54 protein-coding genes and 3 pseudogenes are annotated in these 55,226 nt (G+C 71.5%); 28 read left to right on the top strand and 29 right to left on the bottom strand.

What is annotated here, in order from left to right; translation table 11 throughout:
• Window positions 1–365 precede the first annotated feature (365 nt).
• The 5 genes from AC067N_RS03065 to AC067N_RS03085 all read right to left on the bottom strand — a co-directional run bounded on the left by AC067N_RS03065 (window position 366) and on the right by AC067N_RS03085 (window position 5,529).
• Window positions 366–1,121, bottom strand: coding sequence for an SDR family oxidoreductase (locus tag AC067N_RS03065; protein WP_478677110.1), 756 nt, complete (start codon window positions 1,119–1,121; stop codon window positions 366–368).
• A gap of 4 nt (window positions 1,122–1,125) precedes the next feature.
• A complete protein-coding gene (locus AC067N_RS03070) occupies window positions 1,126–2,922 on the bottom strand; it encodes a glycoside hydrolase family 15 protein (RefSeq protein WP_478677111.1) in 1,797 nt (598 codons plus the stop codon).
• A 125-nt stretch (window positions 2,923–3,047) separates the two neighbouring features.
• Window positions 3,048–3,341 carry a hypothetical protein gene (locus AC067N_RS03075; RefSeq protein WP_468096368.1) on the bottom strand — a complete coding sequence of 98 codons (294 nt, stop codon included), beginning with the start codon at window positions 3,339–3,341 and terminating at the stop codon, window positions 3,048–3,050.
• Complete coding sequence (locus AC067N_RS03080; RefSeq protein WP_478677112.1) at window positions 3,338–3,991, bottom strand: sigma-70 family RNA polymerase sigma factor; 654 nt, start codon at window positions 3,989–3,991, stop codon at window positions 3,338–3,340. Before AC067N_RS03080 ends, AC067N_RS03075 begins: the two co-directional genes overlap by 4 nt.
• Window positions 3,988–5,529, bottom strand: a complete 1,542-nt coding sequence (locus tag AC067N_RS03085) for a sodium:solute symporter family protein (protein WP_478677113.1) — start codon at window positions 5,527–5,529, stop codon at window positions 3,988–3,990. Before AC067N_RS03085 ends, AC067N_RS03080 begins: the two co-directional genes overlap by 4 nt.
• A 222-nt stretch (window positions 5,530–5,751) precedes the next feature.
• Between AC067N_RS03085 and AC067N_RS03090 the strand changes: the two genes are divergently transcribed.
• The 4 genes from AC067N_RS03090 (at window position 5,752) to AC067N_RS03105 (ending at window position 9,550) form a co-directional block, all read left to right on the top strand.
• Window positions 5,752–6,000 carry a DUF3311 domain-containing protein gene (locus AC067N_RS03090; RefSeq protein ID WP_478677114.1) on the top strand — a complete coding sequence of 83 codons (249 nt, stop codon included), beginning with the start codon at window positions 5,752–5,754 and terminating at the stop codon, window positions 5,998–6,000.
• 89 nt (window positions 6,001–6,089) lie between these two features.
• The gene (locus tag AC067N_RS03095; RefSeq protein WP_478677115.1) at window positions 6,090–8,243 is read left to right on the top strand and encodes a carbon starvation CstA family protein; all 2,154 of its coding nucleotides are present in this window, start codon (window positions 6,090–6,092) and stop codon (window positions 8,241–8,243) included.
• Window positions 8,240–8,437 (top strand): YbdD/YjiX family protein, encoded by a 198-nt coding sequence (locus AC067N_RS03100; protein ID WP_478677116.1) that lies wholly within the window; start codon window positions 8,240–8,242, stop codon window positions 8,435–8,437. The genes AC067N_RS03095 and AC067N_RS03100 overlap by 4 nt, the downstream gene beginning before the upstream one ends.
• A 168-nt stretch (window positions 8,438–8,605) precedes the next feature.
• Window positions 8,606–9,550: a hypothetical protein gene (locus AC067N_RS03105; RefSeq protein ID WP_478677117.1), complete on the top strand. Its 945-nt coding sequence runs from the start codon at window positions 8,606–8,608 to the stop codon at window positions 9,548–9,550.
• A 28-nt stretch (window positions 9,551–9,578) separates the two neighbouring features.
• Here the strand turns inward: AC067N_RS03105 and AC067N_RS03110 are convergent, their stop codons facing one another.
• From AC067N_RS03110 to AC067N_RS03120, 3 genes are all read right to left on the bottom strand, one after another.
• Window positions 9,579–10,385, bottom strand: a complete 807-nt coding sequence (locus AC067N_RS03110; protein ID WP_478677118.1) for an SURF1 family cytochrome oxidase biogenesis protein — start codon at window positions 10,383–10,385, stop codon at window positions 9,579–9,581.
• Between the two features lie 106 nt (window positions 10,386–10,491).
• The gene (locus AC067N_RS03115; RefSeq protein ID WP_478677119.1) at window positions 10,492–10,725 is read right to left on the bottom strand and encodes a hypothetical protein; all 234 of its coding nucleotides are present in this window, start codon (window positions 10,723–10,725) and stop codon (window positions 10,492–10,494) included.
• An 81-nt stretch (window positions 10,726–10,806) separates the two neighbouring features.
• Complete coding sequence (locus AC067N_RS03120) at window positions 10,807–11,784, bottom strand: DEDDh family exonuclease (protein WP_478677120.1); 978 nt, start codon at window positions 11,782–11,784, stop codon at window positions 10,807–10,809.
• Between the two features lie 247 nt (window positions 11,785–12,031).
• Between AC067N_RS03120 and AC067N_RS03125 the strand changes: the two genes are divergently transcribed.
• Both AC067N_RS03125 and AC067N_RS03130 read left to right on the top strand, forming a co-directional pair.
• Window positions 12,032–12,913: a sterol desaturase family protein gene (locus tag AC067N_RS03125; protein ID WP_478677121.1), complete on the top strand. Its 882-nt coding sequence runs from the start codon at window positions 12,032–12,034 to the stop codon at window positions 12,911–12,913.
• Window positions 12,910–13,641 (top strand): lysoplasmalogenase, encoded by a 732-nt coding sequence (locus AC067N_RS03130; protein WP_478677122.1) that lies wholly within the window; start codon window positions 12,910–12,912, stop codon window positions 13,639–13,641. Before AC067N_RS03125 ends, AC067N_RS03130 begins: the two co-directional genes overlap by 4 nt.
• A 23-nt stretch (window positions 13,642–13,664) precedes the next feature.
• On the opposite strand, the gene AC067N_RS03135 is transcribed toward AC067N_RS03130, so the two are convergent.
• From AC067N_RS03135 to AC067N_RS03150, 4 genes are all read right to left on the bottom strand, one after another.
• Window positions 13,665–14,669, bottom strand: a complete 1,005-nt coding sequence (locus AC067N_RS03135; RefSeq protein ID WP_478677123.1) for a CopD family protein — start codon at window positions 14,667–14,669, stop codon at window positions 13,665–13,667.
• 248 nt (window positions 14,670–14,917) lie between these two features.
• Complete coding sequence (locus tag AC067N_RS03140) at window positions 14,918–16,384, bottom strand: CoA transferase (protein ID WP_478677189.1); 1,467 nt, start codon at window positions 16,382–16,384, stop codon at window positions 14,918–14,920.
• A 137-nt stretch (window positions 16,385–16,521) separates the two neighbouring features.
• Complete coding sequence (locus tag AC067N_RS03145) at window positions 16,522–18,039, bottom strand: S8 family peptidase (RefSeq protein ID WP_478677124.1); 1,518 nt, start codon at window positions 18,037–18,039, stop codon at window positions 16,522–16,524.
• An 86-nt stretch (window positions 18,040–18,125) separates the two neighbouring features.
• A complete protein-coding gene (locus AC067N_RS03150; RefSeq protein WP_478677125.1) occupies window positions 18,126–19,655 on the bottom strand; it encodes a S8 family serine peptidase in 1,530 nt (509 codons plus the stop codon).
• A 387-nt stretch (window positions 19,656–20,042) separates the two neighbouring features.
• Here AC067N_RS03150 and AC067N_RS03155 point away from each other — a divergent pair, with 387 nt between their 5' ends.
• The 3 genes from AC067N_RS03155 (at window position 20,043) to moaA (ending at window position 23,246) form a co-directional block, all read left to right on the top strand.
• Window positions 20,043–20,399 carry a DUF485 domain-containing protein gene (locus AC067N_RS03155; protein ID WP_478677126.1) on the top strand — a complete coding sequence of 119 codons (357 nt, stop codon included), beginning with the start codon at window positions 20,043–20,045 and terminating at the stop codon, window positions 20,397–20,399.
• Entirely contained in the window at window positions 20,396–22,021 is a 1,626-nt protein-coding gene (locus tag AC067N_RS03160; RefSeq protein ID WP_478677127.1) for a solute symporter family protein, read from the top strand. Before AC067N_RS03155 ends, AC067N_RS03160 begins: the two co-directional genes overlap by 4 nt.
• Window positions 22,022–22,256: 235 nt before the next feature.
• Window positions 22,257–23,246 (top strand): GTP 3',8-cyclase MoaA, encoded by a 990-nt coding sequence (gene moaA / locus AC067N_RS03165; RefSeq protein WP_478677190.1) that lies wholly within the window; start codon window positions 22,257–22,259, stop codon window positions 23,244–23,246.
• A gap of 22 nt (window positions 23,247–23,268) precedes the next feature.
• Here the strand turns inward: moaA and AC067N_RS03170 are convergent, their stop codons facing one another.
• Together AC067N_RS03170 and AC067N_RS03175 are read right to left on the bottom strand one after the other, a co-directional pair.
• On the bottom strand, window positions 23,269–23,508 hold the full coding sequence (locus tag AC067N_RS03170) for a hypothetical protein (RefSeq protein WP_478677128.1): 240 nt from the start codon (window positions 23,506–23,508) through the stop codon (window positions 23,269–23,271).
• A gap of 372 nt (window positions 23,509–23,880) precedes the next feature.
• Entirely contained in the window at window positions 23,881–24,267 is a 387-nt protein-coding gene (locus AC067N_RS03175) for a DUF3099 domain-containing protein (RefSeq protein WP_478677129.1), read from the bottom strand.
• 247 nt (window positions 24,268–24,514) lie between these two features.
• Between AC067N_RS03175 and AC067N_RS03180 the strand changes: the two genes are divergently transcribed.
• Window positions 24,515–24,793: a GlsB/YeaQ/YmgE family stress response membrane protein gene (locus AC067N_RS03180; protein WP_478677130.1), complete on the top strand. Its 279-nt coding sequence runs from the start codon at window positions 24,515–24,517 to the stop codon at window positions 24,791–24,793.
• A gap of 55 nt (window positions 24,794–24,848) precedes the next feature.
• Here the strand turns inward: AC067N_RS03180 and tyrS are convergent, their stop codons facing one another.
• The 4 genes and pseudogenes from tyrS to AC067N_RS03200 all read right to left on the bottom strand — a co-directional run.
• Window positions 24,849–26,117 (bottom strand): tyrosine--tRNA ligase, encoded by a 1,269-nt coding sequence (tyrS, locus tag AC067N_RS03185; RefSeq protein ID WP_478677131.1) that lies wholly within the window; start codon window positions 26,115–26,117, stop codon window positions 24,849–24,851.
• Window positions 26,118–26,193: 76 nt separating this feature from the next.
• Window positions 26,194–27,597, bottom strand: a complete 1,404-nt coding sequence (locus tag AC067N_RS03190; RefSeq protein ID WP_478677132.1) for a metallopeptidase TldD-related protein — start codon at window positions 27,595–27,597, stop codon at window positions 26,194–26,196.
• Window positions 27,594–29,117, bottom strand: a complete 1,524-nt coding sequence (locus AC067N_RS03195; RefSeq protein ID WP_478677133.1) for a TldD/PmbA family protein — start codon at window positions 29,115–29,117, stop codon at window positions 27,594–27,596. The genes AC067N_RS03190 and AC067N_RS03195 overlap by 4 nt, the downstream gene beginning before the upstream one ends.
• A gap of 207 nt (window positions 29,118–29,324) precedes the next feature.
• A pseudogene (locus tag AC067N_RS03200) lies at window positions 29,325–29,618 on the bottom strand (transcriptional regulator); the annotation flags it as partial.
• 171 nt (window positions 29,619–29,789) lie between these two features.
• Between AC067N_RS03200 and fabG the strand changes: the two are divergent.
• The 3 genes from fabG (at window position 29,790) to AC067N_RS03215 (ending at window position 31,824) form a co-directional block, all read left to right on the top strand.
• Window positions 29,790–30,509 (top strand): 3-oxoacyl-[acyl-carrier-protein] reductase, encoded by a 720-nt coding sequence (gene fabG / locus AC067N_RS03205; RefSeq protein ID WP_478677134.1) that lies wholly within the window; start codon window positions 29,790–29,792, stop codon window positions 30,507–30,509.
• 5 nt (window positions 30,510–30,514) lie between these two features.
• Window positions 30,515–31,282 carry an enoyl-ACP reductase FabI gene (fabI, locus tag AC067N_RS03210; protein ID WP_478677135.1) on the top strand — a complete coding sequence of 256 codons (768 nt, stop codon included), beginning with the start codon at window positions 30,515–30,517 and terminating at the stop codon, window positions 31,280–31,282.
• Between the two features lie 158 nt (window positions 31,283–31,440).
• Window positions 31,441–31,824 (top strand): hypothetical protein, encoded by a 384-nt coding sequence (locus AC067N_RS03215; RefSeq protein ID WP_478677136.1) that lies wholly within the window; start codon window positions 31,441–31,443, stop codon window positions 31,822–31,824.
• Here the strand turns inward: AC067N_RS03215 and AC067N_RS03220 are convergent.
• Window positions 31,799–31,958: pseudogene (locus AC067N_RS03220) on the bottom strand (GntR family transcriptional regulator); the annotation flags it as partial. The gene AC067N_RS03215 and the pseudogene AC067N_RS03220 sit on opposite strands and share 26 nt — an antisense overlap.
• A 53-nt stretch (window positions 31,959–32,011) precedes the next feature.
• Here AC067N_RS03220 and AC067N_RS03225 point away from each other — a divergent pair.
• The 3 genes from AC067N_RS03225 to AC067N_RS03235 all read left to right on the top strand — a co-directional run bounded on the left by AC067N_RS03225 (window position 32,012) and on the right by AC067N_RS03235 (window position 33,216).
• Entirely contained in the window at window positions 32,012–32,128 is a 117-nt protein-coding gene (locus AC067N_RS03225) for an SGM_5486 family transporter-associated protein (RefSeq protein WP_099968646.1), read from the top strand.
• A 247-nt stretch (window positions 32,129–32,375) separates the two neighbouring features.
• A complete protein-coding gene (locus AC067N_RS03230; protein ID WP_478677137.1) occupies window positions 32,376–32,600 on the top strand; it encodes a hypothetical protein in 225 nt (74 codons plus the stop codon).
• 97 nt (window positions 32,601–32,697) lie between these two features.
• Entirely contained in the window at window positions 32,698–33,216 is a 519-nt protein-coding gene (locus AC067N_RS03235) for a SixA phosphatase family protein (protein WP_478677138.1), read from the top strand.
• An 84-nt stretch (window positions 33,217–33,300) separates the two neighbouring features.
• Here the strand turns inward: AC067N_RS03235 and serB are convergent, their stop codons facing one another.
• On the bottom strand, window positions 33,301–34,512 hold the full coding sequence (serB, locus tag AC067N_RS03240; RefSeq protein ID WP_478677139.1) for a phosphoserine phosphatase SerB: 1,212 nt from the start codon (window positions 34,510–34,512) through the stop codon (window positions 33,301–33,303).
• Window positions 34,513–34,683: 171 nt separating this feature from the next.
• Window positions 34,684–36,591 (bottom strand): streptophobe family protein, encoded by a 1,908-nt coding sequence (locus AC067N_RS03245; RefSeq protein ID WP_478677140.1) that lies wholly within the window; start codon window positions 36,589–36,591, stop codon window positions 34,684–34,686.
• Window positions 36,592–36,832: 241 nt separating this feature from the next.
• Between AC067N_RS03245 and AC067N_RS03250 the strand changes: the two genes are divergently transcribed.
• On the top strand, window positions 36,833–39,367 hold the full coding sequence (locus AC067N_RS03250; protein WP_478677141.1) for an ABC transporter ATP-binding protein/permease: 2,535 nt from the start codon (window positions 36,833–36,835) through the stop codon (window positions 39,365–39,367).
• A gap of 85 nt (window positions 39,368–39,452) precedes the next feature.
• Here AC067N_RS03250 and AC067N_RS03255 read toward each other — a convergent pair whose 3' ends face one another.
• From AC067N_RS03255 to AC067N_RS03270, 4 genes are all read right to left on the bottom strand, one after another.
• Window positions 39,453–40,121 (bottom strand): transglycosylase SLT domain-containing protein, encoded by a 669-nt coding sequence (locus AC067N_RS03255; protein ID WP_478677142.1) that lies wholly within the window; start codon window positions 40,119–40,121, stop codon window positions 39,453–39,455.
• A gap of 299 nt (window positions 40,122–40,420) precedes the next feature.
• Window positions 40,421–41,506, bottom strand: coding sequence for an S-adenosylmethionine:tRNA ribosyltransferase-isomerase (locus AC067N_RS03260; RefSeq protein ID WP_478677143.1), 1,086 nt, complete (start codon window positions 41,504–41,506; stop codon window positions 40,421–40,423).
• Window positions 41,503–42,198, bottom strand: a complete 696-nt coding sequence (locus AC067N_RS03265; RefSeq protein ID WP_478677144.1) for an SDR family NAD(P)-dependent oxidoreductase — start codon at window positions 42,196–42,198, stop codon at window positions 41,503–41,505. The genes AC067N_RS03260 and AC067N_RS03265 overlap by 4 nt, the downstream gene beginning before the upstream one ends.
• A 490-nt stretch (window positions 42,199–42,688) precedes the next feature.
• Entirely contained in the window at window positions 42,689–43,288 is a 600-nt protein-coding gene (locus AC067N_RS03270) for a TetR/AcrR family transcriptional regulator (protein WP_478677145.1), read from the bottom strand.
• Window positions 43,289–43,497: 209 nt separating this feature from the next.
• On the opposite strand from AC067N_RS03270, the gene AC067N_RS03275 reads away from it, so the two are divergent.
• The 4 genes from AC067N_RS03275 (at window position 43,498) to chpE (ending at window position 47,291) form a co-directional block, all read left to right on the top strand.
• The gene (locus tag AC067N_RS03275) at window positions 43,498–44,943 is read left to right on the top strand and encodes an FAD-dependent monooxygenase (RefSeq protein WP_478677146.1); all 1,446 of its coding nucleotides are present in this window, start codon (window positions 43,498–43,500) and stop codon (window positions 44,941–44,943) included.
• Window positions 44,944–45,101: 158 nt separating this feature from the next.
• Window positions 45,102–46,247, top strand: coding sequence for a GAF domain-containing sensor histidine kinase (locus tag AC067N_RS03280; protein ID WP_478677147.1), 1,146 nt, complete (start codon window positions 45,102–45,104; stop codon window positions 46,245–46,247).
• The gene (locus tag AC067N_RS03285) at window positions 46,240–46,881 is read left to right on the top strand and encodes a response regulator (protein WP_478677148.1); all 642 of its coding nucleotides are present in this window, start codon (window positions 46,240–46,242) and stop codon (window positions 46,879–46,881) included. The genes AC067N_RS03280 and AC067N_RS03285 overlap by 8 nt, the downstream gene beginning before the upstream one ends.
• Before the next feature lie 161 nt (window positions 46,882–47,042).
• Window positions 47,043–47,291: a chaplin ChpE gene (gene chpE / locus AC067N_RS03290; protein WP_478677149.1), complete on the top strand. Its 249-nt coding sequence runs from the start codon at window positions 47,043–47,045 to the stop codon at window positions 47,289–47,291.
• A 78-nt stretch (window positions 47,292–47,369) separates the two neighbouring features.
• Here the strand turns inward: chpE and AC067N_RS03295 are convergent, their stop codons facing one another.
• Entirely contained in the window at window positions 47,370–48,152 is a 783-nt protein-coding gene (locus AC067N_RS03295) for a hypothetical protein (RefSeq protein WP_478677150.1), read from the bottom strand.
• Between the two features lie 150 nt (window positions 48,153–48,302).
• Here AC067N_RS03295 and AC067N_RS03300 point away from each other — a divergent pair, with 150 nt between their 5' ends.
• The 3 genes from AC067N_RS03300 (at window position 48,303) to AC067N_RS03310 (ending at window position 50,778) form a co-directional block, all read left to right on the top strand.
• Window positions 48,303–49,094 carry an ABC transporter ATP-binding protein gene (locus tag AC067N_RS03300; RefSeq protein ID WP_478677151.1) on the top strand — a complete coding sequence of 264 codons (792 nt, stop codon included), beginning with the start codon at window positions 48,303–48,305 and terminating at the stop codon, window positions 49,092–49,094.
• Window positions 49,095–49,240: 146 nt separating this feature from the next.
• Complete coding sequence (locus AC067N_RS03305) at window positions 49,241–49,672, top strand: NfeD family protein (protein WP_478677152.1); 432 nt, start codon at window positions 49,241–49,243, stop codon at window positions 49,670–49,672.
• 158 nt (window positions 49,673–49,830) lie between these two features.
• Complete coding sequence (locus tag AC067N_RS03310) at window positions 49,831–50,778, top strand: SPFH domain-containing protein (RefSeq protein ID WP_468096436.1); 948 nt, start codon at window positions 49,831–49,833, stop codon at window positions 50,776–50,778.
• Window positions 50,779–50,850: 72 nt separating this feature from the next.
• On the opposite strand, the gene AC067N_RS03315 is transcribed toward AC067N_RS03310, so the two are convergent.
• The 3 genes from AC067N_RS03315 to AC067N_RS03325 all read right to left on the bottom strand — a co-directional run bounded on the left by AC067N_RS03315 (window position 50,851) and on the right by AC067N_RS03325 (window position 52,873).
• Window positions 50,851–51,357, bottom strand: coding sequence for an HNH endonuclease (locus tag AC067N_RS03315; protein ID WP_466806798.1), 507 nt, complete (start codon window positions 51,355–51,357; stop codon window positions 50,851–50,853).
• 153 nt (window positions 51,358–51,510) lie between these two features.
• Window positions 51,511–52,050: a YbhB/YbcL family Raf kinase inhibitor-like protein gene (locus AC067N_RS03320; protein ID WP_478677153.1), complete on the bottom strand. Its 540-nt coding sequence runs from the start codon at window positions 52,048–52,050 to the stop codon at window positions 51,511–51,513.
• 40 nt (window positions 52,051–52,090) lie between these two features.
• Window positions 52,091–52,873 (bottom strand): sporulation protein, encoded by a 783-nt coding sequence (locus AC067N_RS03325; RefSeq protein WP_478677154.1) that lies wholly within the window; start codon window positions 52,871–52,873, stop codon window positions 52,091–52,093.
• Window positions 52,874–53,082: 209 nt separating this feature from the next.
• Here AC067N_RS03325 and AC067N_RS03330 point away from each other — a divergent pair.
• The 4 genes and pseudogenes from AC067N_RS03330 to AC067N_RS03345 form a co-directional block, all read left to right on the top strand.
• A pseudogene (locus tag AC067N_RS03330) lies at window positions 53,083–53,184 on the top strand (DNA-3-methyladenine glycosylase); the annotation flags it as partial.
• 29 nt (window positions 53,185–53,213) lie between these two features.
• On the top strand, window positions 53,214–53,825 hold the full coding sequence (locus AC067N_RS03335; RefSeq protein ID WP_478677155.1) for a DNA-3-methyladenine glycosylase: 612 nt from the start codon (window positions 53,214–53,216) through the stop codon (window positions 53,823–53,825).
• Window positions 53,826–53,894: 69 nt separating this feature from the next.
• The gene (locus AC067N_RS03340) at window positions 53,895–54,383 is read left to right on the top strand and encodes a hypothetical protein (protein WP_478677156.1); all 489 of its coding nucleotides are present in this window, start codon (window positions 53,895–53,897) and stop codon (window positions 54,381–54,383) included.
• A gap of 88 nt (window positions 54,384–54,471) precedes the next feature.
• Window positions 54,472–54,801, top strand: coding sequence for a hypothetical protein (locus AC067N_RS03345; protein WP_478677191.1), 330 nt, complete (start codon window positions 54,472–54,474; stop codon window positions 54,799–54,801).
• Window positions 54,802–55,226 lie beyond the last annotated feature (425 nt).

The following is a 55,226-nucleotide window of genomic DNA, read 5'->3' on the forward strand; positions in this document are numbered from 1 at the left end:
GCCAGCCCTGCCGTGGCCGACAGCCGCTCCTCGCTCATGCCGGCCGCCGTCCGGTCGGCGCCCATGCCGTGCGTGCTTCGCGCCGGGCGTTGTGGTCGGTACGCGCGCTTCGCTCCCGCCTGTGCGGGCCGCGTCGTGGCGGCATCCCCGCAGTGCGCACGGCGGGCCGACTGCCGTGGCCCACACCCGCGCCCCGCCCTCAACCCGCGCGGACCGCCGTGGTCGGCGCCCATGCCGTGCGTGCTTCGCGCCGGGCGTTGTGGTCGGCATCCGCGTCGTGCGTGCTCCCAGCCAAGCCGGCCGGGCGGAGCCGATACGTGTGACTGCGCCCGGCCTCGCCCGGTGAGCGCTCGACGGGGCGAGGCTCAGAAGCCGTGCCGCATCCCGCCGTCGACCGGCAGCATGAGGCCCGTCAGATAGGACGCGGCCGGGGACAGCAGGAACGCCGCCGTCCGCCCGAACTCCTCCGGCCTCCCGTACCGCCGCAGCGGGATACGCGACTCGTGCGCGGCGCGCGTGGCCTCGGGATCGGCCGACAGCCCGTCCAGTTCGCGTACCCGGTCGGTGTCGATACGGGCCGGCAGCAGCCCCACGACCCGGATCCCGCGCGGCCCCAGCTCGTCGGAGAGCGACTTGGCGAATCCGGCCAGACCCGGCCGCAGACCGTTGGAGATCGTCAGACCGGGGATCGGCTCGTGCACCGACCCGGACAGCACGAACCCGATGACACCCCCCTCGCCGAGCTCCGCCGCGGCGGCCCGCGCCAGCCGGACCGCGCCCAGGAACACCGACTCGAACGCGGCGCTCCACTGCTCGTCCGTGTTGTCCGCGACGAACCCGGGAGCGGGCCCGCCCACGCTGACGAGGATGCCGTCGAACCTCCCGAAGTGCTCGCGGGCGGCGGCGATGAGACGGCCGGCGGTCTCCGGGTCGGCGTTGTCGGCGGCCACCCCCACCGCGTTCGGCCCGAGCGCGGCGGCCGCCTCGGCCGCGCTCTTCTCCTCGCGTCCGGTGACGACCACCTTCGCGCCGTCGGCGACGAGTTCCCGCGCCGCCGCGTTGCCCAGCCCGCGGGTCGCCCCGGTGACGATGTAGACACGGTCCTTCAGCCCAAGATCCATGGCCCTATCCTGCCTCGTCGCCGTCGAACAGGGCGAGGGCGGTGCCCACCAGGCCGACGTGGCTGAACGCCTGCGGGAAGTTCCCGAGCTGCCGGCCCGCGACGGGGTCGTACTCCTCGGCGAGCAGCCCCACGTCGTTGGTGAGCCCCAGCAGCCGCTCGAACAGCTCGCGGGCCTCCTTCGTACGGCCGGTCAGATGCAGGGCGTCGGCGAGCCAGAACGAACACACGAGGAACGTGCCCTCGCTGCCCGGCAGTCCGTCGACGGATGCCGTCGAGGAGAGATGGTCGGCGCTGTAGCGGCGCACGAACCCGTCGTGGCTCAGCTCCTCGCGGATCGCGTCGACCGTGCCGACGACCCGGGGGTCGTCCGGCGGCAGGAAGCCCATCCGGGGGATGAGCAGGAGCGAGGCGTCGAGTTCGCGGGAGCCGTAGGACTGGGTGAAGGCGTTGCGCTCGGCGTCGTAGCCGCGTGCGCAGACCTCGCGGTGGATCTCGTCGCGCAGCGCCCGCCAGCCGTCGAGGTCACCGGACAGCTCCGGCTCGTCCTCCAGGGTGCGCACGGCCCGGTCGGCCGCGGCCCAGGACATCACCTTGGAGTGCGTGAAGTGCCGGCGCGGCCCGCGTACCTCCCACAGCCCCTCGTCGGGCTCCCGCCACACCGAGCGCAGGTACTCCATCAGGGTGGACTGCATCCGCCACATCTGCGGTTTCGGGGGCAGGCCCGCACTCCGGGACAGGGACAGGGAGTCCATGACCTCGCCGTACACGTCGAGTTGCCGCTGCCGTACGGCGTCGTTGCCGATGCGGACGGGGCGGGAGTTCTCGTAGCCGGGCAGCCAGGGCAGTTCGTACTCGGGCAGGCGCCGCTCACCGGCCAGGCCGTACATGATCTGCAGGTCCGCCGGGTCGCCCGCGACCGCGCGCAGCAGCCAGTCACGCCAGGCCTCGGCCTCCTCCTGGTAGCCGCAGGCGAGCAGGGCGCCGAGGGTCAGGGTGGAGTCGCGCAGCCAGCAGTGGCGGTAGTCCCAGTTGCGCACGCCACCGATCTCCTCGGGGAGCGACGTGGTGGCGGCCGCGGCGATGCCACCGGTCGGTTCGTAGGTGAGGGCCTTGAGGGTGATCAGGGAGCGGACCACCTCGTCCCGGTACGGGCCGTCGTACCGGCAGCGGGCCGCCCAGGCCCGCCAGTCGTGCAGGCTCGTCCGCAGGGACTCGTACGGGTCGACCAGGCGGGGGCGCGGCTCGTGCGAGGGATGCCAGGTGAGGACGAACGCGACCTTCTCCCCCGGCTCCACCGTGAACTCGGCGTAGGTGGCGCGGTCCTCGCTCCAGGTGCGCACCTCGGGTTCGCTGCGCAGCCAGACCGCGTCCGGGCCCGCGACCGCCACCCGGTGGCCGTCCGACCTGCGCATCCAGGGGACGGCCGAGCCGTAGTCGAAGCGGAGGCGGATCGTGGAGCGGACGGTCACCCGGCCCGCCAGGCCCTCGACGACGCGTACGACGTCGGGGGCGCGGTCGCGCTGTGGCATCAGGTCGGTCACGCGGACCGCGCCGTCGTCCGTCTCCCACTCGGTGTCCAGGACCAGCGTGTCCCGCCGGTACGCGCGCCGCGCGCAGCTCTCGGCGCCCGTGGGGGCGATCCGCCAGTGGCCGTTCTCCTCGGTGCCCAGCAGCGCGGCGAAGCAGGCCGCCGAGTCGAAGCGGGGCAGGCACAGCCAGTCGATCGAGCCCAGGTTGCTCACCAGGGCGGCCGTCTGGTGGTCACCGATCAGCGCGTAGTCCTCTATACGGGGGTGCACGGAACCCGGGTTCCCTCAGCCGGGGATGATCAGTCCCCCCGACGGGACGCGCGTGACCCGGCACCCGGTGCCGTCGCCGGACGAGGGGTTCGCGCACCGGCGTTCGCGGCGGGGCCGCCCCCGCGTCAGCCCGGTCCCGTGCCCGCAGTCGTGCCCCCCACTCCGGAGAAGATCACCCCTGGACTGGACGGTGTCTGGTTGAGGACCCAGAGGCCGATCAGGGTGGCCAGCGCGAAGACCACCATGATCAGTACCGCGAGGACGAGCCGGCGGCGGCGTTCCCGCCGGAGCCAGTCGCCACGGGCGGTGCGGTAGGCGTCGGGGGCCGCGTGGACGCCGCCCGCGAGCGCGGCGAGCGCCTCGGCCAGTTCCCGCTCGGTGCGGTCCCGGCCGGTGTCGTTGCCGGTGGTGTCGTTCATCGCCGGGCCTCCATCGCCTGGGTCAGGGCGGCGAGGCCGCGTGCGGTGTGGGTCTTGACCGAGCCGCAGGAGATCCCCATCGCGGCCGCTATCTCGCTCTCCTTCAGCCCGAGCCAGTGGCGCAGCACGAGCGCCTCCCGCTGCCGGGCGGGCAACTGCTGGAGCGCGCCGATCAGCACCCGCTGGTCGTCGTGGAGCAGGGCCGTGCTCTCGGCGGAGGCGACCGCCTCGTCCGGCGGGGTCTCCGTGTGCCTGCGGACGACCTGGAGGTGCCGTATCCGCATCCGGGTGAGGTTGCAGACCGTGGAGCGCAGATACGCCTCCGCCGCCTCGGTGTCCTTCAGGCGCCGCCACTTGCGGTAGATCTGGTAGTACGCCTCCGCCACCACGTTCTCGGGGTCGTCGGCGCCCAGCAGCACCGCGAGCCGCAGCATCGACGAGTAGTGCAGCTCGAACAGCCGGGCGACACCGGCCTCGCGCTCCAGGTCGGCCGGGTCGTTCGCGGCCGGGGCCAGTGGTTCGTCCGGGTGCGCCGGCCGCGGCACCCGCTGTTCGACGACCGCCGGGGGCCGCACACCGCCGCCGGGCGGCTCGGGGGCGGGGGCCGTCGGCGGTGGCACCGGCACGCGGAGGTGCTGTCTGCGTCTCACGGGTTGCTCGCTCCCGTCTCGGGACGCCGCCTGACGGTCAGGCGGGACGGTAGGTCGGTCGCGTCGGCGCCGCGCGGGACGCCGAGCCGTTCGAGGACCGCGGTGGCGACCACCGCGACGGTCAGATTCACCAGCAGGGCGAGCAGACCGGCGTAGACCTCCAGCGAGCCCCCGCCCAGCAGCACGATGGAGGAGAAGCCCTCCCGCACCACCAGGAACGTCCCGGTCACCATGCCCACGCCCCACCCGGCGAGCAGCGCCCGAGGATGCAGCCGCCCGGTGAACAGGCCGACCGCCACGGCCGGGAAGATCTGCAGGATCCACACCCCGCCCAGCAGCTGGAGGTTGATGGCGTCCTGGTCGCGCAGCCCGAACACGAACGCCACCGCCCCCACCTTCGCGGTCAGCGACACCGCCTTGGCGATCCGCACCTGCCGTTTCGGCGTGGCGGTGGGCTGGAAGTACTCGACGTACACATTGCGGACGAAGCCGGTGGCGGCCGCGATCGACATCACCGCCGCCGGGACCAGCGCGCCGACGGTGATCGCGCCGAACACCAGCCCGGCCAGCGGACCCGGCATCAGCCGGTCCACCAGCATCGGGACGGCCGCCTCGGCGCCGCCCTCCGGTGCCCGCACCCCGGTCGCGAGCGCCGCGATCCCGAGGAAGCCGAAGAGGGCGAGCAGTCCGGTCCAGGCCGGCAGGGCCACCGTGACCTTGCGGACGGTGCGCGGGCCGTCCGCGGCGAACCCGGCGGTCAGCACGTGCGGGTACATCAGCAGGGCGAGTGCCGAGCCGAGCGCCAGTGTGGCGTAGGCGGGCTGCTGTTCGGGGGAGAGGAGCAGGGCCGGTCCGCCCAGTCGCTCCGCCGCCCCCTCGAAGACCGGGCCCGGACCGCCGAACCGCCTGAGGACCAGCCAGCACACGGCGGTCAGCGACACGAAGACGGCCACCGCCTTCAGCGCCGAGATCACGGCGGGCGCCCGCAGCCCGTGCCGGTACGTCGCCACGGCGAGCCCCGCGAACAGCGCGACCATCACCAGATCACCGGCCGCGCCCTTCGGGTAGACGCCCCCGGCCGTCAGCACCGCCCGGATGCCGAGCAGTTGCAGCGCCAGGTACGGCATCGTCGCGAGGATCCCGGTCAGCGCCACCACCAGCGCGAGCGGCGGCGAACCGTACCGGCCGCGCACGAAGTCCCCGGCCGTCACGTACCCGTGGCGCCGGGCCACCTCCCACAGCCGGGTCAGCAGCACGAAGGCCAGCGGGCAGACGATCACCGTGTACGGCACCGCGAAGAACGCGGGCGCCCCGTTGCCGTACGCGAGGCCGGGCACGGCGGTGAAGGTGTAGGCGGTGAAGATGGTGCCGCCCAGCAGCAGCCAGGTCCACACCGGGCCGAGGGACCGGTCGGCCAGCGCCCAGCCCTCCAGGGACGGCAGCCGGTCGGCGGGGCGCAGCCTGCGCGCGGTGACGGCGAGCAGCGACGCTCCGCCGATCACGGCGAGGAACGTCGCGGTCATGGCAGCGTCCGCCATGGTTCACCGTCCTTGGTGTGCCTGGCCCCGCACCGTCCCGGGGTGCCGCGCCGCCTTCGGCGCGCCGGGGGCCTTCACGCGGTAGTTGCGTAAGCCGCCGCTTCGGTTGACCGGAGCCCGGAGGAAATCTCGCGGAATCTCGTGGAAATTCGCTGTCAACCGATCCGAGCGGGTGAGCAACTCTTGCACAGACCCACAGGAAGCGGGAGAGGAGCGCAGGTCATGCCACGGACCGGTCAGCACCGGCTACGGCGCGTCGCGATCGCCGTACTGCTCCTCGCGCCCGCCGCGGGCCTGCTGTGGGTCCCCTGGTACGCCGGTGCCGAGCCGCGACTGGCCGGGACGCCGTTCTTCTACTGGTACCAGCTCGCCTGGGTGCCGGGATGCGGCCTCTGCCTGCTCGCCGCGTTCGCGCTGACGGAACGGCAGCGTGACCGGTACCGGGACAGGCGCCGAGACCGGCCTCGCTGAGCCGCACCCTCCGTCGGTCCCTCCGTCTTCCTTTCGCCCGTCTTCCTTTCGCCCTTCTTCCCGCACACCCGTAGAGGTCAGGAGCCGCCATGCCCACATCAGCCGTGCCCGAATCCGGCCGTAGAGCCCCCGAAGAGTCCCGGATGTCACCGAAGTCCCTCGCGATCTGGATCGCCGTCGCCCTCGTCGGCGCCATCGGCTGGGCCGTGCTCGCCCTTTCCCGGGGCGAGGAGATCTCCGCCGTCTGGCTGGTCGTGGCGGCCCTCGGTTCGTACGCGATCGCCTACCGCTTCTACTCCCGGTTCATCGCCCGCCGGGTCCTCCAGGTCGACGACACCCGCGCCACCCCCGCCGAACGGCTGGAGGACGGTGTCGACTACCACCCCACCGACAAGCGGGTGCTCTTCGGCCACCACTTCGCCGCGATCGCCGGCGCCGGCCCGCTGGTCGGCCCCGTCCTGGCCGCGCAGATGGGCTATCTGCCGGGCACGATCTGGATCATCGCGGGCGTCATCTTCGCCGGCGCCGTCCAGGACATGATCGTCCTGTTCCTCTCCATGCGCCGGGACGGCAAGAGCCTCGGCCAGATGGCCCGGGACGAGATCGGCAGGGTGGGCGGCGCCGCCGCGCTGATCGGCGTCTTCGCCATCATGATCATCCTGCTCGCGGTCCTCGCGATGGTCGTCGTCAACGCCCTCGCCGAGTCCGCGTGGGGCACCTTCTCGGTCTCCATGACCATCCCCATCGCCCTCTTCATGGGCTTCTACCTGCGCTATCTGCGGCCCGGCCGGGTCGTCGAGACCAGCTTCATCGGTGTCGCGCTGCTGCTGCTCGCCATCCTCGGCGGCGGCTGGATCCAGGACTCCTCCCTCGCCGAGTACTTCGTCTGGAGCCCCGAGACCCTGGTCTTCTGCCTGGTCGGCTACGGCTTCGTCGCCTCCGTGCTCCCCGTGTGGATGCTGCTCGCCCCGCGCGACTACCTCTCCACCTTCATGAAGGTCGGCACCATCGCCCTGATGGCTGTCGGAGTGGTGATCGCCGCCCCGAACCTGAAGGCCGAGTCGGTGACGGAGTTCGCCTCGACCGGCGCCGGCCCGGTGTTCGCCGGCTCCCTCTTCCCGTTCCTCTTCATCACCATCGCCTGCGGCGCCCTGTCCGGTTTCCACGCCCTGGTCTCCTCCGGCACGACCCCGAAGCTGATCCAGAAGGAGTCCCAGGTCCGGCTCATCGGCTACGGCTCCATGCTCACGGAGTCCTTCGTCGCCGTGATGGCCCTGATCGCCGCGTGCGTCCTGGAGCCCGGCCTGTTCTACGCCATGAACTCCCCGGCCGCACTGCTCGGCCCGACCGTCGACACCGCCGCCGAGGCGGTGAAGAACCTCGGCTTCACCATCACCCCCGAGCAGCTCACCGCCGCGGCCAAGGCCGTCGAGGAGGAGACCCTGGTCGGCCGCTCCGGCGGCGCGCCCACCCTCGCCGTCGGCATGTCGGAGATCTTCGCCGGGGTCTTCGGCGGCGCCGGGATGAAGGCATTCTGGTACCACTTCGCGATCATGTTCGAGGCGCTGTTCATCCTCACCACGGTGGACGCCGGCACCCGCGTCGGCCGCTTCATGCTCCAGGACATGCTCGGCAACGTCTGGAAGCCGATCGGCCGGGTCACCTGGAAGCCGGGCATCTGGATCACCAGTGCGCTGGTCGTCGGCGCCTGGGGCTACTTCCTCTACGCCGGTGTCACCGACCCCCTCGGCGGGATCAAGCAGCTGTTCCCCCTCTTCGGCATCGCCAACCAGCTGCTCGCCGCGGTGGCCCTCGCCGTCACCACCACCGTGCTCATCAAGTCCGGCAAGCTCCGCTGGGCCTGGGTCACCGGCATCCCGCTGGCCTGGGACGTGGCCGTCACCTTCACCGCGGGCTGGCAGAAGATCTTCTCGGACAACCCGGCCATCGGCTTCTTCGCCCTGCGCGACAAGTACGCGGCGGCCATCGACAAGGGTGAGCTCCTGCCGGGCGCCACGAACATGGACGACATGCACACCATCGTCCTCAACAACACGGTCGACGGCGTGATCATGGCGATCTTCCTCCTCCTCGTCCTCACCGTCCTGGTCAACTGCGCCGTGGTCTGCGTCCGCGCCGTACGCTCCCCGTCCCCCCTCCCGACGACCGAGGCTCCCTACGTCGAGTCCCGCATCGACCTGCCCGAGCGGTCCGGCGAGGAGCTGGTTGGGGCCCGCCGATGACCGCCCCGGACGTGCGCCGCTGGGCACGGGCCGTGCGCTGGTACCTCCGTGAGCTGACGGGGGAGGCGGAGTACGACCGCTACTGCGAGCGGTACCGCCGCCGGCACGCCGGGGTGCCGGTACCGACACGGAGGGAGTACGACGTCCTGCGGACCCGGCGCCGTGAAGAGCACCCGGAGGGCCGCTGCTGCTGACGCGTACCCGAGTGTGCGGGCGGGCGGGGGAGGGGACACCCCCGCCCGCCCCCACCACCGGGGCGCGACCGGCCCCCGCCCACCCGCACCCGCCGAACCACCGAGCCCCCGGGCTCGCCTCCACCCCTGACGGACCCCGCTCGCCCCCCGACCGGAGCCGGCCCCACGATGCTGAGACGCCGCCCCGCCCTGCTGATCCGTCCCGAACTGGACGACGACCCCCTGCACACCACCCTCACCGAACTGCGGCCCGCCCAGCAGTTGCACGGCCTCGGCGCCGGCCGCACCCGGCCCGTCTGGGAACCGGTGGCCGAGCTGCTGCGCACCACGGGCCGGGACTGGGACCGCCGGGCGCACCGGATCGACGTACTGGCCCGGCGCCTGCCCGCCGCCGTCTCGCAACGCTGGATCGCCGACCGCCCGGCGGACGGCGACGCCCTCGTCCTGCGGGCCTTCGTCGAGACGGACCGGGCAGCGGCCGCCGACCACGCGGCCGTCCGCCATGCCGAACACCTCTGCCTCCGCGCCGCCGAGGCGTGCCCCGAGGACCCCGTCCCCTGGCTGGCCCTGCTGTCGCTGATGCACTCCTGCGCCGTCCCGGTCAGGGACGCGGTGCCGGTGTGGACGGAGGCGGTCAACCGGGCGCCCTGGCTGCGCACGTCCTACCACCGGCTGCTGCGCTACCTCTCCCCGCGCGGCCACGGCACCGTCCCGGACATGATGGACTTCGCCTGGCAGGCCGCCGTCCGCGCCCCGCACGGCTCACCGCTCGCCCTGCTCCCCGTCGCCGCCCGGGTGGAACTCATGGCCCACCGCCGGAGGGGGACACCCCTGGAGTCGCTGGGGGCGGGCGGCAACTGGAACGAGCCGCGGGCGGTCCACGAGATCGACCTGGCGCTGAGGAACTGGTTCGACGCCGGTACCCGGCCCCACGCCGAGGCCGTCACCGACCTCAACGTCCTGGCCTTCGCCCTGACCCGCGCCCACCGCCCCGACGAGGCCGCCACCGTCTTCCGCAGGCTGGGCCGCCACATGACCCCGCACCCCTGGGACCTGCTGCCGCAGCCGGAACGCACGTTCACGTACTGGCGGGACAGGGCGGCGCGGCGGTGACGCCACGGGGCATGCGGCCCTCGACCGGCTAGGCGGGCGAGGGCGTCGTCTCCTTCTCCTCGTCCTGCGTCTGCCCGGCGGTGGCCGCAGCCTCGCGGTCGCGGCGCTCGCGGCGGGCGAGGATGACGTAGCCGACGGGGACGGCCGCGGCGAAGAGCCACCACTGGAGGGCGTACGCGTAGTTCAGCGCGGCGTTCTCGTCGCCTGGGCTGCCGAGGAGTTCCGGGGTGTCGCCCTTCGGCTCGGGCGCCGTCTGGGCCACGTAGCCGCCGAGCACCCGGGCGTCGAGGCGCTTCGCCTCCTGCCCGCTGTTGATCAGCATGATCTGCCGGTCCGGCAGGCCCTTGAGATCCTTGATCCCGCTGGCCTCGGTCGTCTCGTCGGGCATCAGCCGCCCGGTGACGGTGACCTCACCGCCGGGAGGTGCGGGGATCTCGGGGAACGCGGTCTGGCTGGGCCCGTCCGCGGGGATCCAGCCGCGGTTGACGAGCAGGACCTTGCCGTCGTCGAGGACGAACGGGGTCAGGACGTGGAAGCCGATCTCGTCGTCGGCGTTGGTGCGGCGGCGGACGACGACCTCGTCGTCGGTGTCGAAACGGCCCTGCGCGGTCACGGTCCGGTAGCGCTCGGCGCTGGTGACCGTGTGTCCCGGGGACGTCAGCCGCTCCACCGGCACCGGCTTCGCGGCCAGCGCGTCCGCGACGAGCCGGTTCCGCGCGGAGCGCTCCTCGTACCGATGCATCTGCCAGAAGCCCAGCCTGACCATCGTCGGGATCAGGACGAGCGCGAGCAGCGTGAGGATCACCCACTGCCGGGACAACAGGAAGCGGTACACCCACTGACCGTACCTCGGACGGTTCGGCCCCCGGCGGGAGGGTCCCGCCGGGGCCGGCATCGGCCTTCACCGCCACGACGGGTCGTCCCCGCGGCCGCGTGAGGGCTCAGACCTTGTCGACGATCCCCACCTTCCCCTCGGCCCGCGCGCAATGGGCGCCGCAGTACCAGTGGCCCTCGACCTCGACGCCCTGGCCGATGATCTGCACCCGGCAGTGCTCGCAGATCGGGGCCATACGGTGGATCGCGCAGGCGAAACAGTCGAAGACGTGCACCGCGCCCTGCGCGTGCACCTCGAACGTCATGCCGTAGTCGTTTCCGCAGACTTCGCAACGTGCCATGCGCCACAGGGTGCGGCGCCGACGGCGGCACGGGCGAGCGGGCGGCGGGCGAGTCGCCCGCCAATCACCCGTACGCCCGTCTCACTCCTCGGTGGCGGGCTCCACGTCCCGCAGCAGCTGGCCGAAGGCCGCCTCGTCGATCACGGGCGTCCCGTACTGCCGGGCCTTCACCGTCTTCGACGTACCCGAGTCGGGGTCGTTGGTGACGAGCAGACTGGTCACCCGGGACAGACTCGTCGCCACATGCAGCCCCGCCTCCACCGCACGGTCCTCCAGCAGCTCCCGGTCGACGGAGGTGTCCCCCGAGAACGCGACCCGCATGCCCTGCTTGAGGGGTTTGCCCTCTTCGTACCGCCCGGGGTTGGGGTACGGGCACGGGGGGCGCTTGCGTGAGGGCCGCCAACTGCCCGACCCGTAGCCGCCGGACGCCTGCCGCCCGATCGTCGGCGAGGCGGACCACTCGGTCAGCGGCCGGCATTCGAGCAGCGGCAGCCGCACACCCCGGCTCGCGGCGGCGTGCAGACTGGGCCGGAACGCCTCCGCCAGCACCCGCGCGTCGTCCAGCGCGTGGTGGGCGCGCTGCTGAACGACGCCGAAGTGGGCCGCGAGCGACTCCAGCTTGTGGTTGGGCAGCGGCAGCCCCAGCTCCTTCGACAGCGCGATGGTGCACAGCCGCTGCCGCACCGGCGCCTCGGTCTCCGCGCGCGCGTACTCCCGGGCGAGCATCGACCAGTCGAACACCGCGTTGTGCGCGACGAGTACGCGGTCCGCGAGCCGTGAGGACAGCTCCTCCGCGATCTCCCGGAACAGCGGCGCCCCTTCGAGCACGTCACTCGTCAGCCCGTGGATCCACACCGGCCCCGGGTCCCGCTCGGGGTTCACCAGCGTGTACCAGTGGTCCTCGACCTCGCCCCGTGCGTCCAGTCTGTACACGGCCGCGGAGATTATCCGGTCGTCCCGGGCCAGCCCGGTCGTCTCCACGTCAACCACCGCATACCCCTGCGGATATGCGACCGGCCAGGGAGCTTGCGGAGCCGCGGTCGAAAGGTCATCGAGCATGGTCCCTGAGGATACGGGCCACGACTGACAGCTCGTTACCCGACGGAGGGAAGGCCCGGGGAAGCGGCCGATGCGTTGTCCGCTCGGCGACCGCCGCCGCCGCGGAGCCCGTGGGGAGGTGACGGGGCGACAGCCCCGCCCGCCCGCCGGATTGGCGGAGGACGCCAAGAAGCAAGCGCGTACCACCGGAAATACTTGTCAGTAACAACGTCTAGCCCCAGCTCACCAGCGGTTCTACGGTGCCCTCATGCCGAACCTGCCCGATGTCGTGCTGTGGTCGATACCCGCGTTTGTGCTGCTCACCGTGGTCGAGGTGATCAGTTACCGGCTTCATCCGGACGAGGATGCCGCCGGGTACGAGGCGAAGGACGCCGCGACGAGCGTCGGTATGGGGCTCGGGAGCCTCGTGTTCGACCTCCTGTGGAAGATCCCGATCGTCGCCGTCTATACGGCGGTCTACGAGCTGACCCCGCTGCGTGTGCCCGTGCTGTGGTGGACGGTGCCGTTGATGCTGCTCGCGCAGGACTTCTTCTACTACTGGTCGCACCGGGGCCACCACGTCGTCCGGATTCTGTGGGCCTGTCACGTCGTGCACCACTCCAGCCGGAAGTTCAACCTGACCACAGCACTGCGGCAGCCCTGGACCACCTGGACCGTGTGGCCGTTCTACGTCCCGCTCATCGCCCTCGGCGTGCACCCGGCCGCGCTCGCGTTCTGCTCGTCGGCCAACCTCGTGTACCAGTTCTGGATCCACACGGAGCGGATCGGCAAGCTGCACCCGGCCTTCGAGTTCGTGTTCAACACGCCGTCCCACCACCGGGTCCACCACGCCTCCCAGGGCGGCTACCTCGACCGCAACTTCGGCGGCATCCTCATCGTGTGGGACCGGCTGTTCGGGTCCTTCGTCGCGGAGACCGAGCGGCCCGTCTACGGGCTGACCAAGAACATCGACACCTACAACCCCCTGCGGGTCGCCACCCACGAGTACGTCGCCATCGCCAAGGACCTGAGGGCGGCGAGGAGTTGGAGTGAGCGGGCCGGGCGGGTCCTCCGCGGCCCCGGCTGGGGTCCGGCGGCGCGGCGCACGGCCGTCGAGGAGCAGCCCGCGGTCACGGAGACCGCGGCGTGAGACGGGACAGCGGACGGATCGTCCTGGTCTCCTTCGGGATCGCCGCCGCCGTCGACCTCGGCTCCCTCGCCGCCGGGTTCGGCGCCGGGCACTTCGTCGCCAAGCCGCTGCTGATGCCGCTGCTCGCCGCGTACGTCCACCTGTGCGGCGGACCCCGCCTGCTGATCGCCGCCCTTCTCTTCGGGTGGGGCGGCGACGTCCTCCTCCTCTCCGACGCCGAACCCGCCTTCCTCGCCGGGATGGGCTCCTTCGCGGCGGGCCACGTCTGCTACCTCGTGCTCTTCGGGAAGCGGACGCGGCCGGCGAGCGCCTCACCCGTCGCCGGGGGCGGGGGTTCACCCGGGCCCGTGCGGCGGGCGCCCCGCGCGCGTGCCCTCTGGTTGCCCGCCGGGTACGTGCTCGCGCTCGTCGTCGCCGTGGCGAGCCTGTGGCCCGGTCTGCCCGCGGAGTTGCGTCTGCCCGTCGCCGGGTACAGCGCCCTGCTGACCGCGATGGCGTTCTCCGCCTCCCGGCTGGGGGCCGTCGCCGGAGTCGGCGGCGCGCTCTTCGTACTGTCGGACATGCTCATCGCGACCGGGGTCGCCGAGTGGCCCCAGCCGCCGCGCCCGGACCTGTGGATCATGCTCACGTACCTCGCCGCCCAGTACCTGCTGGCCCGGGGAGTCCTCCGGCTTCCTGGGGCCGTGCTTCCCGCGACCACCGGCGGATCGGTACCGGCACGGCCGTGACGACGCCGGCCCCCGTGCCGGACTCACCAGCGGATCGGTACCGGCAGTGCCGTGAGCAGGGCCGACACCGCCACGACCACGCCCAGGACCACCAGCTCCGCGCGTGCGGGGGCACAGGCGTCCAGCGGGTCGGCCGCACGGCGCAGCCGTAGCCGGGCGCGCAGGGCGAGGGCGGCGACGGCGGCCATGAGGAGCACCTTGGCGAGCAGGGCCCGCCCGTACGCCGTCTCCGTCATCTGGTCGAGGACTGTCCCCGGTGGCATCCGGCGGAGCGTGCTCCACGACCCGGTGGCGGTCACGGCGGCCAGCAGAACGGCGGCCAGGCGCGCGTACAGACCCAGCAACGCGGCGCCCGCTCCCGCTCTCGCGCGCCACGCGCGCGAACCCAGGGTCCGCAGGACGTACAGCAGTCCGCCCGCCCACAGAGCCGCGCACATCAGGTGAACACAGGTCAGGACCGTCCCGACGAGCGGGCTGTGCTCGGTGGTGGGGTGCGCCCGCAGCGCCTCCGCGACGACGAGCGCCGTCAGCGGCACCGTCTGGGTGAGCGGGCGGCGGGACCGGGCGCACAGGGCCGCCGCCGCGAACGCGTTGACCTCCAGCAGGGCGAGCCGGCCGTCCCTCGTCTCGTAGAGACCGCCGACGTCCATGTCGCCGGGGGAGTCCGGCACGAGGTTGCCGGTCGCCACCACCGAGGCCAGCCCCAGCGCGGCCGCACAACCGGCGGCAGCCGCCACCGGCGCCCAACTGCGGGGTGTCTCCTGCGGCGCGCCGGGCACCCGCCGGGCCAGCCGGACGACGAACAGCTCGCCGGCCGGTACGCACAGCGCGGCCAGCAGTACCGTCCTGAGCAGGGCGATCCCCCCTGCCCCGGGAGCCGCGGCCTCACCCGTGCCGTCCAGCGCGGCCCGCGGCCCCAGCAGCGGGATCAGCGCACCCAGGGCCACCAGCAGGAGCAGCCCCACCGCCCGGCCGGCGCCCGCCGGTAGCCGCCCCACGGGGCGCTGCCCCTCATTCGCCTCCGCCATCCGTCTCGTCAGGCTCCCCCGAGAAGTCCGCCAGTCGCACCGGAAATGCGCAAGTGCCGGTAAACAATCGACAGTTCGACATTCCACTCCTTCGTACGACTCGGCGCGGCCCACGTCTCAGGGCGGCCTACGCGCCAAGAAGCGCCGGGGAGGCGCACGCCGCAGACGCACGCCTCCCTCTCGCGCCCCGATGCCTCCGCCCTCGATACCACCGCCCTTGACGCCACCGCCGTCCGCCTCCCGGAGCCTCACCCCCACCCCGCCTCGTCCACCGCCCAGGGCCCCGGCGGCCGAGCCCAGTCGCCCGGACCACCTTCGAAGGACACCGGCGGCAGCGCGTACCTCAGCCGTCCGACGCGGCTGTCCCGCTCGGCGAGCCAGTCCTCGGCTCCGCCGAACGCCTCCTCACTCCGGGCACCGCCATCGCCGCCATCGCCGAAGCCACCACCATCGCCGCCGGCGCGGTGCGCCTCCTGGCCCCGCACAGTTCCCTTGAGGAGCCACGCCGCCGTCCGCGCCAACGACAGCCGTACCACCCTTCCGCAACCGTCCGCCGACCGCTCGGTCAGCGACCGCAGCACGGCCGCCGCCAGCAGGTACCCCGTTCCATGGTCGAGGGCCTGAGCGGGCAGGGCGCCCGGCCGCTCCGGCGCACCCTCGACCGCGGCGATCCCGGTCGCCACCTGGACGAGGCTGTCGAAGCCGCGCCGTCCGGCCCACGGCCCATGGGCGCCCCACGCCGACAGCTGCGCCACGACCAGGCCGGGCCGCCGGGCGAGCAGCGCCTCAGGGGACAGTCCGAACCGGTCCAGCGCGCCCGGCCGGTACCCGGTGACGACGACGTCCGCCGCGGCCAGCAGCTCCTCGAAGACGCGCCGGTCGGCGGCCCGGGTCAGGTCCAGTGCCGTCGACCGCTTCCCGAAGCCGGTGTCGATGTGCTGGTCGGGGAGTTCGGGCATTCCCGGCGGGTCGACGCGCAGCACGTCCGCGCCCAGCAGGGCGAGCGTCCGGGTCGCGACCGGGCCCGCGATGACACGGGTCAGGTCGAGGACACGGACTCCGGCGGCGGGCAGCAGGGGACCCGCCCCCGCCCCCGACGCCGGCAGTGCGCGCGCGTGCGCGGTCTCCGCCCGGTCGTGCTCGACCAGCGGCCGGGCGGCCACCGCCACGGCCTGCTCGTGGGCCGCCCACTCCCGCGCCGTCCGCAGGGCGACCGCGAGACCCCCGGCCCCGTACACCGTCTCCTCGACCTCCAGCGACGACCGTTCGGCGAGCGCCGCCCCGACGGTCGCCACGTCGTCCTCGGGCAGCCTCAGCGCCGACAGCAACCGCTCCCGGTGATGCGGGTAGTTGGCGTGCGTCCGCACCCAGCCGTCCGCCGTGCGCCAGAAGCGCGACAGCGGAGCGAAGGCGACCGGTGCCCGCCCGTCGATCAGCAGGTGCCGCTCGCTGACGAAGGCCGTGGCCACCGCCCCGTCGTCCACCCGTACGCGCGGCACCTCCGCGAGCCCGGCCCGCCGCGCGCCCAGCTCGGCGGCGGCCAGCGCGCACACGCCCACGCAGGCCCGTGCCAGCTCCCGCACCGGGAGCCGAGCCGGCAGCGCGCCGTCCCGTTCGACCGTCGACACCCGCCCGAGCAGCCCGGGGTCGCCGCCCAGCGCCGCCCACGCCGACCCCGGGCCCACCTCCACGCCCGTACCCGAGCCCCCGCTCATACCCCTACCCCAGCCCGTGCCCATGTCCGTCATGAGCCCACTGTGCGGTGTGGACGGGATCAACACGGGCACCGGGGCAGCGGAAGGGCCGGGCGGTACCCGACCGCCCGGCCCCGACACTCCCTGGGGGAGAGCCGCTACCTGGTCACCGCGTCCAGCGCGTCCGCCATGCCGAAGCCGTAGAAGCCGTTGTGGTTCTTCGGCCCCTCGCACACCGCGTCGGCCTTGCCGTCACCGTCGAGGTCGTACGGGTCCGTGCACGGCGTCGCGTCGGCCTGCGCGTACAGCAGGGCCTTCACGATCGGTGCCGGCGCGTACGGGTGCGTCGACTTGATGAGGGCGGCGACACCCGCGACGTGCGGGGACGCCATCGACGTGCCGGCCATGTACCCCCACTTGCCGCCGGGCAGCGGGCCCAGGATGAGGCCGCTGGTGGCGGGCGGGGCAGGGGTCTGCAGGCGGGTCGAGTCGCCGCCGGGCGCGGCGATGTCGATGACGCCCAGACCGTGGTTGGAGAACGACGACTTGACGCCCTTCGCGCCGGTCGCGGCGACCGTGACGACACCGGGCAGCTGGGTCGGGACGTCCAGGCACTTCGACGGGTCGATCACCCGGTCCGCCGGCGTCGAGTCGTTCGGTGACGTCGGGTCGGTGATCTCGTCGGCCGCGAGGTCGTAGTTCTCGTTGCCGGCCGCCGCGACGTTGACCGTGCCCTTCCCCTCCGCGTACCGCGACGCCCGGGTGATGGCCTCGACGAGCGCCTTCTGGTCCGGGTCGTCCTTGCAGTTGAAGTACCAGGGGTCGGTGTAATAGCTGTTGTTGGTGACGTCCACGCCGTGCTCGGCGGCCCACATGAAGCCGCAGACCACGGCCTCGGTGTAGAAGAAGCCGGCCGTGGTGGACACCTTGATGCCGGACACCTTCACGCCCGGCGCCACCCCCGTGACCCCGACGCCGTTCTTGGCGGCGGCGATCTCACCGGCCACATGCGTGCCGTGGGGGCTCTCCGTGGGCCCCGGCCGCCAGGCGCCGTCGGCCGTGTCGGGCTTGCCCGTGACACAGTTGACCGACGCCTTCCGGTCGAAGTTCGGCGCGATGTCCGGGTGGGTGTCGTCGACGCCGGTGTCGATCACGGCGACCGTGACGTCCGGGCTGCCCAGGGACACCTCGTGGGCCTTGTCCGCCTTGATGGCCGGCAGGTCCCACTGCAACGGCTCCAGCGGGTCCTGACCGTCGGCGGCCTCGGCGGCCGCGGCCTCCTCGGCGGTCAGCACCCGGGGGGTGCCGACATCGGTGGTGGACTGGGCGGGCAGCGGCGCGGTGCGCGTGGCACCGGCCGACTCCACCCCGCGGACCTTGCGGATCGTGGCGGCGAAGTCGGCGTTCGCGGAGTGGACGACGATGACGCCGATCTTGTCGTACGACGTCACGACGGTGCCGCCCGCCTCGGTGATGGCCTTCTTCACCTGGGCGGACGGGCCGTGGCCGGGGCGGACGTTGACCACATAACTGAGCTGCGTCGCGTCGGCCGCGGCCCGGGCGGTCACCTCTGCCGCCGAGGCCGTGACGTTCGGGACGGCGACGAGCGCCGTCGCCAGGGCCATCCCCGCGGGGATGGCCGCCATACGACGGGAGCGCATACGAGGCGCTGTCATGCTGTCTCCAGTTCGTTCGCGTGTTGAGCGGTACGAGCTGTGCGGGAACCGGTCCCGCCGGGGTGTCGGTCCGCCCCGGCGACCGGTTACTTGACGGCCTTCAGGGCGTTGACGATGCCGAACCCGTAGAAGCCGTTGACACGGGAGCCACCCTCGCAAACGGCATCCGGGGTGCCGTCGCCGTTCTGGTCGTACGTCTCCGGGCACGCCTGCTTGTCCGCCTGGGCCTTCAGCAGCCACTGCAACTGCTTCGGCGACGCCCACGGGTGCGTCGACTTCAGCAGCGCGGCCACCGCGGAGGCGTGCGGCGCCGCCATCGAAGTGCCCTGCAGGAAGCCGTACTTGCCTTCCGGCATCGTGGACAGGATGCGGCCGTCCTTCGACGGGGTGTCCGGCAGCTGGTAACGGCGGTCGCCACCCGGCGCGGCGATGTCGACGACGCCGTTGCCGTACGTGGAGTAGTACGACTTCTCGTTCTTCACACCGGTCGCGCTCACCGTGACGACACCCGGCAGCTGGGTCGGCACGTCGAAGCACTCGCTCGGGTCGATGGTGCGCTCGACCGGAGTGGTGTCGTTGGGGCTGGAGGCGTCCGCGATCGCGTCGGAGGCGAGGTCGTGGTTGGAGTTGCCCGCCGAGGCCAGGTGCAGCGTGCCCTTCCTCGTGGCGTACTTCTGCGCCCGGTTGACGGCGTCGACGATGGCCTTCTGGTCCGGGTCGTCCACGCAGTTGTAGAGCCACGGGTCGACGTAGTAGCTGTTGTTCGTGATCTCCACGCCGCGGTCTGCGGCGAACACGAACGCGCAGACGACGCTCTCCGCGTAGAACAGCCCGCTCTTCCTGTCGGTCACATTGATGGCGGAGACCTTGACCCCGGGTGCCACACCGGCGACGCCCACGCCGTTGCGGGCGGCGGCGATCTCACCGGCGACGTGCGTGCCGTGGTAGTCGTCCGCGGTGTACGGCCGCCAGGCGCCCTCGCTGGTGTCCGCGACACCGCCGTCGCAGTTCGCCGACTGGGACTTGGAGAAGTTCGGGGCGAGGTCGGGGTGGGTGTCGTCGACGCCGGTGTCGATGACGGCGACCGTGACCTTCCTGCTGCCGTCGTTGATCTTCGCGGCCTTGTCGGCGCCGATCGAGCGCAGGTCCCACTGGTCCGCCTCGAGGGGCTCGGCGTCGGGGATGTCCGCCGAGGCGGCCTTCACCTTCGCGGCCTCCGCGTCCGTCAGGTAGTCGACGGCGCCCTCGTCCGTCGTACCGGCGGGGGTCAGCGGCGAGGTGCGGGTGGCACCGGCGGACTGCACTCCGCGCACCGCGCGGATCGTCGCGCCGAACTCCGGGTTGGTCGAGTGGACCACGATCACGCCGATCCGGTCGTACGTGACGACGACCTTGCCGCCCGCCGCGGCGATCGCCTTCTGCACGGCGGCGATGGTGCGCTTGTCGGTCCCGGTGTTCACGACGTACGAGAGGTTCGGGCCCTCCGCGGTCGCGGTGGCGGGTGCGGCGAGCGGCGCCGCCGAGGCGACACCCGGCAGGAAGCCGAGCGAGGCGGTCAGCGAAAGGGCGACCGGTACCGCGAGCGCGAACCGCCGGCTGGAGCGCAGATGAGCCATGGGATCTCCACATCGTCCTCAAAGAAACCGGCCCAGGGCACACGAGTGCCTGGGCAGGTACATGACTTGGTGGTGCGCCCCGAAGCTATCCCCCGCCGTCCCTGGCCAGCAATGACTTCACGGCTCGGGCGGCGAAGTAGAGGGGTATCCCTTATCGGCGAGCCTGTGTCGATCCGTCGCCGAATCGATTTTCGAAAGGGCGACACAGGGTTGAACCGGTCCTCGCGTGCCGCCGTGACGTTGAGCAGGGAGCCCGAGCACGGTCGGGCGCCCATCACCGCTAGGAACAGAGCCGACCAGATGTCCGTAACCGACCCGTCCCCCGATCCGACGGCGAAATCGTCCCCATCCACCGTCGCGAACGCGACGGACAAGCGAGGAGACTCCGTGGCAACCGACGCACCGCCCCCCGCGAAGGCAGAGCACCATCTCCCCTCGGCCGAGGAGTTCACCGCAGTCCAGGAGAGCGCGGAGTTCGGTGAACTGCGCCGCTCCTACCGGTCGTTCGCCTTCCCGCTGACCGTCGCCTTCATCGCCTGGTACCTGCTGTACGTCCTGCTCTCCAACTACGCCGGCGACTTCATGGGGACCAAGCTCCTCGGCAACATCAACATCGCCTTCGTTCTGGGCGTCGCCCAGTTCGTCACCACGTTCCTCATCGCCTGGTGGTACTCGCGGCACGCCGCCGCGAAGCTCGACCCCAAGGCCGAGGCGATCAAGTCCCGGATGGAGGGCGGCGCATGAGCCCCGTTCAGCAGACAGTCCTCGCGGCCAACGAGGCCAGCGAGCACCGGCCGCTCATCATCACCCTGTTCGGGCTGTTCGTCCTCGCGACGCTCGCCATCACCGTCTGGGCCGGCCGCCAGACCAAGGACGCCGCCGACTTCTACGCGGGCGGCCGCCAGTTCAGCGCCTTCCAGAACGGCCTCGCCGTCTCCGGCGACTACATGTCCGCCGCGTCGTTCCTCGGCATCGCGGGCGCCATCGCCCTCTTCGGCTACGACGGCTTCCTCTACTCCATCGGCTTCCTGGTCGCCTGGCTGGTCGCCCTGCTCCTGGTCGCCGAGCCGCTCAGGAACTCCGGCCGCTACACCATGGGCGACGTGCTCGCGTACCGCATGCGCCAGCGCCCGGTCCGCACCGCCGCGGGTACGTCCACGATCGTCGTGTCGATCTTCTACCTGCTGGCCCAGATGGCGGGCGCGGGCGTACTCGTCTCCCTGCTCCTCGGCATCACCTCGGACGCGGGCAAGATCCTGATCGTCGCCCTCGTCGGCATCCTGATGATCGTCTACGTCTCCATCGGCGGTATGAAGGGCACCACCTGGGTCCAGATGGTGAAGGCCGTGCTGCTGATCGGCGGCACGCTCCTCATTACGTTCCTGGTGCTGCTGAAGTTCAACTTCAACATCTCCGATCTGCTCGGCACCGCCGCCGAGAACAGCGGCAAGGGCGCCGCCTTCCTGGAGCCCGGCCTCCAGTACGGCGCGACCGGCACCTCCAAGCTGGACTTCATCTCCCTCGGCATCGCCCTCGTCCTCGGCACCGCCGGCCTGCCGCACATCCTGATCCGCTTCTACACGGTGCCCAACGCCAAGGCCGCCCGTAAGTCCGTCAACTGGGCCATCGGCATCATCGGCGGCTTCTACCTGATGACCATCGCCCTCGGCTTCGGCGCCGCCGCGCTGATCTCCCAGGACGAGATCATCGCCTCCAACCCCTCGGGCAACACGGCGGCCCCGCTGCTCGCCCTGCACCTGGGCGGCGTCGACTCGGCCTGGGGCGCCATCCTGCTCGCCACGATCTCGGCGGTGGCCTTCGCGACCATCCTCGCCGTGGTCGCCGGCCTCACCCTCGCCTCGTCGTCCTCCTTCGCGCACGACATCTACGCCAACGTCATCCGCAAGGGGAAGGCATCCGGCGCCGAGGAGGTCCGCGCGGCCCGCTGGGCGACCGTCTTCATCGGCATCGTCTCCATCGGCCTCGGCGCCCTCGCCCGCGACCTGAACGTGGCCGGCCTGGTCGCCCTCGCCTTCGCGGTCGCGGCCTCCGCCAACCTGCCGACCATCCTCTACAGCCTCTTCTGGAAGCGGTTCACCACCCAGGGCGCGCTGTGGTCGATCTACGGCGGTCTGATCGTCGCCGTCGGCCTGGTGCTGTTCTCGCCCGTCGTCTCCGGCGACCCGAAGGCGATGTTCCCGGACGTCGACTTCCACTGGTTCCCGCTGAAGAACCCGGGCATCATCTCCATCCCGTTCGGCTTCCTCATGGGCTTCCTCGGCACCGTGCTCTCCAAGGAGAAGCCCGACGAGGCCAAGTACGCCGAGCTGGAGGTCCGGTCCCTCACGGGCACCGGCGCGCACTGACCCGGCTCACCGCGTCCGGGGCCGTCGTGGATCTCCACGACGGCCCCGCGCCGTGCCCGGACCGCTGCGCGCGGTGCCCGGCTCGTAGGGTTCTACGGCGATTCCTCGCCACCTCTTGTGGGGTCGGGCCGGTGATGTCGGGGGAACCGTCACGTAGGCTCGCAGTGTCCGGAGAATCAGTGATCCGCCTACGACAGCCGAATCCGTGATCGGTACGACCGGGGAGGGGGCCCACGTGCTCATCGACACCTACGGCCGAGTGGCCACCGACCTGAGGGTCTCGCTGACCGACCGGTGCAATCTGCGCTGCACCTACTGCATGCCCGAGGAGGGCCTGCAGTGGCTGGCCAAGCCCGACCTGCTCACGGACGACGAGATCGTCCGCCTCATCGGCATAGCCGTCGCCACCCTCGGCATCACCGAGGTCCGCTTCACCGGCGGCGAGCCGCTGCTGCGCCCCGGCCTGGTCGGCATCGTGGAGCGCGTGGCGGCGCTGGAGCCCCGCCCCCAGATGTCCCTCACGACGAACGGCATCGGCCTCAGGCGCACGGCGACGGCCCTGAAGGCGGCGGGCATGGACCGGGTGAACGTCTCCCTGGACACCCTGCGCCCCGACGTCTTCAAGACGCTCACCCGCCGGGACCGCCACAAGGACGTCCTGGAGGGCCTCGAAGCCGCCCGCGAGGCGGGCCTGACCCCCGTCAAGGTCAACTCGGTCCTGATGCCGGGCCTGAACGACGACGAGGCCCCGGACCTCCTCGCCTGGGCCGTCGAGCACGACTACGAGCTGCGCTTCATCGAGCAGATGCCGCTGGACGCCCAGCACGGCTGGAAGCGCGACGGCATGGTCACCGCCGGCGACATCCTCACCTCCCTGCGCACCCGCTTCGACCTCACCGCCGAGGGCCGGGACGAGCGGGGCTCGGCCCCCGCCGAGCGCTGGCTCGTCGACGGCGGCCCCCACCGGGTGGGCGTCATCGCCTCCGTCACCCGCCCCTTCTGCTCCGCCTGCGACCGCACCCGCCTCACCGCCGACGGCCAGGTCCGCACCTGCCTGTTCGCCCGCGAGGAGACCGACCTGCGCGCCGCCCTGCGCTCGGGCGCCCCCGACGAGGAGATCGCCCGCATCTGGCGCCTGGCCATGTGGGGCAAGAAGGCGGGCGCGGGCCTGGACGACCCGTCGTTCGTCCAGCCCGACCGGCCGATGTCCGCGATCGGAGGGTGAGCGTTCCGCGTTCGGACACGGCCTACGAGGCGCGGTCCTCCCACTCCTCCAGCCTGACGACATCCTTCAGGAACCCCCGCACACCCAGGAACTGGGACAGATGCTCCCGGTGCTCCTCACAGGCCAGCCAGGTCTTGCGCCGCTCCGGCGTATGCAGCTTGGGGTTGTTCCAGGCGAGTACCCAGACCGCGTCGGCACGGCAGCCCTTGGCGGAACAGACGGGGGAGACGGGATCGGCACCGGGCACGTTGAGGATGTTCACCCGTCGACCCTAAGGGTTGTCCCGTAATCCCCGGCGGACGCGCGACGCCGGCTACGGCACCTCGCCGCGTTGTCGGAACATCCGCATACATCCAGTATGCGGACGCCCCTCCGCCTTGCGATGCACCGCATCCGACGCCGCGCGCTGATCCACCGGGAATTACGGGACAACCCTTAGCCGCAGAAAAGGCGACGCCGAGCAGCCACGGGGGGAGCTGCCCGGCGTCGGTCTGTCGCTCCGACGGGGGATGCGGAGCGCGTACGAAGTATGTCACGGGTAACCCTCTGCCCGGCACAGGAACTACATGATTGATCTGAGCTTTTCTTGAGGTTGGTGGCCGGGGGGATTCCGCTTCGCGCGGGTCCCCCGTGCTCAGGCCCGCTCGCGCGGCTCGCTCCGGTGACTCTCCTGGGAGTCCGCCGGGGCGTCTTCCGAGAAGGATTCCGCGAACCCGTCGGCCGGGGGCGGCGTGATCATCGGCCGCACGGGCGGGGCGATGAACGTGGACGGCAGCGAAGGGGCGTTCTCCCGGCCCGCGTTGGCGATCACCACGGCGATGTACGGCAGGACCATTCCGAGCACCAGTGCGACGACCGCGACGTGCCGTTCGACGTTCCACAGGACCGCGGCGGCGATCACCGAGAGCGTACGGACCGACATCGAGATGACATAGCGCCGCTGCCTGCCGCGGACGTCCTCGGCGAGCCCCTGCCGGGCGCCGGTGATCCGGAAGACCTCGCCATTGCTCTGCTTCCGCATCGCGTTCCACCACCCGCCTGTCTCGGACGCTCCCCGGCCCGTTCCCCTGCCGGTCCCGCTCGGTGAACGGCAGGCCGGTCCCTCCCCACGGTACGCCGCGTCCGCGCCGCCTACGAGACCGGGTCTCCTCCCGCCGGACCGGGGCGAAGTGCGCCGTCCCGCGTACGGTGCCGCCCGACATGCGGCGTAGGGGGGCCGGGCCGAGACTGGCCGTACAGCTCGCGTCGAGCCGTACGAGGAGGCAGCCATGGGCTGGTTGTGGGCGATCATCGTGGGACTCGTGCTCGGCCTGCTGGCCAAGGCGATCATTCCGGGCAGGCAGCACAGCCCGCTCTGGCTGACGACGATCTTCGGCATGCTGGGCGCCGTCGTCGGCAATGCCGTCGCACGGGGCTTCGGTGTCGAGGAGACCTCGGGCATCGACTGGAGCCGCCACATCTTCCAGGTGGTCGCCGCGGTGGCGATCGTGTACCTGGGCGACACCCTCTACACGGCGACGCTGGGCAAGCGGAAAGAGCGGGCCTGAGAGGCGCGTGCCGCGCAAGGGGCGTGAGGGCTCGGCCCCCACGCCCCCGAGGCGGCTACGCCCCGGCCACCTCGACGGCGGCCAGGTTCTTCTTCCCGCGCCGCAGCACCAGCCACCGCCCGTGGATGAGGTCCTCCGCCGCCGGCACGGCGTCCTCGGCGGTGACCTTCACGTTGTTCACGTACGCCCCGCCCTCCTTCACGGTGCGACGCCCGGCGGACTTGCTGGGCACCAGCCCGACCTCCGCGAAGAGGTCGACGACCGGAGCCAGCTCCGCCACCTTGGCGTGCGGCACCTCGGACAGGGCCGCGGCCAGCGTCCGCTCGTCCAGCTCCGCCAGCTCACCCTGGCCGAACAGCGCCTTCGACGCGGCGATCACCGCGGCCGTCTGGTCGGCCCCGTGCACCAGCGTCGTCAGCTCCTCGGCCAGCGCGCGCTGCGCGGCGCGGGCCTGCGGCCGCTCCTCCGTCTGCCGCTCCAGCTCCTCCAGCTCCGCACGGGACCTGAAGGACAGGATGCGCATGTACCGGGCGATGTCCCGGTCGTCCACGTTCAGCCAGAACTGGTAGAACGCGTACGGCGTCGTCATCTCCGGGTCGAGCCAGACGGCGCCGCCCTCGGTCTTGCCGAACTTGGTGCCGTCCGCCTTGGTCATCAGCGGGGTCGCCAGCGCGTGCACCTCGGCGCCCGGCTCCAGCCGGTGGATGAGGTCCAGACCGGCCGTGAGGTTGCCCCACTGGTCGCTGCCGCCCTGCTGGAGGGTGCAGCCGTACCTCCGGTAGAGCTGGAGGAAGTCCATGCCCTGGAGGATCTGGTAGCTGAACTCGGTGTAGCTGATGCCCTGGTCGGACTCCAGACGGCGGGCCACGGAGTCCTTCGTCAGCATCTTGTTGACGCGGAAGTGCTTGCCGATGTCCCGCAGGAACTCGATCGCGGACAGGCCCTCGGTCCAGTCGAGGTTGTTGACCATGACGGCCGCGTTCTCACCCTCGAAGGACAGGAACGGCTCGATCTGGGCGCGCAGCCTGCCGACCCAGCCGGCGACCGTCTCCGGGTCGTTCAGCGTGCGCTCGGCCGTGGGGCGGGGGTCGCCGATCAGACCCGTCGCACCGCCCACCAGCGCCAGCGGCCGGTGGCCGGCCTGCTGGAGCCGGCGCACGGTGAGCACCTGCACCAGATGCCCGACGTGCAGGGACGGCGCGGTCGGGTCGAAACCGCAATAGAACGTGACGGGACCGTCCGCGAGAGCCTTGCGCAAAGCGTCCTCGTCGGTGGACAGGGAGAACAGCCCCCGCCACTTCAGCTCGTCGACGATGTCCGTCACGGTTCTCGTGTCTCCTCGATGATCTTCGGATGGTGGCCGGCGGCCGGGTGGCGGCCGACCACGAACGCCTACGAGGTTATACGCCCTGGCTGACTGAGCTCATATTGAAATCCGGGACCCGCAGCGTCGGGGTCGCGGCCCTGGTGAAGTAGTCGCTCCACTCCCTCGGCAGCGTCTTCTCCGTGCGCCCCGCCTCGGTGGCCCGGCCGAGCAGGTCCACCGGCGACTCGTTGAACCGGAAGTTGTTGACCTCGCCCGTGACCTCGCCGTTTTCTACGAGGTAGACGCCGTCGCGGGTCAGTCCGGTGAGCAGCAGCGTCGCCGGGTCGACCTCGCGGATGTACCACAGGCAGGTCAGCAGCAGCCCGCGCCGGGTGTTCGCGACCATCTCCTCCAGGGAGCGGTCCTCGCCCCCGTCGAGGATGAGGTTGCCGATGGCGGGCACCACCGGCAGGCCGGTCAGGCCGGCGCTGTGCCGGGTGGTGGGCAGATGCGCGATCTCGCCCTCGCGGATCCACTCGGTCGCCTTCAGCGGCAGCCCGTTGTCGAACACCGAGCTGTCGCCGCCGGAGGAGTGGGCGAGCACGAAGGGCGCCGATTCCAGCCCCGGCTCGTGGGGGTCGCTGCGCAGCGTCAGCGGCAGGTCGGTGAGCCGCTCGCCGATGCGGGTGCCGCCGCCGGGCTTGCTGAACACGGTCCGGCCCTCGGCGGCGTCCCGCGCCGACGCCGACCACATCTGGTAGATCAGCAGGTCGGCCACGGCCGTCGGCGGCAGCAGCGTCTCGTACCGCCCGGCGGGCAGCTCGATCCGGCGCTCGGCCCACCCGAGCCGTACGGCCAGCTCCGCGTCCAGGGCCGCCGGGTCGACGTCCTTGAAGTCGCGGGTGGAGCGGCCCGCCCAGGCCGAGCGCGTACGGTCCGGGGACTTGGCGTTCAGCTCCAGCGTGCCGTTCGGCTGGTCGTGCCGCAGGCGCAGCCCCGTGGACGTGCCCAGATAGCTGGTGACCAGTTCGTGGTTGGCGAAGCCGTACAGCTCGCGGCCGCCCGCCCGCGCGCGTGCGAACGACTCGCCGAGTGCCGGGGCGAAGTCGGCGAACACGGCGGAGGAGGTCTCGGCGGGCGGCTCCGTGAAGTCGGCGGACGGCTGCCCGCCCGTGACCAGCGGCTGGGCGTCCTCGGCGGGTCCGGCCCCGCGTGCGGCCTCCTCGGCGGCCCGGACGAGCGGCTCCAGTTCCTCGGCGGTGACGGCCGAGCGGGACACGACACCGGAGGCGGTGCCCTCCTTGCCGTCGACCGTGGCGACGACGGTCACCGACCGCCCGCGGGTGACCCCGTTCGTGGTCAGCGCGTTGCCCGCCCAGCGCAGGTTGGCCGTGGAGTACTCGTCGGCGATCACCACGCATCCGTCGGCCCGGGACAGTTCGAGGGCCCGCTCGACGATCTCGTGCGGCTTGTGTGCCTTCTTGACGGGCGCGCTCATCGACCGGCCTCCTGCGTGGTGTTCAGAATGTTGACGCCCCTGAAGAGGGCCGACGGGCAGCCGTGCGAGACGGACGCGACCTGGCCGGGCTGGGCCTTGCCGCAGTTGAAGGCACCGCCGAGGACATAGGTCTGCGGCCCGCCCACGGCCGCCATGGAGCCCCAGAAGTCCGTCGTCGTCGCCTGGTACGCGACGTCCCGCAGCTGCCCGGTGATCCGCCCGTTCTCGATCTTGAAGAACCGCTGCCCGGTGAACTGGAAGTTGTAGCGCTGCATGTCGATGGACCACGACCGGTCGCCGACGACGTAGATGCCGCGGTCGACGCCGCCGATCAGGTCCTCCGTGGACAGCCCGGCCGGGTCCGGCCGGAGCGACACATTGGCCATGCGCTGCACGGGGACGTGCCCCGGGGAGTCGGCGTACGCGCACCCGTTGGAGCGGCCGAGGCCGGTCAGCCTGGCGATACGGCGGTCGAGCTGGTAGCCGACGAGGGTGCCGTCCTTGACGAGGTCCCAGCTCTGGCACTCCACCCCCTCGTCGTCGTACCCGATGGTCGCGAGGCCGTGCTCGGCGGTGCGGTCACCGGTGACGTTCATCAGCTCGGAGCCGTACCGCAGCTTGCCGAGCTTGTCGAAGGTGGCGAAGGACGTGCCGGCGTAGGCGGCCTCGTAGCCGAGCGCGCGGTCCAGCTCGGTGGCGTGGCCGATGGACTCGTGGATGGTCAGCCACAGGTTGGACGGGTCGACGACGAGGTCGTAGAGGCCCCCCTCGACGCTCGGGGCCCGCATCTTCTCCGCGAGGAGTTCGGGGATCCGCGCCAGCTCGTCGTCCCAGTCCCAGCCGGTGCCCGTCAGATACTCCCAGCCCCGGCCGACCGGCGGCGCCAGGGTCCGCATCGAGTCGAACTCACCGCTGGACTCGTCGACGGACACGGCGGTCAGCGACGGGTGCAGCCGGACCCGCTGCTGCGTGGTCACGGTCCCCGCGGTGTCCGCGTAGAACTTGTTCTCGTGCACGGTGAGCAGCGAGGCGTCCACGTGGTTCACCCCGGGGGCCGCCAGCAGCCGCGCGCTCCAGTCCGTGAGGAGCGCGGTCTTCTCCTCGTCGGGGACGGTGAACGGGTCGATCTCGTACGAGGAGATCCAGGTCTTCTCCGCGTGCACGGGCTCGTCCGCCAGCTCCACCCTCTCGTCCGACCCGGCGGCCTTGATCACCTGCGCCGACAGCCTGGCCATCGCCACCGCCTGCGAGGCGACCTTCGCGGCGGCGTCCATCGTCAGGTCCACACCGGAGGCGAACCCCCAGGTCCCGCCGTGCACCACCCGCACCGCGTACCCGAGGTCCGTCGTGTCCGACGACCCGGCGGGCTTGGCGTCCCGCAGCCGCCAGGACGCGCTGCGCACCCGCTCGAACCGGAAGTCCGCGTGCTCGGCCCCGAGCGCACGCGCGCGTGCGAGCGCGGCGTCGGCCAGGGCACGTAGGGGGAGTGCCAGGAATGACTGATCGACTTCATGGGGCACGTGTGGGAATCCCTTCGGGGCGCTCGCCTGTGGTGACCGTCGGTGGCAGTGAATCACGTCTCACGCCTGCGATTCCCGGGAGAAAGCGGCACAGACGACGGGCGGGCGCGGGATCAACTCCCGTGCCCGCCCGCGAACGTCATGTACGACGCGAACTCAGCCGCCCAGAGACGAGCCGGCCGCGAGTGCCGTGAACGCCGCCCAGGCGGCCCGGATGTACCCCTCCGGCTGCAACAGCCCCGGAACCGCCCGGCACTCATACGCGTACAAGGAGATCGCCTCCTCCTCGATCCCCGCCCACCGACGGAACCACGACGCCGGCCCCGCCCTCCTCGTCAGACTCCTCGCCGCCGCCGTGAGCACCTTGAGCGCGACCGGCCCCAGCGCCTCCTCCGCCCGCGCTTGCAGGTCCGCCGGCGGGAACCGCTTCCCCTGCTCGATCTTGGAACATACGACCGCGGGATGCCCGGGACGGCACGGGCCGAGGGGGCGCCGGTCCACACCGCCGGGATGGACGGCTGAATCAGCCGGGCTCGGTTTCGGAATGGGGCGGTGTCTGTGGGGTTCCCACAGACACCGCCCCATCGACCCTGTCGCTCCCGGCTTCGGTGCCCGGTGCGCGGGGCGGATAGGTTCATGGAATACCAGACCTCAGAACGAAAGGGTGATCCGTTGAGCCGCTCGGTTCTCGTCACCGGAGGCAACCGGGGCATCGGCCTCGCCATCGCCCGCGCGTTCGCCGAGAACGGCGACAAGGTCGCGTACACATACCGCTCGGGTGAGCCGCCGGCCGCCCTCGCGGAGCTGGGCTGCCTCGCCGTCAAGTGCGACATCACCGACCCCGAGCAGGTGGAGCAGGCCTACAAGGAGATCGAGGCCGAGCACGGTCCGGTCCAGGTCCTCGTCGCCAACGCCGGTGTCACCAAGGACCAGCTCCTGATGCGGATGTCCGAGGAGGACTTCACCTCGGTCATCGACACCAACCTCACCGGCACCTTCCGTGTCGTCAAGCGCGCCAACCGCGGCATGCTGCGCGCCAAGAAGGGCCGCGTCGTGCTGATCTCGTCGGTCGTGGGCCTCTACGGCTCGCCCGGCCAGGCCAACTACGCCGCCTCCAAGGCCGCCCTGGTCGGCTTCGCGCGTTCCCTCGCCCGTGAGCTGGGCTCGCGCGACATCACCTTCAACGTCGTCGCGCCCGGTTTCGTCGACACCGACATGACCAAGGTGCTCACCGACGAGCAGCGCGCGGGCATCGTGTCGCAGGTGCCGCTCGGCCGTTACGCGCAGCCCGAGGAGATCGCCGCGACGGTGCGGTTCCTCGCCTCGGACGACGCCTCGTACATCACTGGAGCCGTCATCCCCGTAGACGGCGGACTGGGAATGGGTCACTGATCACCATGAGCGGAATCCTCGAGGGCAAGCGCGTCCTGATCACCGGTGTGCTGATGGAGTCCTCCATCGCCTTCCACACCGCCAAGCTGGCCCAGGAGCAGGGCGCCGAGATCATTCTCACCGCCTTCCCCCGGCCCACGCTGACCGAGCGCATCGCCAGGAAGCTCCCGAAGCCCACCAAGGTCATCGAGCTCGACGTCACCAACGACGAGCACCTCGGGCGCCTGGCCGACGTCGTCGGTGAGGAGCTCGGCGGCCTCGACGGCGTCGTGCACTCCATCGGCTTCGCCCCGCAGGACGCGCTCGGCGGCAACTTCCTCAACACGCCGTTCGAGTCCGTCGCCACGGCCATGCACGTCTCGGCGTACTCCCTGAAGTCTCTGACCATGGCCTGCCTGCCGCTGATGCAGAACGGCGGCTCGGTCGTCGGCCTCACCTTCGACGCGAAGTTCGCCTGGCCGCAGTACGACTGGATGGGCCCGGCCAAGGCCGCCCTGGAGGCCACGAGCCGTTACGTCGCGCGCGACCTGGGCAAGCAGAACATCCGCTGCAACCTGGTCTCCGCCGGCCCCCTCGCCTCCATGGCCGCCAAGTCCATCCCGGGCTTCGGCGAGCTGGCCGCCGTGTGGGACGACCGTTCGCCGCTGGAGTGGGACCTCAAGGACCCCGAGCCGGCCGGCCGCGGTGTCGTCGCCCTGCTCAGCGACTGGTTCCCGAAGACCACCGGCGAGATCATCCACGTCGACGGCGGGCTGCACGCGATCGGCGCCTGACGCCACCCGCGGTCCGACGGACGTTCGAGGGCCCGTGTCCACCCGGACACGGGCCCTACGTGCGTCCCCCGTTCGGCCCATCCGACGGGCCGCCCCGGCCGGGTGCGGCGCACGCTGGACGTACACCGCCCAGCCGCTCGGCCGAGGAGGTCTCCCTTGTGCGCCTGTCCCGCAGCTTCGCCCCCGTGGCCGTCGCCCTGGCTCTCGTACTGTCCCTTCCGTACGAAGCGATCCCGAACGCACCTGTGGAGACCGGGAACGGAACCGGGCCACGACAGGCGCGCGTGACGGCCGACCGTCCCGATCCCTTCGGGGCGGCCTGCCGCAGCACGATTCACGGCTCCCAGGTGATCGGATACTGCTTCAACCCCTACCCGGACCCCGACCGGGTCCGCCTGCACATCGAGTGCGCGCGCTGGTGGGACATCGACAGCGACGGCGCCCCCGTGGAGACGGGTCCCGCGCAGACGGTGCGGTTCACCGGGCGCTGCTGGAAGGAGGTCCGCGCCGTGTGGTTCACCCACCAGCGGCTGGACGACTGACCCGGTCCGGGGCGGCAGTGGAACGGGTGACCGGCCGCCTCCGCCGCCGCGGATGCCGCGTCGCCCGCGCGGACGGCGTCCAGCGGCCCGGCGTGGTCCACGGACGTCTCCGGGGTCGACTCCGCGCCGACGTCGGCAGCACCCACCCCGGGGGCGGGGCGGCGGGGCGGGGTGCGAGACTGGGTGCATGCCCGTGCTCGACCCGAACCCCCAGAACGGCCAGAAGAAGATGCTCGTCGTCTTCGGCTCGTTCCTCGCCATCTTCATCGTCATCGGCATCATCGCGGCGATCGCCTCACCGTGACGCCCGGCGGCGCCGGTCCGCGCGGCCACGCGGCACCCGTCGGCCGACCGCACGGCGCGCCGGCCGGCTTCCCCCCGGGGTGGGGCTAACCCCCCATCCCCTAGGGGGTGAGTCTCAGGGTGAAGTGGGTGGATCACCGGATGGGCTCCGCCGTCCGGATTCCGTAGCTTCGAGGTGTGGCCGCGGGGGACTCGCGAGGACCCTACGGAGGAGCGGCCACCGACGACGCGAAGACCACGGAGGCGGCATGTCGGCCCGTACGCACACGCGACCCCACCCGGCGGCCCCGGCACCCACGGGCGGCGTGGACGTCCGGCTCCCCTGGTGGGCCCTCGCCCTGCCCGCCCTGGGCTTCGTCACCCTTCTGCTGCTGATCCTGAACCCCGCGGACGCCCACGCGGCGAGCGGCGACCCCCTGCTCGCCCATGTCCTCGAACGCATACAGCGGGCCCTGACGGCCCTCGTCCCGTGACGGTCGGCCGGGCCCCCGGAGGCACGGACACCGCCCTCGGATATCCGCACTTCAACTCCCTGCGCCCCATGGCCTGTTTCGTGCGAAGCTGGGACCCATGAGCGTCGCAGAACCCCGCAGGATCGTCCTCTTCCGGCATGCGAAGGCCGACTGGCCACAGGTGTCCGACCACGAGCGTCCGCTCGCCGACCGGGGCCGTATGGACGCCGCCGTCGCCGGACGCAAGCTCGCCGACAGCGGCATCTCCTTCGACCTTGCCCTGTGCTCCACCGCCGTCAGGACCCGCGAGACCTGGAAGCTGGCCGTCCACGAGCTGCCCGAGCGACCGAAAACCGTCTACGAGGAGCGGATCTACGAGGCCTCTCCCGGCGAGCTGATCGCCCTGCTCAACGAGACCCCGGACGAGACACAGAACGTCCTCCTGGTCGGCCACAACCCCGGCATCCAGGCCCTCGCCGAGATCCTCGCCGGCAGCGCCGAGGGCGACACCCGCGAGCGCATGAGCCGACGCGACTTCCCGGCCGCCGCCTACGCCGTCCTCACCTTCGAGGGCTCCTGGAAGAGCCTGGAGCCGGGCGTCGGCACCCTCGTCGACTACTGGGCGCCGACGGAGTAGCCACCACCGGCACACGGCACGACGAAGGCCCGGCGGCGAGGAGCTGCCGGGCCTTCCCCCATCGTCACGCGCCGTCGTCCGCGCTCACCCCTCGTCGTGCGTGTCCGCCGCCTCGACCTCTTCCCGAGTGACGCCGAGCAGGTAGAGCACGGTGTCGAGGAAGGGGAAGTTCACCGCGGTGTGCGCGGCCTCCCGCACGACCGGCTTGGCGTTGAAGGCGACGCCCAGACCGGCCGCGTTCAGCATGTCGAGGTCGTTCGCGCCGTCGCCGATCGCCACGGTCTGGGCCAGCGGCACCCCCGCCTCGGCGGCGAACCGGCGCAGCAGCCGTGCCTTGCCCGCGCGGTCCACGATCTCCCCGACGACCCTGCCGGTCAGCTTGCCGTCGACGATCTCCAACGTGTTGGCCTGCGCGAAGTCCAGCCCCAGCCGGTCCTTGAGATCGTCCGTGACCTGGGTGAAGCCACCCGAGACGACGCCGACCTGGAAACCGAGCCGCTTCAGCGTGCGGATCAGTGTGCGCGCCCCGGGCGTGAGCCGCACCTCGCTGCGCACCTTGTCCACCACCGACGCGTCGAGCCCCTCCAGCAGCGCCACGCGCGCGTGCAGCGACTGCTCGAAGTCCAGTTCTCCGCGCATCGCGGCCGCCGTCACCTCGGCGACCTCCTTCTCGCACCCGGCGTGCGCAGCGAAGAGCTCGATCACCTCGTCCTGGATGAGCGTCGAGTCCACGTCCATGACCACCAGCCGCTGGGCCCGCCGGTGCAGCCCGGCCGCGACCACGGCCACGTCGACGCCCAGCGCCACCGATTCGGTCACCAGCGCCGTGCGCAACGTCTCCGGCTCGGTGCCCGACACGGCGAACTCCACCGCCGTCACCGGGTACTTGGCGAGCCGGAAGATACGGTCGATGTTGCCTCCGGTCGCCGTGATCCGAGCGGCGATCCGGGCCGTGGACTCGGCGGTCAGCGGGTGTCCCAGCACCGTGACGTGCGAGCGGCCCAGACCGCGGGGCCGGTTGTCGCCCAGGCCGGAGATGATCTCCGCCTGCATCTTCATGGACTCCGCCCAGCCGTGGACGGTGGCCCGCAGATCGCCCTCCTGCCCGGCCGGCGGCTCGGTCACCAGGGCGCACAGCACGATCCGGCCACGGGTGACGACCTGCTCGATGTCGACCACGTCGACGGAGTACGCGGCAAGGGTGTCGAACAGCCCGGCGGTGATGCCCGGCCTGTCCTTGCCGAAGATCTTGACGAGGAGAGTGGGGACGTCAGAGGAGGTCTGCGAAGCGCTCATGGTGGTCCCACCGTATCCGGCACCCGGCGCCTTTCGCCCCCGAGGTCCGCCCAGCGGACGGAGAACACTGGGTTACGGGTGACCGAAGCGCACCCGGATCGTGTACGAAGCACCGGGGCGGCACCGGAACCCTCCCTTCCACGGCTGCCGGACACCAGCTGGCCCACTTCCTCAACGACCCCGTGGCCCGGGCGCCGGAGGGGGCGGCGGAGGCGGAGGTGGCCCCTCGTCCGGTGGCGGTGGCGGAGCGGGCCACACCCCGGACCCCGCCCCGGACGCCGAGCCCGGCCGCGGTCCCGCCCCCGGCCGTCGAGGCGGCGGCGTGAACCGCCTCGCCACCGTGGGCGCGCCGTACACATCGGGCGGCCGCCGGCCTTCCGGACCCGGCCCGCCGCTCCCCGTACCCCGGTCGTCCCCGGCCCGCCCCGCCGCTCCCCGCCCGCTCCCGCCCGCTCCCCGGGCCTGCCCCGCCCCCCGCCGGTCGCCCTGCTCCCCGCCCTGCCCGCGCCGCAGCAGTCCGTCCGGCAGCCGTAGATACGGATTGGTGTCCGGGTTCGGCGGCCGGTACGGCGTACCCGGCGTGTACGGCCCGGAAGCGGAGGGGCCCGGGACGGAGGGTCCGGCGGCCGGTGACTGCCCCGCGTACCCGAGGGCCAGGGGCGCGACCCGCCGCCCCGCCGCCCCGGTGGCGCGGGCCAGCAGCGCCCCTACGGCCCCCGCGCCCGCACCCCACACCGCGCCCAGCACCAGAGCCGTCGCCGCCCGTCCGCGCAACTCGATGCCCGCGTCGAACGCGTCGATGCCGAACACCGCAAGCGAGGCGTCCACCGACACCTCCGTCAGCAGCACAAGGAGGGGAAGTGCCACCGCCGTCGCGATCCCCAGCCGAAGTGCGCAGAGTCCCGCGCACGCGAGGCCGCCCCCGCCTCGTGCACCCGCGCCATCCGCACCCCCGGCCGCCGCCGGAGACACCTGCCCGGCGAACGGCGTACGTGCGGCGGTCAGCACCCCCGCGTACACCGTCATCAGGACGGCCGCCACGCCCAACAGCCAGACTCTGTCGTCCAGTTCGGCCAGCCGGCCGAGGGTGACGGGTTCGTTCGCGTCGACGCGCAGCAGTTCGCCGAGCGGGTCGGGCAGCAGGTCCGCCAGCGTCCCCGTGGCCCTGCCGTCCCAGGGCACCAACAGCCCGACGGGGACGCCGAGCCAGACGCCGTTGGGCGCCCCGAGCAGGGCCGCGCCCGCGATCCGCCTCGGGTGGGGGTCGCCGACCGCCGCGTACGTCGCCGCGGCGAGCCCCGCCGCGACCGCCACGAGCAGCACGGTGACCACCGCCGACACGACGGGCCGTACCACCCGGTGCACGGCGTCGAGGCCGCGCGGCAGGGGAGTGCGGCGCGAGGCCAGCAGGGCGATCAGCAGTACCCCGAGGCACCACAGCAGACCGCCCAGCACCGTGGGCGCCGCGTCGACGGTGAAGCCCACCCGGGCCTCGGCCTCGGCCAGGTCGCCGAGCCGGTCCGGGAGCAGGCCGCCGCCGATGTCCCCGATGTCGCCGAGCCCGGGGATCTCCAGGCCGTCCAGGTCACCGCCGCCGGGCAGCCCGTCGAGGCCCAGCTCACCGCCGTCGAGGGTGATGACGGCGTGGCCGGCCCAGGCGAGGCCGCCCATCAGCGCCGCGAACAGCACCACCACCGTGCCCACCCGCGCGAGGAGTTCGCTCGCGGTGACGACAACTCCCGCGCCGCGCAGGGACCGCAGAAAGAACCACGACAGCAGGAGCGCCCCCACGAGACTCACACCCAGTGGCGTGATCTCGATGGCGGTCGTCGCCTGCGCTCCTTCCAGGCCAAAGACGGACACATCGCCGGACGGCGTCACCGAACCGCCCGCACCGAGCGCCACGACCGCCGCCGTCATGGGCCCGAGTTCGCCCGCGGCGTCGGCCCCCAGCAGACGCAGACCGAGTGCCGCCGTGCCCGCCATCCCGATCAACGACCAGCTCACGGCGGCGATCGCGGAGAACAGGACGTCCCCCCACCGCACGCTGCCGCCGTGGCCGGCCTTCCGGTTCCTCATGGTCGGACCCCCCGATCCGCATCGCGGCGTTGCACCGCTGATGTCCCCCTCGCGTGGGAATACCACTCTCCGGCCCGGTTTCAACCCCGTCAACGGGACCGGCCGACGCCCGCGTACGTTCTCTTCACAAGGCCCGACTTTCGGTCAAGGGGCTGAGCCTGAAATAGTTCCCCCCGATGTTCGACATCCCTAGACTCCCTGCGATGGGGGAAACTCGGGGGACAACTCAGTGGGGCATGGAGTGCCGGAACTCGTACTGGAATTGAACGGACAAACCTGGACGCTCGATCCGTCCAGGGCATACACCCTCGGACGTGATCCGCAGGGCGATATCGTGTTCGAGGACGCCAGGGTCTCCTGGCGCCACGCCACGATCAGCTTCAACGGCCGTAGTTGGGTGATCGAGGACCACGGCAGCACCAACGGCACATACGTGCAGGGCCAGCGGATCCACCAGTTGGAGATCGGCCCCGGCTCGGCCGTGCACCTCGGCAACGCGACCGACGGCCCGAGAGTCAGCCTCTCCGGCACGGCCGCGGCGGTGGCGCAGCCCCAGCGGCAACCGTACGCCGCGCAGGGTGCGAGCGCCGGATACGCCGCCCAGCAGGCACCGCAGCAGCAGGCACCGCAGCAGCAGGCGCCGCAGGCTGGCCGGCAGCAGCCGCAGCAGGCGCAGGTCCCACAGCAGCAGGGCCTCCCGCAGCAGGGCCCCGGTGGTGGCGCGGGGGCGCCACCGGTCTACGGCGACCGCAGCCCGACCACGTTCCACCAGCTGGCCCTCGGCCGCGTGATGCGCATCGGCCGCGCCCTGGAGAACGACCTGGTCGTCTCCGACCTCCAGGTCTCCCGGAACCACGCCGAGTTCCACGCCACGCCCGATGGCCGCTTCGAGATCCGCGACCTCGGGTCCCACAACGGCACGTTCGTCAACGGTATGCCGATCGCCAAGGGCGGCACGGCACTCCTCGGCCCGAACGACATCGTCGGCGTCGGCCACTCGACGTTCCGCATCATCGGGGACCGTCTCGAGGAGTTCGTCGACACCGGTGAGGTCTCCTTCTCCGCCCGCCATCTGACGGTCACCGTCGACGGCGGCAAGCAGATCCTCAAGGACGTCTCCTTCGGCGTCCCCGAGAAGTCGCTCATCGCGGTCATCGGCCCCTCCGGCTCCGGCAAGTCCACCCTGCTGAAGGCGCTCACGGGCTACCGCCCCGCCAACCAGGGCGACGTCCTCTACGACAACCGGAACCTGTACAAGCAGTTCGCCGAGTTGCGTCAGCGCATCGGTCTGGTCCCGCAGGACGACATCCTGCACAAGGAGCTGACCGTCAAGAAGGCCCTCAAGTACGCGGCCAAGCTCCGCTTCCCGGCCGACACCACGGCCACCGAGCGCGAGGCCCGCATCGACGAGGTGCTGCGCGAGCTGAAGCTCGACATCCACAAGGACAAGAAGGTCACGTCCCTCTCCGGCGGCCAGCGCAAGCGTGTGTCGGTCGCCCTGGAGCTGCTCACCAAGCCGTCGCTGATCTTCCTGGACGAGCCCACCTCCGGCCTCGACCCGGGCATGGACCGCGACGTCATGCAGTTGCTGCGCGGTCTCGCCGACGACGGCCGTACGGTCCTGGTCGTCACCCATTCCGTCGCCGAGCTGGCGCTCTGCGACAAGCTCCTGGTGATGGCACCGGGCGGTTCGGTGGCGTACTTCGGCCCGCCCGAGGAGGCCCTGAACTTCTTCGGCTACGAGACCTGGGCCGACGTCTTCTCCGCCTTCGAGAACTACCGCGACTACGACTGGGCGGGCCGCTGGAAGGGCTCGCAGCACTACCAGATGTACGCCGCGGACATCGACGCCGTCGCCCCGCAGTCGACACACATGCCGCCGCCGCAGTCGATGCGCCCGCCGAAGCCGCAGAGCTGGTTCTCCCAGCTGGGCACCCTGGTCCGCCGCTACCTCGCGGTGATCGTGTCGGACAAGGGCTTCCTGGCGCTGACGGTGGTCCTGCCGGCCGTGCTCGGCGCGGTCAGCCTGCTCATCGACCCGGACAAGGATCTGCTGGTCCGGGGTGTGAACAAGGCGACCGGCCTGCCGATCCCCAACGGCACGGCCACCACGGTGCTGCTGATCCTCGCCGTCGGCGCGTGCTTCGCGGGCGCCGCCAACTCCGTCCGTGAGCTGATCAAGGAACGGGTGATCTACGAGCGGGAGCGGGCGACCGGCCTGTCGCGCTCGGCGTATCTGATGTCCAAGGTCATCGTCCTCGGCACGGTCACCGTGCTCCAGGGCGCCATGGTCGGCGTCATCGGCTTCGCCAGCCGGACCATCCCCGACGAGGCCCTGATCCTCGGCGAGGGCAAGTTCGCCGTGATGCTCGAACTCTCCATCCCGATCATGGGCCTGGGCTTCACGTCGATGATGTTCGGCCTGGTCATCTCCTCGCTGGTGAAGACCGCCGAGAAGACCATGCCGCTGCTGGTCATGTTCGCGATCGTCCAGGTCGTCTTCACCGGCTGCCTCTTCGCCCTGTACGGCAGCCCCGGCGTCAACGAGTTCTCGTACCTGATGCCGTCGCGCTGGGCGGTCGCCGCCGCGGGCGCCACGCTGGACTTCAACAACATCAGCCCGCCCAAGGAGGCCGGCGACACGGACCCGCTGTGGGGCCACACGGCGGGCGTCTACGCCTTCGACATGGTCGCCCTCATCCTGATCGGCGTCGTCTGCGGCATCCTCGTGGCCCGCTTCCTGCGCCGCCACGAGCCCGAGGTCATGCGCAAGTGACCGAGGGCACCGGCCCGCACGCCGAAGGGCGGCACCCCACCAGGGGGTGCCGCCCTTCGGCGCTTCACCGGGGTCCGCGCCGACCTCAGTAAGCGCTGTTGACGTTGTCGATCGACCCGTAACGGTGGGCCGCGTAGTTCGCGGCGGCCGTGAGGTTGGCGACCGGGTCGTACTGGCTCCAGGCGGTGCCCGGGACGTGGTAGGCGTCGAAGGTCGGCTTGATGACCTGGAGCAGACCGATCGACGGGACGCCGTTCTTGGCGTTGATGTCCCAGTTGTTGATGGCGTTCGGGTTGCCCGAGGACTCCCGCATGATGTTCTTGTGCAGGCCGTGGTAGGTGCCCGGGATCTTGTGCTTCTTCATGATGTCGAGCGCCTCGCGGATCCAGCCGTCGAGGTTGTTCGGATACGTCTTCGCGGCGGCGGCCTTGACCTGGGCGGCGCGCTTGGCGGACCGGGTCGCGGCCTCCTGCTTCGCGCGCTCCTGGGCGGCCTTCTTCTGCGCGGCGGCCACGGCGGCCTTCTTCGTGGCGTCGGCGGCCTGGTCGGCGACGCTCGCCTTGGCCGCCTGGGCCGGGCTCTGGCTGAACGCCACGGGCGCCGCGGACACCGTCTTCGTGGAGGTCTGAGCCTCGGCCGGCACCAGCGAGACCGCGACGGCGGCGGCGCCGGCGGCGGCGACTCCGGCGATCGAGAGCTTGCGGGCCTTGGTCAGCACGGGACGGCGGCTGGGGTTCATGGCGTTCTGCGACATAGGTGTGGGACCTCTTCGAAATAGCGCGGAGGTCGCTCTACGGCCGGTTGGGGACACTGCTTTCCAGCGCAAACGCCGCGGGCAAAAACCCACGGCGCCGAGCGACGAGAGCAATTCTTAGCGGCCGCAAAATCGGGTGGCAAAGGTGTGACCTACGATGTCGTTTAGTGGACGCGGAAGCGGCAAAACGGGACAGACCATCACGTCTGTCCCGCTCAAACCGGGCGTATCCATCTCCTAGGGAGCTTCGTACGTGACGCGCGCCCTATGCCCGGCCTCACACCGGCGGCACCCTGTCCTTACATGCAGTTGCTGACGCAATGCGCAGTGTGAGGCGGTTCGGAGGGAAGGATGAGATGCGCGTCCCCGAACTCGTGCCACAGGTAGTGCCCCGCCATCGCCTCCGCGTACGCCCGGTCGACCGCCGCACGCCCCGCGACCGCCTCCAGCAGCAGCAGATGCGACGCCTCCGGCTCGTGCAGACCGGTCACCAGCCCGTCGACCACCCGCACCCCCCGCTCCGGAGTGACCACCAGATCCGTCCACCCCGCACCGGCCCGTACGACACCGTCGGCACCGGCCGCGGACTCCACGGCCCGCACCGCCGTCGTCCCCACCGCGACCACCCGGCCGTCCCCCGCCCGGACGGCGTTGATCAGCCGCGCCGACGCCTCCGGCACCGCGAACCGCTCCGGATACGGCGGCTCGTGCGCCTCCGCCGACGCCACCCCCGTGTGCAGGGTGACGGGCGCGAACTGCACCCCCCGGCTCACCAGCTCCGCCACCAGCCGCGCGGTGAAGGGCCGCGCCGCGCTCGGCATCTCCGCGCTGCCCGCCCCGTCCTCGCACGGCAGCGCGAACACCGTCTGGTACACCGACAACGGCTGATCCCGCTCCGTGTAGGAGTACCGGATGGGCCGCCCGTGCACCCGCAGCAGCCCCAGGACGTCCGACGAGGACACCCGTGCCCACCACAGCCGCCGGCCCCGCTCGCTCAGCGGCTCCTCCAGCACCAGCCGCACGCCCCCCGCGAGCCGCACCCGAGTCCCCGCGGGACCACCCGCACGCGCCCGTGTGGTGCCTCTTCCGTCCGGATCCCGCAGCTCGACGGCCCACCGCCCGTCCTCGCCCCGCGTGGAGAAGTGCACCACCACCCGTGCGTGCCCGATCACCCCGTCGACGGCCGCCGCCAGGGTCGACGACGTGTTCACCACCAGCAGGTCCCCGGCCCGCAGCAGCCGGGGGAGCTCCACGAACGCGTGGTGCGACACCTCCGTTCCGTGCGACACCAGCAGGCGCACGGAATCCCGGTCGAGGCCCGGCCCGCGCTGCTCGACCGGCACCCGCGCCAGCCGGTCACCCGGCACCTTCAGCGCCGTCGTCATCGCGTCTCCAGCAGCGAAGGGGCCCCGTAGCGGCCGCTGGCCGGCCGCCGGTCGACCAGTCGCAGGAACGCCGGCACGACACTCTCCGGACGCGGCCGCGGATCGTCGTCGTCCGGCACGGCCGCCGCGTACAGATCGGTGGCCATGTCCCCGGGATCGACCGACCACACCCGCAGCCCGGGCTCCTCGACGGCCAGCACCGCCGACAGACGGTCCAGCGCCGCCTTCGACGCCCCGTACCCGCCCCACGTCTCGTACGCCTCCGCCGCCGCGTCCGAACTGACGTCGATCACCGAGCCCGCCTCCGACGCCCGCAACAACGGCAGCGCCTCCTGGACCAGCCCCAGCGCCGCGACCACATTGACCTCCAGGGCCCGCCGCAGCCCGTCCAGGGCAAGCCCCTCCAGCCGTACGAGCGGCTCGGCACCCAGCGCGCTCGCGTTGTTCACCAGCAGGTCCAGCCCGCCCAGCGCACGGGCCGCCGCCACCAGCCCGGCCCGGTGCCCGGCGTCCGTCACATCCCCCGGCAGCGCCTCGACCCGCGTCCCGTACGCCGACAGTTCCTTCGCCGTCCCCCGCAGGACCTCCGCCGTCCGCGCGTCGAGCACCAGGTCCCAGCCGCGCTCCGCCAGGGCTTCCCCCAGTGCCCGTCCCAGGCCCTTGGAAGCCCCCGTGATGATCGCCACCGGCATGACATCCGTCCCCTCGTCGTCCGCCGCCTCCCACTCCGGTCGGCGGTGATCTCAACGTAGGAACCCGCACCTCCCCACCGCCTCGTACGCGGGCCGCAATACGCGAAGGCCCTTCGCCCTAGGCCACCGGCCGGAGCCCGGGGTCCTAGGTCCGGTCGTAGGTCCGGTCGCAGGCCCGGCGCCCAGGCGGTTTCGTCCGGATCAGCCGGTCGTCGGTCCGGGTGTTGCTTCGACTGGCGGGCGGTGGGCGCGGCTCGTCCCGCGCGGCCCGCGAGCACTGCGCGAACGCCGCTTCCGGGCAGTGCTCGCCGTCCCCGCTGACCAGCGCGGACACCGGCTGTGACGGGTGGCCGGGGCGGCCGGGGCGGCCGGGGTGGCCGGTCACCGGCCTTCGGCCGGGAGGCGTGCAAGTGGCGCGACCCGGTTGAGTGCCGCATCAACCGCCAGAAGCAGTGGTGAGGCATGGCCACCGACGAGCGCCCGGCAAGCCTCAGGGACTCGGCGCGGTCAGGTACCGCTGGATCGTCGGTGCCAGCCATGCCACGACCTCCGCCCGTGCCAGCCCGACCACCGGCGGCATCCGCAGCACGTACCGCGTGAGCGCCAGCCCCAGCAGCTGCGACGCCATGAGTGCCGCCCGTGCCGGGACCTGCTCGGGGTCGGGGCACACCTGCCGGGCGACCGGCAGCAGCTGGTCCCGCAGGATGCCCTGCATGCGCTCCGCCCCGGCCTGGTTGGTCACACCGACGCGCAGCAGGGCGGTGAGGACCTCGTTGTTCTCCCAGATGTCGAGGAAGTGCTCGACGAGGATCCGCCCCACGTCCTGCCGGCGGTCCGCCCCGCTCACGTCCGGCAGCCGCAGGTCGATGGCGACGGCCGCCGCGAAGAGGCCCTCCTTGTTGCCGTAGTACCGCATCACCATCGACGGATCGATGTGCGCGTCCCTGGCGATGGCGCGGATGGTGGCTCGCTCGTAGCCGTCGGCCGCGAAGCGCTCGCGGGCCGCCGCGAGGATCGCGCCACGCGTGGCGTCCGAGCGGCGGGGGGAGGCGGGGCCGGAATCCGTGGAGGTGCTGTCGCTGCCGTTCATGCCAACAAGCGTAGGCCAACGGGTGTAGGTCAACGGGTGTAGGTCAACCGGTGGTGTCACGGGTGGTGGTCAACAAACGTTCGCCAACAAATGTTTGCCAACGATTGTTGACATCATCATCGGCGCCTCGCTACCTTCGTCAACGAGCGTTGGCCAACATTTGTTGGCAACGGATGACGGCAAGCAGGCGCCGGCAACAGGAGGCCACCATGAACGGCACCGCAACCCACCGCACCGTGATCGTCGTCGGCTCCGGCCCCACCGGCCTCCTCCTCGCCGGTGACCTCGCCGAGGCCGGCGTCACCGTGACCCTCGTCGAGAAGCGGCCGCACAGGACCAGCAACCTCTCCCGCGCCTTCGGGGTTCACGCCCGCACCCTGGAGCAGCTCGACGCCCGCGGCCTCGCCGACGAACTCCTCACCACCGGCGACACCATCACCGGCCTGCGGCTCTTCCGCCGCCTCACCCTCGATCTGAGCACGCTGCCCTCGCGTTTCCCGTTCCTGCTCATCACCCCGCAGTACGAGGTCGAGCGGCTCCTGGAGCGGCGGGCCCGGGAGGCCGGGGTCGAGTTCGCCTACGAGAGCGAGGTCGTGGGGCTGCGGCAGGACGACGAGGGGGTCGACCTCGACGTGCGCGGCGCGGACGGAGCGGTCATCACCCGCCGGGCGGCCTATGTCGTCGGCGCCGACGGTCACCGGAGCGCCGTGCGGGAGGCGATCGGCCTGGACTTCCCCGGTGTCTCCGTCATCAGGTCGCTGATCCTGGCCGATGTCCGGCTGGCCGAGAAGCCCGAGGGCGTCCTCACCGTCAACGGCCGCGGCGACGCCTTCGCGATGATCGCCTCCTTCGGCGACGGCTGGTACCGGGTCATGGGCTGGAACCGCCGCAACGAGGTCTCCGACGACGCCCCGCTCGACCTCGACGAGGTCAAGGAGATCACCCGCCGTGCCCTGGGCACCGACCACGGCATGCACGACGCCCGCTGGCTCTCCCGTTTCCACAGTGACGAGCGCCAGGCACCGCACTACCGGGTCGGGCGGGTCTTCCTCGCCGGGGACGCCGCACACATCCACTCCCCGGCCGGCGGGCAGGGCATGAACACCGGCCTCCAGGACGCCGCCAACCTGAGCTGGAAGCTCGCCGCGGCCGTCCAGGGCAGGGCGTCCGAAGGGCTCCTCGACAGCTACGAGGCCGAGCGCCACCCCGTCGGCAGGGCGGTGCTGCGCAGCAGCGGCGGACTGGTCCGGCTGGCCCGCGCGCGGAATCCGCTGCTGCGTGCCGCCCGCGCCCTCGTCTCCGCGTTCGTCGACATGGCCCCGCCCGTGCAGCGCAAGGCCCTGGGCCAGATCACCGGGATCGGCTACGCCTACCCCGCCCCCCGCGGTGCCCACCGCCTCACCGGCACCCGCGTCCCCGACCTCGCCCTGAAGGACGGCCGGCTCCACGAGGCGCTCCGCGGCGGCCGGTTCGTGCTGATCACGCCCGGGACGTACGAAGGCCCCGGTGTCCGTGAGGGGTGGCTGACCGTGGAGCACTGGGCGGGCGACCGCCGGACGACCCTCCTGGTACGGCCCGACGGATACGTGGCCTGGGCGGCGGAGGAGGCGGACGCGGCCCTGATCGAGGAAGCGGTGGCCCGGTATCCCGGCTAAGGGTTGTCCCGGCGTCGCGGGGTCAGGGCGGTCGAGAGGCCGCACCTCGCTGCCGGGCCGATCCGAACGACAGGACCTCCGGTCCTAGGTCCGACGACCGGGGCGACGCCGCCGGTGGCCCGATCCGCGGTGCCGGGACCCGCCGGTACGGTGAGTTCATGAGTCAAGGTCCCCGGTCGGGCCTCGCGGCGGTGAGTTCCGCGCTGCTGGCCATGAGCAGACACCTGGAGGTGCGCGACGTCCTCAAGACGATCGTCGCCTCCGCCCGAGACCTGCTCGACGCCGAGTACGCCGCCCTCGGCGTCCCCGACGACCACGGCGGCTTCGCCCAGTTCGTCGTCGACGGCGTCACCGACGCGCAGTGGAAGGCCATCGGCCCCCTCCCGCGCCAGCACGGCATCCTCGCCGCGATGCTCCACGAGGCCACCCCGGAGCGCCTCGCCGACGTCCGCAAGGACCCCCGCTTCGAGGGCTGGCCCACCGCCCACCCCGACCTGGTCGACTTCCTCGGCCTGCCCGTCCGCGACGGTGACGAGGTCATCGGCGCCCTCTTCCTCGCCAACAAGCGCTGCCCCCGGCCCGAGGGGGGCTGCGGATTCACCGAGGACGACGAGGAACTGCTGTCGATCCTCGCCCAGCACGCCGCGATCGCCCTGACCAACGCCCGCCTCTACGAGCGCAGCCGCGAGCTCACCATCGCCGAGGAACGCTCCCGCATCGCCCACGAACTGCACGACGCCGTCAGCCAGAAGCTGTTCTCCCTGCGCCTGACCGCCCAGGCCGCGGCCGCCCTGGTCGACCGCGACCCCTCCCGCGCCAAGGGCGAACTCCAGCAGGTGGCCGCCCTCGCCGCCGAGGCCGCGGACGAGCTGCGCGCCGCCGTCGTCGAACTACGCCCCGCCGGACTCGACGAGGACGGCCTGGCCGCCACCCTGCGCACCCAGATCCACGTCCTCGACCGCGCCCACGGCGCCCGCGTCACCTTCTCCGGACGCGGCGCCCGCGCCCTGCCGGCGGCCCAGGAGGAGGCCATGCTCCGCGTCGCCCAGGAGGCACTGCACAACGCCCTGCGTCACTCGGGCGCCGAACACGTCGACGTCACCCTGGAGCGCCGCGGCACCGGAGCCGTGCTGCGCGTCACCGACGACGGCAGCGGCTTCGACCCGCAGGCGATACGCCGCGCGGGACGCCACCTCGGCCTCGTCTCCATGCGTGACCGGGCGAGCGGTGTGGGCGGCACGCTGACCGTGGAATCGGCGCCCGGCAAGGGCACCACGATCGAGATGGAGGTCCCCGGTGGCTGACGCAATCAAGGTGCTGCTCGTCGACGACCACCAGGTGGTCCGCCGCGGCCTGCGCACGTTCCTGGAGGTGCAGGACGACATCGAGGTCGTGGGGGAGGCCGCCGACGGCGCCGAGGGCGTCGCCCGCGCCGAGGAGCTCCGGCCCGACGTCGTCCTCATGGACGTCAAGATGCCGGGCATGGACGGCATCGAAGCGCTCCGCAGGCTCCGCGACCTCGACAACCCCGCACGCGTGCTCATCGTCACCAGCTTCACCGAGCAGCGCACGGTCGTCCCGGCCCTGCGCGCCGGCGCCGCCGGATACGTCTACAAGGACGTGGACCCCGACGCCCTCGCCGGCGCCATCCGCTCCGTGCACGCCGGACACATCCTGCTCCAGCCGGAGGTCGCCGGGGTGCTCCTGTCCCAGGAGGAGGCCAACTCCGGTCAGGGGAGGGGCGGTTCACTCACCGAACGGGAGCGCGAGGTACTCGGTCTGATCGCCGACGGCCGCTCCAACCGGGAGATAGCCCGCGCCCTGGTGCTGTCCGAGAAGACGGTCAAGACCCACGTCTCCAACATCCTCATGAAGCTCGACCTGGCGGACCGGACCCAGGCAGCGCTGTGGGCGGTGCGCCACGGTATGACCGGATGATGTGCCACCTGTCCGGTGACCCGGAAGGTTCCGCTCCGATCTGAGATTCATACCGTCGGGTGTATGTCCTCCGAATGGCGCATCCTCGGCGGAGCCCGGCCGTTCTTCAGTGCGTGCTGCGTGCGACCGCCGCAGTGATCGCAGAGGGGAAGGGCTCAGAAGTGAAGAACCTGAAGAAGGCCGCCGCCGTCACGATGGTGGCCGGAGGCCTCGTCGCCGCCGGTGCCGGCATGGCCTCCGCCACCGACGGCGGGGCGCACGCGGGCGGCACGGCCGTCGGCTCGCCGGGCGTCATCTCGGGCAACGTCATCCAGGCCCCGGTCGCCATCCCGGTCAACGCGGTCGGCAACAGCGTGAACGCCGTGGGCATCCTGAACCCGGCCTTCGGCAACCTGGGTGTCAACCACTGACGTTCCGCCCCGGAGCACCGGTGAACACCGGCCTTCCAGACCTCTCTGGAAGGCCGGTCAGCCATGCCGGCGGCCCCGCTACCCGCGCTCCAGGTCCTCCACGAACGCGTTGTACGCCGCGACCTGCGCCCGTCGAGCCGTCCGCTCCACCGGTCGCAACGCGGCCACCCGCGACGCCATCTCCGACGCGCTCACCGCACCGCCGTGCCCGTTCTCGTACGCCAGCGAGATCAGCAACCCCACCCGCTGCGCCAGCTCCAGCACCCGCACCGCCCGCGCCGGATACCCGGGCGCGAGAACCTCCCGGCCCCGCTCGGCCCGCGCCCGATACGCGTCGATCGCCGCCTCCGCCACCGGCCCCGACGCCGCCACGTCCAACCGGGCCATCACGGCCGTCGCCTCCCGCAACGCCTCCGCCAGCTCCCGCTCGGCCTCCCCGAGGGACGGCACATCCGCGGGCGGCGCCTCCCGGACCTCCAGACAGTGCCAGACGACCTCGACATGCTCGTCACCCGTGGGACCCGCCGCGTACACCTCCGGCACCAGCCCCAGCGCTCCGCCGTGGCACACCACGGCCTCCTCCGCCTCCAGCGCCCGCTTGTTGAACTCCGGCGGCCCACTGAGCCCCAGCGGATGCCCGGGGGCGGGCAGCGCCACCCGCAACCCGGTCACCCCCAGCGCCCGCAGCCGCCCCAGCGCGAGTGTCAAGCCGACGGGCCCCGACTCGCCGGGCAACCCCTCCACCCGGTGCACCGCGTCCTCCCCGACGATCGCGAGCACCGCGTCGTCCGGCGAGACAAGTCCGGCAAGAAGGGCGTTTCCCCATGCGGCAAGGCGTCCTGAGCGTGGTTCCGAGAGCATGCCCCCACCCTAAGGACCGGCCGATGGAATGGACGGCCCGACCGGTGGCGTAGATTTCCCTGAGGGCTGCGCCCACCCGGCGGTGGCTCCAACCACAGGCGTACGCGACAGCCGAGACAGGCCGACACTGCAAGGGGAGACAGCGCGCTCATGAGCGATGTTCTGGAGCTGGAGGACGTATCCGTGGTCCGCGAGGGCCGGGCTCTGGTGGACCAGGTCTCCTGGTCGGTCAAGGAGGGCGAGCGCTGGGCCATCCTCGGCCCGAACGGCGCCGGCAAGACCACCCTCCTCAACGTCGCGTCCAGCTACCTCTACCCCAGCAAGGGCACCGCCACGATCCTCGGCGAGACCCTCGGCGGCGTCGACGTCTTCGAACTGCGCCCCCGCATCGGCATGGCCGGCATCGCCATGGCGGAGAAGCTCCCCAAGCGCCAGACCGTCCTGCAGACCGTGCTCACCGCCGCGTACGGCATGACGGCCACCTGGAACGAGGACTACGAGGAGATCGACGAACTGCGCGCCCGCGCCTTCCTCGACCGCCTCGGCATGACCGAGTACGTCGACCGCAGGTTCGGCACCCTCTCCGAGGGCGAGCGCAAGCGCACCCTGATCGCCCGCGCCCTGATGGCTGACCCCGAACTGCTCCTCCTCGACGAGCCCGCCGCCGGCCTGGACCTCGGCGGCCGCGAGGACCTCGTCCGCCGTCTCGGCCGCCTCGCCCGCGACCCCATCGCCCCCTCCATGATCATGGTCACGCACCATGTCGAGGAGATCCCCCCGGGCTTCACCCATGTCCTGATGATCCGTCAGGGCAAGGTCCTCGCCGCGGGCCCCCTGGAACTGGAGCTCACCTCCCGCAACCTCTCCCTCTGCTTCGGTCTCCCACTCGTCGTCGAGCAGGTCGGCGAGCGCTGGACGGCCCAGGGCCTGCCCCTCACCTGACGGCCAACTCCTCCCGCCGATCCGCCGGTCGGGCGCCACGCCTCCACAACCCGGGCCGTGCGCACCCGACTTGGCGGATCTCGCTGTAAGCGATCTTTGACCGTGCGCTCTGTCGGCGGGGCGTTCCCGGTCCTACCATTGACGTCGTGGACAGCATCGACGCATGGGTGTGGTGGCTGATAGGCGCGGCCGGGCTCGGAATCGCCCTCGTCGTGACCGCGATGCCGGAACTGGGCATGCTCGCCCTGGGCGCCGTCGCCGGTGCCGTGACCGCGGGGCTGGGCGGCGGTGTCGTACTCCAAGTGGTCGTCTTCGCCGTCGTGTCCGTGGCGCTCATCGCCGTCGTACGGCCCGTGGCGGCCCGCCACCGGGCCCAACGGCCCGAACTCGCCACCGGGATCGACGCCCTGAGGGGCAAACAAGCCGTCGTCCTGGAACGGGTCGACGGCACGGGCGGCCGCATCAAGCTGGGCGGCGAGATCTGGTCGGCCCGCGCCCTCGACTCCGGGCTGACCTACGAGGTGGGCCAGGAAGTCGACGTCGTGGAGATCGAGGGAGCCACGGCGATCGTCATGTGACCTCGTACGACGCGGTCACGACGCGACCACGCAATGCACCGAACGTCCCACCTGGCAGGCGCTGTTCTGCCAGACTCGACGAGCAAGATCTTCAACAGGCAAACAGGCATAAGATCTTCCACAAGCGCCACGGCGGAGAAGGGCACGGGGAGCGAACGATGGAACCGATCATCATCGTCCTGATCATTCTGGTGGTGTTGGTCTTCATCGCCCTGATCAAGACCATCCAGGTCATTCCACAGGCGAGCGCCGCCATCGTCGAGCGCTTCGGCCGCTACACACGCACGCTCAACGCGGGCCTCAACATCGTCGTCCCGTTCATCGACTCCATCCGCAACCGCATCGACCTCCGCGAGCAGGTCGTCCCGTTCCCGCCCCAGCCGGTGATCACCCAGGACAACCTGGTCGTGAACATCGACACGGTCATCTACTACCAGGTGACCGACGCCCGCGCCGCCACCTACGAGGTCGCCAGCTACATCCAGGCGATCGAACAGCTCACCGTCACCACGCTGCGCAACATCATCGGCGGCATGGACCTGGAGCGGACCCTGACCTCCCGCGAGGAGATCAACGCGGCCCTGCGAGGCGTCCTCGACGAGGCGACCGGCAAGTGGGGCATCCGCGTCAACCGCGTCGAGCTGAAGGCGATCGAGCCGCCGACCTCCATCCAGGACTCGATGGAGAAGCAGATGCGCGCCGACCGTGACAAGCGCGCCGCGATCCTCACCGCCGAAGGTACGCGCCAGGCGGCGATCCTGACCGCCGAGGGCGAGAAGCAGTCCCAGATCCTGCGCGCCGAGGGTGAGGCCAAGGCGGCCGCCCTGCGCGCCGAGGGCGAGGCCCAGGCCGTCCGTACGGTCTTCGAGGCCATCCACGCCGGTGACCCGGACCAGAAGCTCCTCTCCTACCAGTACCTCCAGATGCTCCCGAAGATCGCCGAGGGCGACGCCAACAAGCTCTGGATCGTCCCCAGCGAGATCGGCGACGCCCTGAAGGGCCTCTCCGGAGCCATGGGCAACTTCGGCAACCTGGGCGGCGGCCCCACCGTTCCCAGGCCGGCCGACGGCAACACCGAGCGCCGCGAGAAGCCCGCCATCGACTGAACATGACGCTGGGCCCGCCCCTCCGCAAGGAGGGGCGGGCCCAGCGTCATACGACAGCGGCCGGGGACGCGGTTACGCGGCCCCCCTGGACAGCCAGTCCGGCAGCGCGTCGAAGTCGTCATGACCGAGGGACAGCAGCATCGCGTCCGCCGGCGTCGGCTCGAACGGCTGCCGCAGCAGCGGCATTCCCGCCTCGTCCGGAGTCCGGTTCGCCTTGCGGTGATTGTCCTCCGCGCACGACGCCACCGTGTTCAGCCAGCTGTCCGAACCGCCCTTGGACCGCGGCACCACATGGTCCACGGTCGTCGCCCGCCTGCCGCAGTACGCGCACCTGTGCCTGTCCCGTACCAGCACACCCCGCCTCGACCACGGCGCTTGTCTTCGGAACGGCACCCTCACGTACCTGCAGAGCCTGATCACCCGAGGCGCCGGTATGTCGACCGCGGCTCCGCGCATGCGCAGTTCGGGGTGGGTCTGCTCGACGACGGCCTTGTCCTGCAGTACCAGAACGACGGCTCGGTTGAGCGTCACCGTCGACAGCGGCTCGAAGCTCGCGTTCAGTACCAGCGTGTCCCGCATTCCAGCCCACCTCCTGTGCACCAGCCCACTCCCCGGCGGGCTTGGATCAACTGTGGCCGGGCACGCCGAGATGGACAACGCAATAAAAAATGCCCGCCTCTGATCACTTCCAAGACCAGAGGCGGGCAAACGTTCAATGAACGTCCTGCTTCGCTACTTTTCCGCTACAGCGGCGTACTCACCGATGAGCTGGGCGCGCGCCAGCGTGTGGAAACGGAGGTTGAATCCCACCACGGCGGGCGAAGCGTCGGAATCCGGACCGAGCTTCTCCTGGTCCACGGCGTACACCGTGAACACATAGCGGTGCGCCGGGTCGCCCGGCGGCGGCGCGGCCCCACCGAAGTCACGCGTCCCGTAGTCGTTGCGCGCGTGCACCGCGCCCTCGGGCAGCCCTTCGAACTTCCCCGAACCCGCGCCGGCCGGCAGCTCCGTCACGGTGGCCGGGATGTCGAACAGGACCCAGTGCCAGAACCCGCTGCCCGTGGGGGCGTCCGGGTCGTAGCAGGTCACGGCGAAGCTCTTGGTCTCCGGCGGGAAGCCCTCCCAGCGCAGCTGCGGAGAGGTGTTCCCGCCCGCGTGGACCTGAGCGTCCTTGAGTGTCGCCCCCGGCTCGACGTCCTCACTCGTGACCGTGAAGGACGGCACGGCCGGGTGGAAATCGTGGGGGAGCGGCGGCCTCTTCGGCTCGGTCACCTCGGTACCTCCTGGTGGATCCGGTGGGTTGGTTCAGAGCCTAGAACCAGCTGCGCTTGCTGCCGACCTCCGACAGCCACTGGTTCAGGTAGGCGGCCCAGTCCGTGTTCCCGTAGTCCTGCAGCCCCACCCTGAACGAACGGAACGAGTCGCTGCCCTCGCTGAACAGCCCCGGCTTCTTGTCCATCTCCAGCACGACGTCCATCTCGTGCTGGTCGGCGACGAAGCTCAGCTCGACCTGGTTCAGCCCGTGGTACTGCTGCGGCGGGAAGAACTCGATCTCCTGGTAGAAGGGCAGCTTCTGCCGCGTCCCCCGGATGTGACCGCGCTCCATGTCCGCGTTCTTGAAGCGGAAGCCCAGCTGGATGAAGGCGTCCAGGATCGCCTGCTGCGCCGGCAGCGGGTGCACGTTGATCGGGTCCAGGTCACCGGAGTCGACCGCACGCGCGATCTCCAGCTCCGTCGTCACACCGATGTGCATCCCCGGCAGCGCCTGCCCCTGGATGGTCGTGACCGGCGTCTCCCACGGGATCTCCAGCCCGAAGGGCACCACGTGCACCGCCTGTGCCTTCAACTCGAAGGCACCCCCGAGACGCTGCTTGCTGAACTCGATGTCCTGCTTGTACTCCGTGTCCTGGCCCTCGACCTCGACCCTGGCCTGGAGCCCGACCGACAGCGCCTCGATCTGCTGGTCCACGGAACCGCCCTGGATCCGCACCTCACCCTGGACGACACCGCCCGGCACCACGTTGATCTCGGTCAGCACCGTCTCGACCGAAGCGCCACCGGCCCCCAGGCTCGCGAGCAGTCGCTTGAACCCCATGTCTGTTCCTCCCGTCAGGCAATGCCTGTGCTTCTGTGTGGCTCTGTAGTTCTGTGTGGGTGGATCGCGTGCATCGCTCTGTGTGGCGTGGACCCTTGATCCCTACAAACGCGAACCGACGGCGACCGGTTCCGTGTCCCCACACTTCCAAGGAGGACGCCTCCTCGCCACCCACCGGTCCGCACCCGTCTGGACTACGCTCGTACGCCATGATCGCGACCCCCGACCGTACGCCCCTGCCCCGGGAGTTCTTCGACCGCCCCGTCCCGGAGGTCGCCCCCGACCTCCGGGGACGCAGCCTCGCGCACACCACCGGGGGCGGTCCGATTGCGCGGTCGGCATGAACGTCGACCTTCTCGCCCATCCTGCCGAAGAGGTCGCCCCCGGGCTGCTCGGGAGCGTCCTCACCTGCAGGACCCCCGAGGGAACCGTGAGCATCGTCATCACGGAGACCGAGGCGTACTCCGGTACGGCCGACCCGGCGTCCCATGCCTACCGGGGCCGGACGCCCCGTAACGCCGTCATGTTCGGACCCGCAGGACACCTCTATGTGTACCGCTCCCACGGTCTCCACTGGTGCGCCAACGTCGTCACCGGGACGGACGGCATCGCGTCGGCTGTCCTCATCCGGGCAGGCAGGGTCATCGAGGGGGAGGACCTGGCACGCAAGCGGCGAGGGGAGCGAGTCGAGAGTGCACGCCTTGCCCGAGGGCCGGGTAACTTCTGCCAGGCTCTCGGCATCACGGGAGAGCACAACGGCGCAGACCTCCTGGCCGGCACCTCGGTCATGTTGTCCGAGGGCGAGCCGGTGCCCACCGCGCTCATCCAGGTCGGTCCTCGCGTAGGCGTGAGCAAGGCCCACGACTGGCAACACCGGTTCTACCTCGCCGGTGATCCGACGGTCTCGGCCTACCGACTGAGTCCCAGAGCCAGACCGTCCGCCGGCCCCTGAGCCGCTGTACGCTTCGCTCTCGGCGGGTCGGCGGGGAAGTCTGGGCCGGTCAGACGTAGGGACGGGTGGATGAGCGCGGATATGGAGCGGGAGCCCTGGGAACTGCGACCCGGGGAAGGCGTGGGGCCGCTGCGGTTCGGGATGTCTCCGGCCGAGATCGCCGACGCACTGCTGGTCTCCGGGCCTCTGGCACGGGTCGGCGGTCCGTACGACCAGGAAGACTTCCCGGACGGGGTGAAGGCGTTCTACGACGCGGGCAAGCTCGCATGCGTCGCGCTGGACGCGGTCACCGGTCCGCAGGTCTTCCTGGCCGGCTTCCCGTTGGCAGGGAGCGATCCGGCGCGGGGCCGGCAGTTTCTGCTGGACCACGCAGCTGAGCACGGCAACTGGGTCCTCTACACCCCCGACCAGTCGCTGTCCCTGACCGATCTCGGACTTGTTCTGCGTTCGCAGTGGGTCGGGGAAGCGCGCCTTACACGTCCGCTCTTCGTCAAGGAGGAGTGGCTGGAGTCCCAGTACTTCCGAGACCACCTTCCGCTTGAGGATGCCTCAGCCTGAGCGCTGAGCGCTCCATCTGTCCGGCCAGTGCCGGTCGGGAGGCGACCGGCCGGCGCGGGAGGTCGGGAGGGTCGGTGCGAGCGCGGTCCTGCCGCGCACAGGCGAGGTCATCAAGGGCGCCGCGCCCGCCCGCAAACGTCGAATCTCGGCCGAAAGTGACAAGGAACTGGCCAAAGGGCCGGTCCTCCTGGCCGCGGCCCTGGACGTGGACCGGGCCCTCGACGCCACGGACACCTGCTCGCCGAGACCCCCCTCTACGGTTCCGACCGGCACCCCCGTCGCACTCCGACCAGGTACGCAACGGTTCCCATGCCGGTGTCGCGGGGGACGGAGGCGGCCGCCCCCGGGCTTCCGGATCGCCGACGACCTCACCAAGCGCCCCTGTCGGGCACACGTCCCCCGTCGCCGCCGAACTTGACTCGCCTCCTGCCGGTCCGTAACGTAGCCCGAGCCGCTTGAACCGGGTACGGCAGTCAGCCAGCAGCCGGAAGCGGCCACCCACTACCTACGACATCCCCTCGGCGGGGGCGAATTAGGCATGCCCTGATTCGAGTCCGCAGAACTCAATTATGAGTTGCCGAGGGAATCGGCTAACGTAGTGAATGTCGAAAGGCCGCGAGGGAAACCGAGAGGCCCGGAGACGGCCGAAAGGCAAATCCCGCCGACAGGGAATCGGATCGGAAAGCGATCTGATAGAGTCGGAAACGCAAGACCGAAGGGAAGCGCCCGGAGGAAAGCCCGAGAAACACTCGGGTGAGTACAAAGGAAGCGTCCGTTCCTTGAGAACTCAACAGCGTGCCAAAAATCAACGCCAGATATGTTGATACCCCGTCTACCGGATCT

It is taken from the genome of Streptomyces sp. NPDC042364, from assembly GCF_056437585.1.

Excerpts from the sequence above, each read along its gene's own strand:
- AC067N_RS03065 (WP_478677110.1), bottom strand. The coding sequence starts at position 1,121 with ATGGATCTTGGGCTGAAGGACCGTGTCTACATCGTCACCGGGGCGACC.
- AC067N_RS03075 (WP_468096368.1), bottom strand. The coding sequence starts at position 3,341 with ATGAACGACACCACCGGCAACGACACCGGCCGGGACCGCACCGAGCGG.
- AC067N_RS03085 (WP_478677113.1), bottom strand. The coding sequence starts at position 5,529 with ATGGCGGACGCTGCCATGACCGCGACGTTCCTCGCCGTGATCGGCGGA.
- AC067N_RS03090 (WP_478677114.1), top strand. The coding sequence starts at position 5,752 with ATGCCACGGACCGGTCAGCACCGGCTACGGCGCGTCGCGATCGCCGTA.
- AC067N_RS03095 (WP_478677115.1), top strand. The coding sequence starts at position 6,090 with ATGCCCACATCAGCCGTGCCCGAATCCGGCCGTAGAGCCCCCGAAGAG.
- AC067N_RS03100 (WP_478677116.1), top strand. The coding sequence starts at position 8,240 with ATGACCGCCCCGGACGTGCGCCGCTGGGCACGGGCCGTGCGCTGGTAC.
- AC067N_RS03105 (WP_478677117.1), top strand. The coding sequence starts at position 8,606 with ATGCTGAGACGCCGCCCCGCCCTGCTGATCCGTCCCGAACTGGACGAC.
- AC067N_RS03115 (WP_478677119.1), bottom strand. The coding sequence starts at position 10,725 with ATGGCACGTTGCGAAGTCTGCGGAAACGACTACGGCATGACGTTCGAG.
- AC067N_RS03120 (WP_478677120.1), bottom strand. The coding sequence starts at position 11,784 with ATGCTCGATGACCTTTCGACCGCGGCTCCGCAAGCTCCCTGGCCGGTC.
- AC067N_RS03125 (WP_478677121.1), top strand. The coding sequence starts at position 12,032 with ATGCCGAACCTGCCCGATGTCGTGCTGTGGTCGATACCCGCGTTTGTG.
- AC067N_RS03135 (WP_478677123.1), bottom strand. The coding sequence starts at position 14,669 with ATGGCGGAGGCGAATGAGGGGCAGCGCCCCGTGGGGCGGCTACCGGCG.
- AC067N_RS03140 (WP_478677189.1), bottom strand. The coding sequence starts at position 16,384 with ATGAGCGGGGGCTCGGGTACGGGCGTGGAGGTGGGCCCGGGGTCGGCG.
- AC067N_RS03145 (WP_478677124.1), bottom strand. The coding sequence starts at position 18,039 with ATGACAGCGCCTCGTATGCGCTCCCGTCGTATGGCGGCCATCCCCGCG.
- AC067N_RS03150 (WP_478677125.1), bottom strand. The coding sequence starts at position 19,655 with ATGGCTCATCTGCGCTCCAGCCGGCGGTTCGCGCTCGCGGTACCGGTC.
- AC067N_RS03160 (WP_478677127.1), top strand. The coding sequence starts at position 20,396 with ATGAGCCCCGTTCAGCAGACAGTCCTCGCGGCCAACGAGGCCAGCGAG.
- AC067N_RS03175 (WP_478677129.1), bottom strand. The coding sequence starts at position 24,267 with ATGCGGAAGCAGAGCAATGGCGAGGTCTTCCGGATCACCGGCGCCCGG.
- AC067N_RS03180 (WP_478677130.1), top strand. The coding sequence starts at position 24,515 with ATGGGCTGGTTGTGGGCGATCATCGTGGGACTCGTGCTCGGCCTGCTG.
- AC067N_RS03190 (WP_478677132.1), bottom strand. The coding sequence starts at position 27,597 with ATGAGCGCGCCCGTCAAGAAGGCACACAAGCCGCACGAGATCGTCGAG.
- fabI (WP_478677135.1), top strand. The coding sequence starts at position 30,515 with ATGAGCGGAATCCTCGAGGGCAAGCGCGTCCTGATCACCGGTGTGCTG.
- AC067N_RS03225 (WP_099968646.1), top strand. The coding sequence starts at position 32,012 with ATGCCCGTGCTCGACCCGAACCCCCAGAACGGCCAGAAGAAGATGCTC.
- AC067N_RS03230 (WP_478677137.1), top strand. The coding sequence starts at position 32,376 with ATGTCGGCCCGTACGCACACGCGACCCCACCCGGCGGCCCCGGCACCC.
- AC067N_RS03235 (WP_478677138.1), top strand. The coding sequence starts at position 32,698 with ATGAGCGTCGCAGAACCCCGCAGGATCGTCCTCTTCCGGCATGCGAAG.
- serB (WP_478677139.1), bottom strand. The coding sequence starts at position 34,512 with ATGAGCGCTTCGCAGACCTCCTCTGACGTCCCCACTCTCCTCGTCAAG.
- AC067N_RS03245 (WP_478677140.1), bottom strand. The coding sequence starts at position 36,591 with ATGAGGAACCGGAAGGCCGGCCACGGCGGCAGCGTGCGGTGGGGGGAC.
- AC067N_RS03255 (WP_478677142.1), bottom strand. The coding sequence starts at position 40,121 with ATGTCGCAGAACGCCATGAACCCCAGCCGCCGTCCCGTGCTGACCAAG.
- AC067N_RS03260 (WP_478677143.1), bottom strand. The coding sequence starts at position 41,506 with ATGACGACGGCGCTGAAGGTGCCGGGTGACCGGCTGGCGCGGGTGCCG.
- AC067N_RS03265 (WP_478677144.1), bottom strand. The coding sequence starts at position 42,198 with ATGCCGGTGGCGATCATCACGGGGGCTTCCAAGGGCCTGGGACGGGCA.
- AC067N_RS03270 (WP_478677145.1), bottom strand. The coding sequence starts at position 43,288 with ATGAACGGCAGCGACAGCACCTCCACGGATTCCGGCCCCGCCTCCCCC.
- AC067N_RS03275 (WP_478677146.1), top strand. The coding sequence starts at position 43,498 with ATGAACGGCACCGCAACCCACCGCACCGTGATCGTCGTCGGCTCCGGC.
- AC067N_RS03280 (WP_478677147.1), top strand. The coding sequence starts at position 45,102 with ATGAGTCAAGGTCCCCGGTCGGGCCTCGCGGCGGTGAGTTCCGCGCTG.
- AC067N_RS03295 (WP_478677150.1), bottom strand. The coding sequence starts at position 48,152 with ATGCTCTCGGAACCACGCTCAGGACGCCTTGCCGCATGGGGAAACGCC.
- AC067N_RS03300 (WP_478677151.1), top strand. The coding sequence starts at position 48,303 with ATGAGCGATGTTCTGGAGCTGGAGGACGTATCCGTGGTCCGCGAGGGC.
- AC067N_RS03310 (WP_468096436.1), top strand. The coding sequence starts at position 49,831 with ATGGAACCGATCATCATCGTCCTGATCATTCTGGTGGTGTTGGTCTTC.
- AC067N_RS03315 (WP_466806798.1), bottom strand. The coding sequence starts at position 51,357 with ATGCGGGACACGCTGGTACTGAACGCGAGCTTCGAGCCGCTGTCGACG.
- AC067N_RS03325 (WP_478677154.1), bottom strand. The coding sequence starts at position 52,873 with ATGGGGTTCAAGCGACTGCTCGCGAGCCTGGGGGCCGGTGGCGCTTCG.
- AC067N_RS03335 (WP_478677155.1), top strand. The coding sequence starts at position 53,214 with ATGAACGTCGACCTTCTCGCCCATCCTGCCGAAGAGGTCGCCCCCGGG.
- AC067N_RS03340 (WP_478677156.1), top strand. The coding sequence starts at position 53,895 with ATGAGCGCGGATATGGAGCGGGAGCCCTGGGAACTGCGACCCGGGGAA.